Raw genomic sequence first — 55518 nt, 5'->3', positions numbered from 1 at the left:
CCGGTGCAGACCGCAGGAGGCGAAGGTGCGGGTCATCACCTCGGCCCAGACCTCCAGGTCCTCCCGGGTGTAGGCCACCACGATGGGCTTGCCGGTGGTGCCGGAGGAAGCGTGCAGGCGCACGATGTCGCTCATGGGGCTGGCAAACAGACCAAAAGGGTAGGTGTCGCGCAGATCCAGCTTGGTGGTGAAGGGCAGGTGGGCGACATCGGACAACTGCTTGATGTCCTCGGGCGCCATGTCCTTTTCCTGCATCCGCGTGCGGATCAGCTCCACGTTGTCGTAGGCGCGCTTCACCACGGCCCGCAGGCGTCTGAGCTGCACCTCGCGCAGTTTGTCCTCGGGCAGAAAATCCGGCGCACTGGCCGGATGGAAGCCACCCTCCACATCGTTCCAGCGTTCTTTGAGCATTTAAACCCCCTCGGTCTCTTTCGCGCGGCCCATCTTTTGTCCCACTTCACGCCCGAGGGCAAAGGCCTGCTCGTTGACCGTGTGCAGTTTTTCGGCAAGACAGGTATGGATGGAGCGGATCCACTGGTCCTCATCGAAGTCCAGCATCACCGACAGGGCCCCCAGGATGGCCACGTTCAGGCTCTTGCGGTTGCGCAGGGCGCCCTCGGGAATGGCCTCGGGGGCGATGAGCACGCCACCGGGCTTGAGCCAGCCCCGGTTGATGTCCACCTGGCTGGACTCGAACACCAGCAGGAAGTCCGCCTCGCCCATGGGCACCATGGGGCTCAGTACCTTCTCCCCGAAACGCACGTCGCTGGTGACCGAGCCACCCCGCTGACTCATGCCATGCACTTCGCTCTTCTTGACCTCGAAACCGGCATTGAAGGCGGTGGTGGAGAGCAGATCCGATGCCTTGACCACGCCCTGGCCCCCCAGGCCGGCAAGTACGATATTGGTGACAGCCATTGCTGATCCTCTGAATTCTTTGGGTAAGTATGGAAGAAAGCCGGGATGCGTCGCGATGGATCAGTCCGTCATGGCGGCGGCGCACTGGGCCTGCTTCTCCTCCTGGGCCTTCTCGAACTTGCGGATCAGCGGCGCCGCCAGGATGCAGGGGCGCTCGGCGATCATGACGGAGAGCTCGTCCTTTTCCATCATGGCCCGCAGGCGGCCCTCGAAGTCCTCATCCGGTTTTTGAGGATCCACCACTTCCACGTTCTTCACGCCCATGGCGCGGCAGACGGCGGCGAAATCCATCTTGTTGGCGGGTTCGTGGTTCAGGCTGCGCCCGGTGCCGGGATGCTCCTGGCGGCCGGTCATGGCGGTGGTGCTGTTGTCGACGATGAGCACCACATGACCGGTCGGCGGCGGGTTGTACACCATCTCGGCGATGCCGGTCAGGCCGGAATGGACGAAGGTGGAATCGCCGATCACGCTGACCACGCGCCGGGCCTGGTCATCGGGCAGGGTGTGGCGCAATCCCAGACCCACGCCGATGGCGGCGCCCATGCACACGCAGGTGTCCATGGCCTCGAAGGGGGGCAGCACGCCCAGTGTGTAACAGCCGATGTCGCCGGCGACGATGCAGTCCATACGGCTCAGGGCCTCGAAGACCTCCCGGTGGGAGCAGCCCTTGCACAGCTCAGGCGGCTTGCCCCGCGGTGGTTTGGCCTCGGGGGTGGTGTCGCCGGAGAGGATGCGGCGCACCCGGGGCACGTTCAGCTCACTGAAGCGGTACATCTCCGGCTTGCCTTCCACGTCAAGCCCTTCCACCTTCAGGGCCTCGTACAGCAGGTGGTCGCCCTCCTCGATGATCACGCAGCGATCCACGCTGGCAACGAACTCCTTGATGCGCTGCATGGGCAGCGGCCAGGTGAGTCCCAGGGCCAGCATGGTGGCCTCGGGGGCCGCCTCGCGGGCATGCATCACGGCCACGCCCGAGGCAATGATGCCCAGGGAGCGGTCACCCGGGTAGATCCGGTTGAGATCACTCTGCTCGTTCCACTGGGCGATCTCTTCCATCTTGGCGCGCACCTTGTGGTGCGCGGGCCGGGCATAGGCGGGGATCATCACCCGGCCGGGGATGTCGCGTTCATAGCCGGGCTGGATGCTGGAGGGGCGCTCGGGGCCCGGGCGGACCTCGGTCTTGGCATGACAGATGCGCGTGGTCATGCGCAGGATCACCGGCACCTTCCAGCGCTCGGAGAGTTCAAAGGCGGCCAGGGTGAAATCATAGGCCTCCTGCGCATCGGCCGGTTCCAGCATGGGGACGATGGCGGCGCGGGCGTAATGGCGGTTGTCCTGCTCGTTCTGGCTGGACGCCATGCCCGGGTCATCGGCGGAGACGAGCACCAGGCCACCGGTCATGTCGATGTAGGCGGCGGTGAACAGGGGGTCGGCGGCCACGTTCACGCCCACGTGCTTCATGGTGGTGAGGCTGCGTGCCCCGGCGAAGGACGCGCCCAGGGCCACTTCCAGGGCCACCTTTTCGTTGGGCGCCCACTGGGCCGGGCCGCCGATCAGGTCGAAGGCCTCGAGGATTTCGGTGGAGGGGGTACCGGGATAACCGGTTCCCAGTTTGACACCGGCATGCAGGGCGGCCAGGGCCACCGCTTCGTTGCCGCTCAGGAGAAGACGTTCGGTCGATGCCATGATCTGCTGCTCAATCTGTCTGTGGGACGACGGAGCCCGGCGACCGACGGCGCGGCAACGCGGGCGACAGCCCGCAAGTCTACATGATTCCTCAATGGGGGAGGAATTTCTGGGGTTTTTTCATGCCCTCACCCCAACCCCTCTCCCGCAAGCGGGAGAGGGGCTTTCATTTTCATGACTGCCTTCCCCGTCGCAGGCGGGAGCCTCTCATTTGGCGCCCTTCTCCCCTCAAAGGAGAAGGGTCGGGGATGAGGGGCATGGAGGGCACGATCCCCTATTTGGCTCCCTTCTCCCCTCAGGGGAGAAGGGCTGGGGATGAGGGGGAGCGGAGGGCACTATCCCCGGATCAGCGGGCCACCCAGGCGGTGCACCAGCCTTCGGCGGCCACATGCTTGCCCGGGAACACCGCGCAGGGGCCCCATTCCTTGGCATTGGGGTCGGAGTAGAGCATGCAGTTCAGGCAGTTGCTGCCCTCCTTGAACTGGGGATGATCCACTGTGCCCGCATCATGGGTGTAGGCCAGGGCCTGGGCGGAATCGGACTCCGGGTCCAGACGTTCCATGCCGGCCTGCGCGGCGGTGGTCCAGCCCAGGCCGGCCAGGGGCACGGCCACCAGGCCATAGGCACCGAACTGCAGGAAACGACGGCGGCTCACGTTGTTGCTCAGGGTCTTCATGGTGTGCTCCTTCTCGCATCGAGGCGAATGGCTGTGTCGTTTGGCCCGGATCATTTCTCCAGGCTTCGGGGCCATTATTCGCCTTGTTCCCTGAACGGCACATGAATGAACGCGCGACCCTGTTTATTCCTCGCCTTCGTCGAAGTCCCCCTTGAACTTGGGGTTGGAGCGGGAACGGAAACGGGAGATCCGCGGTGGCGCGGTGGCGTCCTCGTGATCGGTGCCGTCCTCCTCCAGCAGGATCCGGGCCGGCGGTGCCTGGCCGGCCTTGTCTTCGCCAAAGTACAGCGTCATGTGCGGGAACGGGATCTCGATGCCGGCGGCGTCGAAATGGCGCTTGACCAGGCGGTTGTACTCCCGCCCCACGGCCCACTGCATGCCCGGTGCGGTCTTGATGCGCACCCGCACGTTCACCGAGCTGTCGGCCAGGGCAGTGACGCCGTGCACCTCCAGGTCGCCCAGGACATTGGGGGCCACCTCCGGCATGCTGCGCAGTTCCGCAAAGGCATCCCGCAGGCGGGCGATCACCTGATCCGTATCCTCCCGGTAGGCCACGCCGTATTCGCCCACGTGGTAGCCGAAGTCGCGCATGTAGTTGGAAACGGCGTCCACGGAGGAGAAGGGCATCAGGTGATAGGTGCCGGAGAGGTCCCTGAGCCCCATGGAACGGATGGTGAGGCGCTCCACGGTGCCGGTCATGCCCCCGGCGGTGACCACATCCCCCACGTTCACCGCATTCTCCAGCTGGATGAAGACGCCGGTGATCACATCCTGGACCAGCTTCTGGGCCCCGAAACCGATGGCCAGGCCCAGCACGCCGGCACCGGCGATCAGCGGGCCGATGTTGATGCCGATCTCTGCCAGAACCACCATCACCGTCATCACGATCAGGGCAATGGCGATGGCATTGCGGAAAATGGTCAGCAGGGTGCGCGTGCGTGGATTGGGTTCGCCGTCACCTGCAGCCGGGTTGAGCTTGAATTCGATCCAGCTGGCGATCACCAGCCAAAGCAGCATGGCAAAGGCGATGATCAAGGCCACGGCGACGATCTTGCCGATGATCAGGGTGCCACTGTCCGAGGCCACCCACCCAGCCAGGCTGAAGGGGGTCCAGGCATCCAGGATCACACCGGCCACGATGGCCAGGATGGTGAACCGGGTGATCTTAAGGCTCATGGGGATGTAGGCGTTCAGCCGCTCTTCCAGTTGCGGGAACTTGGTCCGGGTATCCTCGGGCAACTGGATGCGACGCAGGATCACCCGGGTGAGAAACGCCGACAGGCCAATGCCCGCCGCCACGGCGATCAGGGTCTGAAAGGTGGCCGCCAGCATGAAGGGCAGGGCCTGTTCCGGGAAGAGCACGGCGGTGCCGAGAATGGCGGCCAGATACACCAGGGCGATCACATGCCAGGTCTTGGCCACCAGGTTCAGGCTGATCTGGGCAAAGCCGGTTTCCATCCGTTCCGCCAGGGTGATCAGACGATCCTTGACACGCTTGCGGTTCTGCATCACCAGGGCCACACCCTTGAGGAAGGCCATAAAGATGATGATCAGGGCCACGGCGCGGCCCAGTTCCGGCGTCACGGTCTGGTTGACGACCGGCACCACGAACAGCAGGCCATATCCCAAAAAGGCCGCCATGCGCGTGGTCCAGGCGGTCCAGTAGGCGGCCTCCTCGTCGGTGAGGGGCACGGGTCGCAGGCCGGGCCAGCGCTTGGAGAAGACCAGACGGATGGCCGCGCGCAACAACTCCACGATGAGGAAGGCGTTGAGGAAAAGGGTTTCCTGGGCGGTCATCTCGCCCGAGGTGCCCAGTACGAACAGGGCAATGGCATAGCCCGTCAGCCAGGCCAGCAGGACAGTGGCCACATCGATGATCAGGGAGGAAATGATGGCCACACCGCGGCGGATGATGCCCACCGTGCCGGTGCGGGAGAACGCGTACCCGTTCAGGCCCCGGTAGGCGAATCGTGCCAGCCAGGAGAGCAGCCACAGGGTGACCAGGGTGGCGGCGATGAGGCCGGCCAGCAGCCCCACCTGCAGGGTCAGATCCATGAGGTCTGCCGTCATGAGTTGTTGCCAGGCCTCGCGACCGGACTGCAGGGCAGCCTCCACCTCCTCAACGGTCCCCTCGGCCAGGGATTGGGTGAGTTGTGCCACCCGGCCCGGCAGCGAGACGGCGGGTTCTGTCTCCTCGGGCTGCACGGCATCCGCCTCCGCCGCACTGCGCCGCAGCTCCGCGATCAGTGCCGCACGGGCCTGGTCGTCCTCGAGAATATCGGCGAGGCGACTGTCTCCGGAAGGAGAGTCGGCCAGCGCGGGCATGGGCAGGATGAGCACGGCTGTCAGCAGTAACAGCAGAACACGGGCGAGCGTCTGGCGTGTGAGGTTCAACCTGGACTCCTTGGCTGCGTAGGGGTGTTCTTGGATGCAGTCGGCACCTATTTATAACGCATCCGCTGGGGCTGCCTCCACCATCGAACCTGCATGATCGGCCGAACAAGCCCTGATAGGAGCCCCCCGTCACCTGCGCTTGACACCCTCGATGGCCAGGGCTAGCGTCGTAGAGACTGTTGGGTTATGAGGCCTTCTCGGACAGGTCATGATGATCGATGGCAGCGTCGCCCCCGTGGCGGCATTCGGGCCCGTGATCCGGCCCGACGCGCAGCGTCAGTCGCAGCCTTCAGACACCGAGCTGGAGGAGGTGGCCACTCTTGCGCCCGTGGATGAGGCAGAGGAGGGGGATCAGGCCGATCCCGAGACCGAGCGCAATCCACTGGAGCTCACACCCGAGGAGGAACGGGTGGTGCGCGAGTTGCAGCAGCGGGATCGTGCCGTGCGTGCCCACGAGCAGGCCCATGTGGCGGCGGGCGGCCAATATGTGACGGCGGCCCCCAGCTATGACTATGAGACGGGCCCCGATGGTCGCCGTTATGCGGTGGGCGGCGAGGTCTCCATCGATACCTCGCGGCCGGCCGACCCGGAAGAGGCCATTGCCAAGGCGCGGGTGGTGTTCAGTGCGGCCATGGCGCCCGTCGACCCCTCCCCCCAGGATTACCGTGTGGCCTCCCAGGCAAGAATGATGGAGGCCGAAGCACGCCGCGAACTGGCCGCCGGACGCCAGGAAGAGATGGCTGAGCGCCGGGATGAAGCCGCACGGGGCGGGGAATCGGCTCGCCTGGAACCCGGTGAGGCCCGTGACCGCCTGGCAGAGGTGTTCGCCGCAGTGGATCGGCCAGCCCCGGAGCCCATGTTCCGGCAGGTGGCTTGAGCGGTCGGGTACACCAGCCCGGCGGTGAGTAGACGCCGTGACCCCATAAGGACCTGCGATGAGTGATCCCCAGACCCTGGCGATGCAGTATCTTGGGGCCATTGAGGCCCATGACTACGACACCGCCCGTGCCTTGCTGTCGAACGAGGACTTTGTCTACAAGAGCCCCATCTCGCGGTTTTCCGATGCCGATGCGTTCGTTGCGCACATGTCGCTCAGTGGCAGCATCGTGCAGCGTATCGAGGTTCGCCGCGCTTTCGTGGACGGGCCGGACGTGTGTCATTTTCTGGTGTTTCATGTGCAGTTATCGGAGAAAATGGCCGTGGATCTGGTGCAGTGGGTGCACGTGGAGGGAGGGCGCATCGATCGGATCGAGGCCTTGTTCGATGCGCATCCATATCGGTTGTTGTTTGAGCCTTAGGCTCTCATCAGGAGGTTGATTGATGCCCCGGCTTTTCGTGCGTTCCCCCTATTGGCTGTTGCCCGCCCTGGCCCTATTCTTGGTGCTGACCGGCTGCACCGGCATCCCCGATGGCGTGAAACCCGTCCAGAACCTGGAGCCGGAGCGCTATCTGGGGACCTGGTATTCCATTGCGCGTCTGGATCACTCGTTTGAACGGGATCTCACCAACGTGACCGCCCATTATGAGTTGCGGGACGATGGTTCCATCCGGGTGGTCAACCGGGGTTATCATCCGGACAAGGAGGAATGGCGTGAGGCCCGAGGTGTGGCCCGGTTCATCGAATCACCCAACGTGGGCCGCTTGAAGGTGTCGTTCTTCGGGCCGTTTTACGGTGGCTACAACCTCATCGCCCTGGACGATGAGGACTACCAGTACGCCATGGTGAGCGGCCCGACCCGTTCCTACCTGTGGATCCTGGCCCGCTCGCCGGACCTGGACGAGGAGATCGTGGACTCACTGGTGGAACAGGCCCGGGAACTGGGTTTCGATGTGGATGACCTCATCTACGTGCAACATGATCAAGGAGACGATGTGTGAATGCTCACCCGCTGTTGATTGGCGCGGCCGATGGCCGCCCCGTGGCCATCACCCCGCGCATGGCCAACCGTCATGGATTGATCGCCGGTGCCACCGGCACCGGCAAGACCATCACCCTGCAGACCCTGGCCCAGTCCTTCTCGGACCTGGGCGTGCCGGTGTTCGTGCCGGACATCAAGGGGGATTTCTCCGGGATCGCCGCCCCGGGTGAACTCAGCGACCGGGTGCGGGAGCGGGCGGCCCAGGTGGGCCTGGACGAGTTGGAGATGCACGGAGCGCCCACGGTCTTCTGGGATGTGTTTGGCGAGCACGGTCACCCCCTGCGCCTGACCGTGGCGGACCTGGGGCCGACCCTGCTGTCCCGCCTGATGAACCTGAACGAGACCCAGAGCGGTCTGATGCAACTGGTGTTTCGGGTGGCCGACGACAAGGGCTGGCTGCTGCTGGACCTGAAGGATCTGCGGGCCATGGTGGGCTGGGTGGGCGAACAGCGACAGGCCCTCAGCCGCGATTACGGCAATATCGCCCCGGCCAGCATCGGTGCCATCCAGCGGGCCCTGTTGAATCTGGAATCCCAGGGGGCGGACGGCTTTTTCGGCGAGCCGGCGGTGACCCTGGAGGACTTCCTGCAAACCGATGAACAGGGGCGGGGCGTGGTCAACATCCTGCACGCCGAGCGCCTGTATCGCAGCAGCCCTCTGGTGTATTCCACGCTGCTGCTCTGGCTGCTCTCGGAATTGTTCGAGCAACTGCCGGAGGTGGGGGATGCGGACAAGCCCCGCTTCGTGATGTTCTTCGACGAGGCGCATCTGCTGTTCAAGGATGCCCCGCGCTCGCTCACCGATCGCATCGAACAGGTGGTGCGGCTGATCCGCTCCAAGGGGGTTGGGGTGTACTTTGTCACCCAGAGCCCGCTGGATCTGCCCGAGCCGGTGCTGGGGCAGCTGGGCAATCGCATCCAGCATGCCCTGCGGGCCTTCACGCCGCGGGATCAGCGGGCCGTGCGCACGGCGGCGCAAACCTTCCGGGCCAACCCCAAGCTGAACACGGAGCAGGTGATCATGGAGCTCAGTACCGGATCGGCCCTGGTGTCGGTGCTGGATGAGCAGGGCCAGCCCACACCGGTGGAACGTACCCTGATCCGCCCGCCGGCCAGCCGGATGGGGCCGCTCATTGATGCGGAGCGTCGCAGCCTGATCCAGCAGTCCCCCCTGGCAGGGGCCTATGACACACCGGTGGACCGCGAGTCGGCCTATCAGATCCTGGAACAACAGGCCAAGGCGGCCCTGAGCGACGCCACCGTGGAGGCCAGTACGCAGCGGGCCGCCCAGACGCGTCGCCAGGGTCGGGCCCCGGCCCGGCGGGGTGACAGCCTGGTGACCGCCACCGCCAAGAGCACCGCCCGGGCCATCGGCACCCAGCTCGGTCGTCAGATCGTCCGGGGCCTGCTGGGCTCACTGACGGGGCGGCGTCGGTAGGCGCGCCCCTCAGGCGCTGGGGCGGGTGATCAGCCAGCAACGATGTGGGCGGCTGCGCCGAAAATCCTCCGGCACCGTCTGGGCCGTGATCTCCCGGGCCTCGCAGGGGGCCAGTTCGTCCTCGTAAAGCCGAAAACCCCGGCGGTTGTTGGAGAAGAACAGCTCGCCGCCTGGGCTGAGCAGGCCCAGGCAGCGGTTGATCATCCAGGGATGATCCCGCTGCACGTCCAGGGTGGCGTCCATGCGCTTGGAGTTGGAGAATGAGGGCGGGTCCAGCACGATCAGGTCATAGCGTGGCCCCAGGGTCGGCGCCGCTTCCATCCACTGCATCACGTCCACCTGCTCCAGGCGATGTCGGGTGGGGTCGATGTGGTTGAGTTCCAGGTTGCGCCGTGACCAGTCCTGGTAGGTGCGGGACATGTCCAGGGTCAGGCTTTCACTGGCGCCGCCAGCGGCGGCATGCGCGGTGAAACTGCCGGTGTAGGCAAAGAGGTTCAGAAACCGCTTGCCCCGGCTGCGTTCGCGCACCATGGCCCGCGTCTGTCGATGATCCAGGAACAGGCCGGTGTCCAGGTAGGCATGCAGGTTCACCGAGAACGCCAGGCCATCCTCGTGGACGATCATCTCCTGGCCTTCGAGCCCGGTCTTTTCGTACTGGGCCTGGCCCTTCTGGCGCCGTCGCACCTTCATGGCGAGCCTTGTCGGGTCCACCTGAAAGGTCTCGGCCACCTGATCGCGTACCTGCCTCAACCAGGCGCCATATTCGGCATCATCCGCCTCCCAGCGGGTCTCGTACACATGCACATGGGGCACCCCCGCGTACACGTCGATGGCCACGGGGCATTCAGGGATGTCGCGGTCGTAGACACGGAAACACTCGATCCCGCGCCGGCGGGCCCATTTGCTCCAGTGGCGCAGGTTCTTGTTCAGTCGGTTGGTGAAGGCGTTGTTCATCCCCTCATTATGCACGGATGCGCCTCCGTTGATCCTTGTTGACCCATGCAGGGTTGAGGGTCCGGTTGGCTGGTCCGTCACGGGTGCGGGGGGTATGATGCCTGCTGATAGGGAATACAGTGAGGCAGCACGGCAATGCGCATCAACAGTCTGGGACTGAGGGCCAAGTCCATGCTGGCCCTGGGGCTGGCCTGCGTCATTGCCATGGTGCCGGCGGGCTTGGTCGGCTGGAGTGTCCTGGAGGGGGTGCGTGCGTACTTCGGCGAGGCCTTCGCCGAGAACTTCACCCGGCTCAATCGGGAACAGATCCTTGCCCCCGTCTCCCGGGAACTGGCCCTGTCCATGCGCCTGGCCGACTCCCATGTGACCCGCCGATGGCTGCTGGACAAGGATGATCCGGACAAGCGTGACCTGTTCTTTGCCGAGGCGGAAGGGTACCGACGGGATTTTCGGGATCAGTCCTACTTTCTGGTCAGCGCGCAGAGTGGCCACTACTACTTCAATGAGGCCGGCGAGGCTTTCAGCGACAAGCCCCGCTACACCCTCGATCCTGATAACCCGGACGATGCGTGGTTCTTCAATACCCTGGACCAGGAGGCGGACTACAACATCAACGTCAATCCGGACGTACAGCTGGGCACCACCCGGGTGTGGATCAACGTGCTGGTGCAGGAGGGCGAACAACGCATGGGTCTGGCCGGCACAGGCCTGGATCTGAGCGGTTTTCTGGCGGAGTTCATCCACGATCATCCCGAGGGCGTCACGCCCATGATCCTGGACCGTAATGGCGCCATTCAGGCCCACCCTGACCCGGAACTGATCAGTTTTGGTTCCACCACCGGTTCCCCGGGGGAGGGGCAGGCGATCATCACCCTGGCCGGACAATTCTCCGGCTCTGAAGACCGCGCCCGGCTGGAGCGGGCCATGGCGATGGCTAAGGCCACACCGGATCAGGTGCCGTTGCTCGCCGTGAACCTGGACGGGCGCGAGCAACTTCTGGCCCTGGCCTATGCGCCGGAACTGGAATGGCACGTGGTCACCGCCGTGGATCTGGGGCTGGCGCCGGTGATGGAGGGGGCCTGGCTGCGTGGCGGCATGCTGGCCGTCGCCTTCATCCTGGTGATCATGCTGCTGGGGTTTGGCCTGGCGGTGGATCGTCTGCTGCTCAGACCCATCCGGGATCTGCGGCAATCCGCCGGTGCCATCGCCCAGGGAGATTATCAGGTGTCGTTGCCGCAGGCCGGGCGAGATGAACTGGGGGACTTGAGTCGTGCCTTTGCCATCATGGCACAGCGGGTACAGAACCATACCAAGGAACTGGAGGAGAGGGTCGAGGAGCGAACCGCGCGCCTGCGGCAGAGCAATCTGGAGATGGCCGCCGCCCAGCGTCAGATTCGCGAATCCATCGATTCAGCCAGCCTCATCCAGAGGGCCATCCTGCCCGATGCCCGCCTGCGGGACCGTTTTGGTCCCCATCATTTCGTGCTCTGGCGCCCACGGGATGTGGTGGGTGGCGACTTCTACGTGTTTCATCACGACCAGCGGGACCGCTACCTGGTGGGCGTGGTGGACTGTGCCGGCCACGGGGTGCCCGGCGCCCTGATGACCATGCTGGCCCGAAGCGCCCTGGATCAGGCGGTGAATCATCTGGGTGTGGATTCCCCGGCCGCCGTGCTCTCCCATGCCGACGCCACCGTGCGTGAAATGATGCAGGATGCGGATTCCCAGCGGGAGGTGACCACCCATATGGACGTGGGACTGGCTAATGTGGATCTGGAACGGGGTGTGCTGCGCTATGCGGGTGCCCGGATCAGCCTTTACCGTAGCGACGGTACCCGGGTGGAAACGGTCAAGGGTGGCAGACGGGCGCTGGGGGACCGGCGCGTGGGCCAGTACCAGGACACCGAGCTGCCCCTGGATTACGCCAGCACCTATGGAACGGGTGCAATCCCTGGCGGCCCTGGACAAGGCCGAGCTCAAGGCCGCCTACAAGGCCCAGCTGCGCAAGCCCCGCGAGCCGGGTGCGCTCTCGGGCGCCGGGCTTGGCCTGACCGATGTGGCTCGCAAGTCGGTGGAACCCTTGAGTGCGCGACTTTCCACCCTTGAAGGCGATCAACGGGTGTTTTTCAGTCTGCGGGCGGTGATATGACCCTACAACGACGACAAGACCAGGCAGCCATGCAGTCAGCCATCAGCGATCTGGATGTCCCGGAAACCCAGTCGACGCCGTCCATCTCCAGCCATTGGGGGAGGGGGGAGTTGTGCATGAAGGGCAATTCCTACCCGGAAAACTCCTTCGAGTTCTTCGGCCAGGTGTTCGCCTGGATCGAGGCCTATCTCGCCGGGGATAACGGCCCGCTGACCCTGCAGCTTTTGCTGATCTACATGAACACGAGCAGCGTCAAGGCCATGATGGATATCCTGGATCTGCTGGAGGAAGCCCACGGGCAGGGCCGGAAGGTGGAAGTGAACTGGCTCTATGACCCGCGCAACGAGCGCGTGATGGAGATGGCAGAGGAATTCCGTGAGGATTACACCTTTCCGTTCCATATCGTGCCCACCCCGGATGAGGATGACTAAGACGCGACCACCGCAGGCCGGCCCGGAAATCCTCGAGCAGGTACAGGCCCTGCTGGAGGATCCGGACCTCCAGGGTCATCCGCTTCATGAGGCCCTGGCACAGCTGCGGGACTACGCACTGGCCCAGGATCAGCGCCTGGAGCGGCTGATGCGTATCAGCGATGGCTATCATCTGCTGGAGCGCAACCACACCCAGAGCCTGGCCGATCGTTGCGACAGGCAATTGCGGCGCATGCATAAGCTGGCGCGCATCTCGGATCAGTATCAGAAGAACCTTTGGGAAGTCACCGAAAGCCTGCGGGAAGCCGCCAACCAGGACCCGCTGACCGGCCTGGCCAACCGCCGGTTTCTCATGGAACGTCTCAAGGACGAGATTCAACGGGCCGAGCGCAAGCACACCCCCCTGGTCCTGTGCCTGATGGATGTGGACCACTTCAAGCGCATCAATGACCGTTTCGGCCATGAGGTGGGCGATACGGCGCTGTGCGAGATCGCCGGCGCGGTGCGTCAGGGCGTCCGTCGGTATGACGTTTACGGTCGATGGGGCGGGGAAGAGTTTCTGCTGGTGTTGCCGCAGACCAGTCTCGCCGAGGCCGAGGCAGTGATCGACCGGGTGCGCCAGGAGGTGGGCGGCATCACCGTGGGGGAGGGCGAGTCCCTGAGCCTCTCGGCCAGCTTTGGGTATACCTGCCTGCACTCGGGTGAGGATCCCAACGATATCCTCAAGCGCGCCGACATTGCCCTGTTCCGCGCCAAGGAGGCCGGTCGCAACCGGGTGGAACAGGAGGCCTGATCCTCATGCTGTGGGGGCTGTGCGATACTTCGCCCCCATTCTGATCCGGAAGACTCCCATCATGTGGCTTGCACTTCTCATGTTGTTGCTGGGCGTTGCCCTGTTGACTTATGGCGCCGACCGTCTGGTGGCCGGCAGCAGCGCCATTGCCCTGCGCACGGGGATTTCGCCGCTGCTGATCGGCCTGACGGTGGTGGCCTTTGCCACCAGCAGTCCGGAGCTGGTGGTCAGCGTCATGGCAGCCCTGCAGGGACAGTCGGCCATCGCCGTGGGCAACGTGGTGGGGTCCAATATCGCCAACCTTGGCCTGGTGCTGGCGGCGGCCGCGCTGCTCTATCCCGTGCGCTGTGAACAGGAGACCTTCAAGAGGGAACTGCCGGTGATGGTGGGCGCCGTGGCCTTGCCGTTCATTCTGCTCTACAACGGCATGATCACCCGTATTGAGGGCATGGCGCTGCTGCTTCTGCTGGTGGCCTTCGTGGCCTGGCAGGTGCATCTGGCCCGGCGTCAGATGGCGAACCATCAGGTGGCGGAAGAGGTGGGGGCCTATGCGGGGATTACCGTGGGTCGGGCGGCCCTCTTTGTGGTCTTCGGGACGGGCTGTCTATACGTGGGTTCCGAGGCCTTCTTGAGTGGCGCCATCACCATTGGTCGGGCCCTGGGGGTGAGCGAGGCGGTGATCGGTCTGACCCTGGTCTCCGTGGGCACCAGTTTGCCGGAACTGGCCACCACCGTTGCGGCTGCCTTCAAGCGTGAAACCGGCATGGTGCTGGGCAACATCATCGGTTCCAACGTCTTCAACGTGCTGGCGGTGCTGGGCATCACCGCCACCATCATCCCGCTGGGGGCCGGCGGCATTTCCTACGTGGATCTGTCGGTGATGCTGCTGTTCGCGCTGGTGGTCTGGATGGTTTTCGCCTGGCGGCGTGACATGGGGCGTCTCTTCGGGGGGCTCCTGTTGGGGGCTTACCTGGCCTATCTGGCCTGGCTGCTGGTCTAGCGGCCTGCCTTGAAAAGCGCAGGCCCCGCCTTCGGGCGGGACCTGCCGTGGGATGAAACGGACTCAGCGGTCCAGATCTTCACCTTCGGGGGCTTCCATGTCCATGTCACCTTCGGGCGGTGCGCCCATCCCACCGTCCGGGGGGGGAGCGCCCATTCCATCATCCGGCGGCGGGGCTCCCATCCCATCATCGGCGGGCGGTGCGCCCATGCCATCGTCCGGAGGCGGTGCGCCCATGCCATCATCCGGCGGTGCACCCATGCCCTCCTGTTGCTCCATGTCTGGCTGATCGGCCGGCTCGAAGGGTTCGTCCATCTCCGGGCCCGGATCGCCGCAGCCCACCAGCAGTGCCAGTGGGACGGCGGCGAGCACGCCCAGGGTTTTCTTCACGTGTTTCATGGTGCCACTCCTATCGGGATTGACCAGGATCCCGGCCAGCGCCGGGCCGGCCGGGGTAGGCTGAATGATCTGCTGCGTTACAGGCGATCCTGGGTACGCTCGATCACCTCTTCAAGGCGCTCGGGGTCACCCTGCAGGGCCATGGCCACTTCGTTGTATTCCTCCACGTTCATGCCATTGGCCTCGACGGCCTCAACCATCTTTTCCTGAGCTTCCTGATGGATGGCCTGTGCTGCTGCCTGGTCTTCGGCGGCATCCAGCTGCTGGGCAAAGTCTTCCTCAATCTTCTGGACTTCCACGAAGACATCCACAAAGTCGTCGATCACCTGGTCGGTGAGCTCCACCGTGGGTTCGGGGGCGGCGCCAGGGGCGGCTGCGCCGCCGGCATCAGGAGGGGTGCCTTGCTGGGCATCCGGCGGGGCGCCGCCAGCATCATCGCCGAAGCCTTGAGCAGCAGCCGTGCCACCGAGAGCGAAGAGGGAAGTGATGGCCAGGGTCAAGGCTGTCTTGCGTAATGTCATTGATTGCTCCCATTGGGTTGGTGAAATGACAACCAAGGCTAAGCAGGAGATGTGCCAACTGAGTTATTGCGTTGTGAATGTCATCATGAACAGTCACTTATGGGCCTGATGTCACGATGTCTCCGGGGCGGTTGCCCAGGCCGCAGGCGTATCAAAACAGCACATGCGCACAAAGGGTGGTGTCACATCGGCAAAGGCCGGCGCGTGAGTTGGCGTAAGTCAGGTGCATTGACCCTGGAGACCTTGGGGACTATGTTGATCCCACCCCATCCCCAAGGGTCGTGTCCCATGCCCAGAGTCGATAACGAGGCCTTCTACCGCCGTGCCATGGCGGACCACGGGGCGACGCCACAGGGGCTGCACTGGCGCTCGGCCTACACTCAGACGGCGCGGTTTGTTGCATTGGCCCGCTGCCTGCCCGAGGACCTCAGTAGCACAACCCTGGTGGATGCCGGTTGTGGGTTCGGAGACCTCTATAACTTTTTGTGTGAGCACCGTGGCCCACCCGCCGGGTATGTTGGTCTGGAGGTGTGCGAGCCCATGATCCAGACAGCCCGTGAGCGCACGGGATGCCAGATATGGTTGATGGATGTACTAAAGGACCCCCTGCCCAAGGCAGACTTCTATCTATGCAGCGGCGCCATGAACAATCTCACCCGGGATGAAACGGGGCGCTTCATTCAGCACTGCTACGGTGCCACGCGGCAGGCCTTTGTATTCAATCTGCTCAAGGGCCAGCCGGGGCCATCACGCTTCAACTACTATCTGCCGGAGGAGATTCGGGCACACGGGGAGGCGCTGGGGGCACGAGTGGAGATCCTCGAAGACTATCTGGACAACGACTTCACCGCTGCCTTTTACAAGATATAGCCAGAGATATGGCAAGGTGATGAGATTTGACATACAGGGCAAGCTGCCCGGACGTGATTCCCGACAATGCCTGGCGGCGTCACAATGATGTAATCTGGACCTTGTCTCAAGACCACCCCAGTCCATCGTGCCAACACATCCAAAAACAACGCATCCCCCCTTGCCGGTAGAGGAAGTCGCGGCGGAGGCCTTTCGTGCGCGCCGTGGCCAACTGGTCAATGCCGTGGCCTTTCGGATGGGGCAGGATTCCCGGCTAGGGGAATGGCTGGGCAGTCATTCGCCAAGGCTGATGGATAGCACCCGTCGCCACCATGCCGCCTTCATGGGCGAGGTCATGGCGGGGAACGACGCTCGGCTGCTGGAGCAGGCCCTGGCCTGGGTATATGCCACGTATCACAATCAGGGCGTGTCCTTCGAGTTCTTTCTCCACGAGTGGAAAACCTGGGGGGACGTGATCACCGAGATCCTGCCCGCGCGGGAGGCCGAGGCGATCCTGCCCATTTATGAGTGGATGGTGCAGCACCATGATGAGCTCATCGAGGCCGCGCACCAGTACCGCACACGGCGGGTGTCCGTACAGCCTTGCTGGGAGGAAGACTATCAGTACATCGTCGACCACCTTATCCAGGGAGATACGACGGGCGTGATCGATCGCTGCCATGGCCTGTTGCTGGATGGAATGCCCTATGAATCGCTACTGCAAAACCTGTTCTATCCGGCCATGGTGGATGTGGGGGCTCGCTGGGAGGCCGGTCAATTGTCGGTGACCATGGAGCACCAGACCACGGCCATGGTCTATCGGGTGCTGGCAGCACTTTATTACGACCAACCGTTTCCCGAGAGCGACCGGGGTCGCGGGCTGGTGTCTCCCGTGTCCAATGAGTTCCACGAGATGGGTTCCTGGATGCTGGCCGTGAGCCTGGAACTGGATGGTTGGGATATCACCTTGCTGACCGCCGATACGCCTCCCGAAACCCTGGTGGCCACGGTGCTGGAGGAACGCCCTCGTTTCGTGGCCTTGTCGGTCACGCTGGTGGGTAATGTGGCCGAGGCCCGGGCCACCGTGGCCAGTTTGCGGGCGGCCCTGGGGCCGGATGATGCCACCCCCATCGTGGTCGGTGGCCAGGCCTTTCAGGACGCTCCATGGCTGGTGCAGTCGGTCAACGCGGATCTGCATCTTGAGAGTGCCACGGCCGCGGTGGCCTGGGCCCGAAGCCTGGGTGACCCCGCTTGAGACCGGGTACCCGCGATACGCCGCCAGGGCCCGATCTGGTCGGAGCCTTGTACGACTACGTGGTGAATTCGGGACGTTTGCTGGTGCTGGAGGTGGGACGGGACGGCCGGATCATCTGCGCCAATGGCGCCTTCAGGTCTCGTTATGCGGGTTTTGCGGATGTGCGCGGAGAGCCAATTGCCCATTTTTTCAGTGACGAAGATGGGCCCGTGGACATTGAGCCCGGTGAGGCACAGAAAAAGACCGTGGCCCGGGTGTTTCGCGCGGCGGCGGAGGGGGAGCGTTGCCTGTTTCACGCCTATCCCCTGGATGGGCACACCCTGCTGATAGGCGAAGTGGCCGAGTCTGGCGATCATGAAGTGGTAGCCCGTATGGGCAACCTCACCCTGGACATGTCCCGGCTGGTGCGTGACCTGAGGCGGGCCAACCGGGATCTGGCCCGGGTGAATGCCTTGAACGAGGAACTGGCCCGCACCGACGGGCTCACCCGCCTGGCCAATCGTCGCCATTTTCTGGAGCGACTTGAGTCCGGTGTGGCCCAGGCCAGGAGCCGGCAGCATCGATTGTCCATCCTGATGATCGATCTGGATCACTTCAAGCGGGTGAACGATACCTACGGTCACGCAGCGGGAGATCGGGTGCTCGTGGCCTTTGCCGATTTGCTGCGCGCCCTGGTGCGGGTGTCGGATCTGCCGGGGCGTCTGGGTGGTGAGGAGTTCGGTCTGTACATGTTCGACACCTCGTTGGACGTGGCCATGAAGGTGGGTGAGCGTTTGCGGGCGCGGACCCGGGAGTTGCAACCTCTGGGTGATGATTTCAGGCCCAGTACCAGCATTGGCGCAGCCGAATGGCGAGCAACGGAGGATGTGGACTCCCTGATACAGCGGGCAGACGCGGCCATGTACAGGGCGAAGGAGAATGGTCGTAACCGGGTGGTGGCAGACCGATAGGGTGAGGGGGCTCGCCCCTCACCCCACTCCCTGCATTCAAGCTGACGAAAGCCCCGGGTTACCCTCGACTCCCCGCAGCTTCGGCTCGTTCAGTTCGCTGATGGACACCGTCTCGTGGTCGCGCAGGTGGTCGGTCACCACATCCCAGATCTTGCGACCGGTGTCGCCTGCAGGCTGCTCCTGCACGCTGGCCCAGCCGGCCACCACGTAATTCTGGTTGGGGTCGATGGGCTTGCCGTTCAGTTCCATGTCGGCAATGCGTTCGCCAATGGAGCGGGTGGGGTTGATGCTGTATTTCAGGCCACCCACCCGCACCATGTCGCCCCCCTGCTGGTAGAAGGGATCCGCGTTGTAGAGGTTGTCGGCCACGTCCTCCAGGATTTCCTTGATCATGGCGCCGCTCATCTCATTGCGGGTCACTGCCGGATAGGTGAGGCCGGTCTGGTCCATGATGTGCTCGAAGGTGATGGGCATGCCCGGCAGCACCGTGGTGCCCCAGCGGAAGCCCGGGGAGAAGGCGATCTCGGCATCCACCTGCTCCATCAGGGCATCGCAGATGAGCTGATCGAAGGTGCCGTTGAAATTGCCGCGCCGGTAGAGCAGGTCCTCGCTCACCGCCAACTCTTCCGAGAGCCTGTCCTTCATGTTGAAGGTCTGGCCATCAAAGGTGACCTCCTGGTCGCGCACCTGTTCAATGTAGCGGGCCATGTCCGGGTCCGGCTCGATCAGGTTGGCAAACACCGGCAGCAGCCGGTACTGGTAATCGCGAATGCGGCCATCCCGGAAGTCCAGATCCAGCACGCCCAGGAACTTGCCGTTGGAACCCCCGTTGGTGACCAGGCAGATGCCACCCTCCGGCCCCTTCACCTCCAACGGGGCAGGGACCGCGTCGTGGGTATGCCCGCCCATGATGGCGTCGATACCGTCCACCACCTGGGCCAGCTTGATGTCCACGTCCATGCCATTGTGGGACAGCAGGATCACCACTTCCGCCCCCTCGGCCCGGGCATCGTTCACGGTATCCTGCATCTCCCGCTGGCGGATGCCGAAGGACCATTCGGGGATCATGTGGCGCGGGTTGGCGATGGGGGTGTAGGGGAAGGCCTGGCCGATCACGGCCACGTTGACGCCATTCATCTCGCGGATGGTATACGGCTTGAAGATGCGGTCGCCCCAGTCCACGTCCACCACGTTCTGGGCCAGGAATTCGATGTGACCGGCGAAGTCGTTTTCCAGGATCTCACGCACCCGGTCGGCACCGAAGGTGTACTCCCAATGGCCGGTCATGATGTCCACGCCCAGTTTCAGCTGTGCATCCACCATGTCCTGCGCGTTGGTCCACAGGCCCGTGCCCGAACCGCCACCCCAGGTGTCGCCCCCGTCCAGGAGCAGGGCGCCCGGACGCTGATCTCGGATCTTCTTCACCAGTGTGGCCAGATGGGCAAAGCCCCCCACGCGGCCGTAGTGTTCCGCGAGTTTCACGTAGTCCAGGTAGGTATAGGCATGGGAGAGCAGGCCGGGATGGTCAATGCCATAGTGCTCCAGCAGGTTCTTGCCCACCAGGTGCGGTGGGCGGCCATTCATGTCGGCCACTCCCAGGTTGACATGGGGCTCACGGAAATACACGGGCAGCAACTGGCCGTGGCAGTCGGTGTAATGCAGGATCGAGACATTGCCCTTGGGAGGCAACTCATAAGGATCACCGGGATTCTTGCTGGCAGCCCCGAGGCGGGCACAGGCGGGCAGTGAGAAACCGGCCACACCGGCGGCGGCGAGGATCTGCAGAAATTCTCGGCGGGACAGATTCATCTAGCTTCCTCCAGACATGATGCGCCGTTGTCCGGCGTCTTTCCCATGCAAAGAAAAGCCCGGCGAAAACCGGGCTTGCTCAAATGGCAGGTATGATTATGTTGTGTTCCTGCCGTGATCCGCCAACGCTCTGGATGGTCGGATCGCTCCTCCTGGTGGCCGTTCCCGTGGGAACGAATGGCGCGACGTACTGCAAGACCTGTGATCGGACTAACCTGTGATCGGACGGCCCGCGAAGCCTGCGGGGCGCCCGGTCTCATGATCTTGTGATGGTTAGCTGATCCGCACCTGAGTGCTGTCCGATTCCCCGTTGTTGTCCACCCAGGAGATATCCAGGGTGTCGCCGGAGGAGGCACCCTCGAACTGGAAGGACAGATAGGGATTGCGGGAGATGGCCGGGCCCCAGTTAGCGGTGAGGATCTCGCGATCCCCCAAACTGGCTTTGACCTCGGTGATGTAATGGGCAGGAATGGTGTTACCGCCGCTGTCGGTTCTCTGACCGGTCTCCATGGGATGACTGATCAGGGCGCGGACATTGGTTACACCGTCACTGAGCTGAGCGCGTACGCGAATGCTGGACATGGCAGGTTCTCCTGGTTTGGGCCTGGGGGTGCGCGGTCTGGTGGATCAGCCGCCGCAACCGCCGATGGTGACCTTGACTTCCCGCGAGCTGCTGTACAGCTGCCCGTTGGACTTGAGGACGGCAACAATGTCCGAGCTCTCGCCCATCTTGATGCGGGTAGCCACGTAGGCCTTGGTGCCCTCGCCCAACTTGTAGCTGGAGGTCAGCGGGGTGTTGTTGGCGGCCGCCAGGATGGCGATGTCCGTCACGCCGGTGAGGCTGGATTCCACAGTGATGGGAACGACGGCACCATTTTCTGCCAGTTCCGGAGCGCTGATGGTGATGTCACCCGAGTCGTGGCTGTCCGACCCCATCACGGATTGCAGCGCATCGCTGATTGATCCCGCCTCGAAACCCTCCCGGGCACTGGCCAGTACGGTGCTGGGTGTGAGCAGGCCGGCGCCTACGGCCACCCCCACGGTGCCTGCCGCCAGGGTGCCCTTGAGAAACACTCGACGCTTGCTGTTCATGTGGTCTCCTCCAGTTATTTCAATGCGGGGCCTTGCCTGGCCCGTTAACCCATCCCTGAGGATTCGGGGTTGGATCGATCACTCGATCTCATGGTGTGGCAAGCCCTTCAAGCGGCGTGCCAATCTGCGATTCAGATTGCTTTGACGGATCACAATTCACAGCGTACCTAACTAAATCTTTTTTACAAGTGTTTTTTAGTTATATGCGAAATGTCGAATATCAGGATATGCTGAAGTGGTCTATCGGTCGTCCGTAAAGCGCATGGCAATGTCCCTTTTGCTGCGTACCCGGGCCTCCAGGTGCGGGGTGAGGTCCGGTGACGCCAGGGCGCGATCCAGCTGTCTGACCGCCTCCCGGTACTGTCCATGATGAAAATAATATTCTGCCATGCTCTCGTGGCTGATCACCTGGCGATTGGCGCGAGCGGCGGCATCGGCCCGCAGGCGCAGCAGTTCCGGGGGCGGGTGATCCGCTTCCAGCAGTCGGTCGAGCACCTGAATGGCCTGGTGATGGTGGCCGGCGTCTTTCAGGGCCCTGGCGTAGGTCTGAGCCACGGGCAGGTAACCGGGATAGATGTCGTGCAGCCGCTCCAGGGTCTCGAGCGCCCGCGGGTGATCCGGGTTCCGGCCCTCCATATGGACTTCCGCCCGAGCAAGTTCCACGTACAGCGCCAGACTCTCGTTGTCCGAGGTGTCGATCCGCTCCAGGGCCGCCAGCGCCCGGTCTCGCTGCCCGCGCTCGTTCCGGGCAAGGGCATAGCCATAGAGTTGTTCCGGCGTGGGGGGCTCACCGTCATTTCGCCGTTCGTGAAGACTGATCGTGCGCGAGGGGTCCTGGAGTGCCTGGATACGAGCCCGAATCAGCCGGAACTCCTGGGAGTCGCTGCGGTAGTCTCCCTCGTACTGATCGGCGCGTGCGCGACTGTCGCTGATGCGGTTGCTGGTCACCGGGTGAGTGCGCAGGTACTCGGGAACGGCCTCAGCCAGCCCGCCACTGAGTTGCTGCAGACGTTCGAAGAAGCTGGGCATGGCCTGGGGATCGAAACCGGTGGCCGCCAGGATGGAGATGCCGATGCGGTCGGCCTCCTGCTCGTTGGCGCGTGTGAAGTTGATTCGCGCCTGAGCACTGCCGGCCATGCCGCCGACAATGGCCGCCTGGCCCAATTCCGGGGCATACGCACTGGCAATGATGCCCGCCAGGATGGCCAGGCCTGCCGCCAGGTCGATGCGGGTGCTTCCGGCGTAGGCGCGAGCGATGTGGCGCTGGGTGACGTGGGCGATTTCGTGGGCCAGCACGGCCGCCAGTTCGGCCTCGTTGCGGGTGGCCTCGATCAGGCCGGTGTTGACCCCGACGATGCCGCCGGGCATGGCAAAGGCGTTGATGCCATCGTCTTCCACCACCAAAAAGGTGAAGTTGGGGTGCCCATCCGGGGCGCTGGAGACCAGACGCTGGCCCACGGCCTCCACATATCCCAGCAGTTGTGGGTCCTTGCTCAGGGGCAGGTTGCGGCGCACCTCCCGCAGTAGCGAGCGGCCCAGTTGCTGCTCCTGGGAGGGGGACAGCATGGCCGAGGAGGGGTCGCCGATCTCCGGCAGGGATACCTGGGCCGGCGCATGCACGGGCCACAGCAGGGCCAGGCAGAGCAGGGCGGTGACCAGTCGCGCCCAGAGGCGGGGGGCGTGTGCGCCCCGCCCTCGTTGCGACGGGCCGTGTCCGCGAGTGGTGTCGTCTACTTGCCCAGTCCCGGGGACGAAGAATAGGCGGCCATGGAACTTCGGTTTTCCCATAATTTCGGCTTTAACATGGCTTCGGGCAGCATGAAGCGTTTCTTGTCGGATACCGGCAGCGTGCGCACCACCCGCGCCACATCCTTATAAGGGATCTTGAACAGCAGGCCGGACTGGGCGCCGCCGTCGGTGCGGCGGGCGATCATGTCCTGGTCGAAGAGCTGGTGGACATACAGGTTGGCGGGCCGGAGCCGGCCATTGGTGTCACGCAGGGTGACAGCGTACTGGGTGTCAACGGCAAAGGCTTTCTTGTCCATGGTCTGGGGGTCCTCGGCTGATGTGGCGGGGATGGTCCCGGCCCGCTGAACACTACCACGCCTCAGACATCGACGCGGCCCCTTGGTTCAGGAGCGCAATCCCCGCATGAAATTTCCAGAGCGTCTAATTATATGTTGTCTTAGTATATGCTAATACGGTAACGTGTGTCGCAATTGAGTTGTCGCAAATCAACTCGGGCCGACCGGCTATAAGTATGATGCTTCAAGGGATAAAAAATCCTTAAGACGCCAAAGCCCCGGAGCCTGGCGCATTCATGCGATGATCTGGCGGCGAAGGCTTTTCCACATAACATTGGGGACATTGCCGCGGTTGCATCAGAATGCCGCTCGTCCCGCGCTAGAGGAGTGATTGAACCATGGCTGATTTCGACCAGGAACTGGATGCCTCCGGACTGAACTGCCCGCTGCCCATTCTGCGCGCCAAGAAGGCCCTGGCCTCCCTGTCCAGCGGACAGGTGTTGCACATCATCGCCACAGACCCGGGCGCGGTGAAGGACTTCGAGGCCTTTGCCAAGCAGACCGGCAACGAGTTGATGGAGCACAAGGAAGAGGGCGGCAAGTTCTACTTCCTGATGCGCAAGTCCTGACAAGGGCTGCGTGGCCGTCGCCCCGCGACGGCCATCTCGATCAAGAGCCCCTGGATCAAGGGCCAATGACCTGGCAGTTCAAGCAGGCAGATTTAAGGAGGTTGTAGGACGTGTCGGAAAAGAAACTCGCCATCATCGCCACCAAGGGGACCCTGGACTGGGCCTACCCCCCTTTCATCCTGGCCTCGACGGCCGCTGCCCTGGGTTACCAGGTGCAGGTCTTCTTCACCTTTTACGGCCTTCAGCTGCTGAAGAAAAAGCCGGATCTGCAGGTGACGTCGCTGGGTAATCCGGGCATGCCCATGCCCATGCCGATGCCCGTGCTGCTGCAGGCCCTGCCCGGCATGCAGGGCATGATGACTTCCATGATGAAGAAGAAGATGAAGTCCAAGGGCGTGGCCAGCGTGGAAGAGCTGCGGGAGATGTGCCTGGAGGCCGACGTGAAGATGGTGGCCTGTCAGATGACCGTGGATCTGTTCGACATGGCCCGGGGCGACTTCATCGAAGGCATCGACTATGGCGGTGCCGCCACCTTTTTCGAGTTCGCCGGCGACTCGGATATCTGCCTGTACGTGTAACGGCTCGCGAAGTCCTGGAAATGGTCTAGACTTCCTGAACAACTGAAAAGTTGACAGTTTTACTAGGGCATAGATCCATAACGCCCCGCGATATGCAAAGAGGTATCTCATGGCAACCTATGCGGAAATGCAGCAGATCTACGACGACATTCGTGGGGACTTCCGTTACGACCACGAGCTGAACGGGTGTCTCAACTGCGGTATCTGTACCGCCACCTGCCCCTCGGCCCAGTTCTACGATTACAGCCCCCGCGAGATCGTGCAGCTGCTCTGGACCGAGAACGTGGAGCAGATCTACGACGCCATGCAGGAAAAGATCTGGGCCTGCGCCCAGTGCATGACCTGCGCGGCCCGCTGTCCCTTCAAGAACTCCCCTGGCGGCCTGGTGGCCATCATGCGGGAGGTGGCCATCAAGCATGAGATGCAGTCGGCCAAGGATGTGCTGCGGCCTTTCGGCCGGGTGATGCTCAAGCTGATCACCACCGGCAATCAGCTCTCCCCCGACATGATCCAGCCCGACCACTTCCCCGACTGGGGTCCGAACATTCAAAAGGTGGACGGGGACCTGCGCATCCTGCGCAAGGCCATCCCCATGCAGACCCTGCAGACCACCGATACCGCCTGGGAGATCTCCCTGAAAACATCCGTAGAGATGTACACCATCTGGGAGATGACGGGGGTGCTCAAGTCGCTTGAGCTGATGGATGAAAACCTGTTCGACGTGATCGAGGATTTCATCGACGAGAAGAGGGAGGAATACGACGAGTGGCTCGAAGAACAGGAAGAAGATTGAGCCCACCTTCGCCTTGCACCACCACATGCCGAGCGTAGAGGAGTGGCACACCCATGACAGCTAAAGACCAGACCCCCGGTGGGCACAACGCCACCGCCGAAGGCACCGGCGCCGGTGCCATGAAACCCGGTTTTCACAATACCGACGGCCAGGGCGTGGCCGGACACGGTTCCTTCTTCCAGCAGACCCAGCTCTCCCGCGAGGAGGCCGTCAAGGCCACCGACTGGGTGCGCAAGCACGTGGATCGACGCACCATCGATCTGGGTGACCGCATGGATGATGTGCGCGAGCACATGTACGAGCTGGAGAAGGAAGGCAAGATCCTGATCCATCGCATCGAGGACCAGCACGAGCCCAAGATGGTCAAGACCCTCTTCGGCTGGGACAAGAAGGTGCCCACCAAGCAGCTGTGGCACCACAAGTCCTGCGGTCAGTGCGGCAACATCCCCGGTTATCCCACCTCATTACTGTGGTTCATGAACGAGTTCGGCTTTGTGCCGGGCAAGGACTACCTGGACGAGACCGACCAGACCTCCTGCACCGCCTGGAACTACCATGGCTCGGGCATCGGCAACGTGGAATCCCTGGCGGCCGTGTTCCTGCGCAACTTCCATCAGGCCTATGTATCCGGCCAGCAGCACGGCCACGAGGCCGGGCATTTCTACCCGCTGGTGCACTGCGGCACCTCCTTCGGCAACTACAAGGAGATCCGCAAGTACCTGATCGAATCCCCGGAACTACGCGAGAAGGTCACCAAGATCCTGGACAAGCTGGGGCGCCTGGTGGATGGCAAGCTCGTCATCCCCGAGGAGATCATCCACTACTCCGAGTGGGTGCACGTGATGCGCAACCGCATCGCCTCGGAACTGCAGAAGATCGATGTCTCCCACATCCGCACCACCGCCCATGTGGCCTGCCACTACTACAAGATGATCCACGAGGATGCGGTCTATGATCCCGAGGTGCTGGGTGGCAACCGCACCGCCATCATCACCTCCATGGCCCAGGCCCTGGGTGCCCAGGTGATCGACTACTCCACCTGGTACGACTGCTGTGGCTTTGGCTTCCGGCACATCATCTCGGAGCGCGAGTTCACCCGTTCGTTCACCATGAACCGCAAGATCCGCGTGGCCCGGGAAGAGGCCAATGCCGATGTGATGCTGGCCAACGACACCGGCTGCGTGACCACCATGGACAAGAACCAGTGGATCGGCAAGGCCCACGAACAGGACTTCCAGATCCCCATCATGGCCGAGGTGCAATTTGCCGCACTGGCCTGCGGCGCCGATCCTCTCAAGATCGTGCAGCTGCAGTGGCATGCCTCGCCCTGCGAGGACCTGGTGGAAAAGATGGGCATCTCCTGGTCAGAGGCCAAGAAGAACTTCCAGGCCTACCTCAAGGAGGTGGAGCAGGGGAACATCGAATATCTCTACAAACCCGAACTGGCTTATGGGGGGTAAGGCATCATGCAGGATACAGTACTGATCGTCGGGTCGGGGCCGTCCGGCCTGTCGGCCGCCGCGCAGGTGGCCGGCGCCGGCTACAAGGTGGTGATGGTGGAAAAGGAAGAGGTGCTGGGCGGTGCCCCCATCCTCTCCGGCTACGCCAAGCTGGTGCCCTCCGGCGAGTGGGCCAAGGATGCCATCGGTCGCATGGTCAAGCGGGTGGAGGACGACAAGGCCGTCACCATCCACAAGGGAACCCGCGTCACGAAGCTGGATGGCGAGCCCGGCAACTTCACCGCCAAGCTGAGCAACAACAAGCAGGTGAAGGCCGGGGCCGTGGTCCTGGCCACCGGTTTCACCCACTTTGACTCCGTGAACAAGCCCGAGTGGGGCTTTGGCACCTTTCCTGACGTGCTCACCAGCACCCAGATGGAGCAGATGGTGGCGTCCGGCAAGATCGCCTGTCCCTCGGATGGGCGCGTACCCGAGCGGGTGGCCATCCTGCTGTGCGTGGGGTCCCGGGATCGGCAGATCGGGCGTGAGTGGTGTTCCAAGATCTGCTGCACCGTCTCGGCCAACCTGGCCATCGAGATCAAGGAAATGTCTCCCGAGACAGACGTGTTCATCTACTACATGGACATCCGCACCTTCGGGCTCTACGAGGACCGCTTCTACTGGAAGTCCCAGGAAGAGTTCAAGACCAAGTTCGTCAAGGCCCGTATCGCCGAGGTGACCGCCTCCGGGGATGGCCGCCTGCTGGTGAAGGGGGAGGACACCCTGGTCAAGCGACCCATCGTCATTCCCTTCGACATGGTGGTGCACGCCATCGGCATGGATCCCAACCAGGACAACCCGGAGATCTCCAAGGTCTTCGGGGTGGAACTGGAGAAGCATGGTTTCCTGCAAAAGGGTGAGCAGTACACCAACACCTGTGGCACCTCCCGGCCCGGCGTCTATTCCTGCGGCGCGGCCTATGGGCCGGAGACCATCGACGATTCCATCGCCCAGGGGGCGGCGGCTGGTGGCCGTGCCGTGATGGATCTGACGGCCCTGGTCCGCAAGGCGGGTTGACGCGGCCATGGACAAGCACATCCGGCCCGCTCCACTGAAGATCCGCCTGGAGCCCCGCATTGCCGCCAGCAAGCTTGAACAGTTGCTGGAGGACATGAAGGAGCGCGGGGGCGTGGAGACCTATCTGGAGGCGCTGCGCAGCAAGCACCAGGTCTTTACCGCGGCGCTGCCGGATAAACGCCCGGCAGCCTTGCGGGCGGACGTCTCCGGGGTGTTGCTGGAATGCGTCTTCCCGGCCCGGCGCAAGCTGGCCGGGCCCATGCAGAACCTGTCCCCGGAGGCCTTTTCCGAGGCCATCCTGGGGCTGGTGTATGGGCGGGGTGATTTGCTGAGCCGGATGCGCGCCTTCTGTGAGCGCATCCCCACCCAGACCCGCAAGGAATCCGGTGCGGCCTGGGATCTGGCGGCGGAGCTGCTGCATTTCCGTTACCCGGATGCCGTCCCCCTGATGACCCGCTGGGTGTGGGATACGCAGACCATGAGCGGTGCCGTGCGCGAGTTCGTGGCCGGCAACGAAGGCATGAACATCCTGCCTCTGGAGGCAACCCCGGAACACCTGGAGGGGGTGCGCGGCTGGTTTGTGGAGCATCTCACCGCCAGCGGGTTCTACCGGGATCTCCCGTTCGTGACGGATCTCATCCTGGCGCGGGCCTACTCGGATTATGTGCGGTCCATTTCCGGCGGCCTGGGCATCCTGCAGGGCGACTTTGGCGCCAAGCAGGACCCGATGGAGCTGGTGGTCAAACTGTTGGGTATCGATGCACGGCGCGGTGAGCGTCACGCCGCCGCGTCGCAGACATGGCATTAGCCGGCCTGTGTCGAACCCGTTAAAAGCGAGTTTCGGAGAACAGCATGGCGATACACGAGAAGTCCCTCATCGAGCCCGAACGCCTGCTCCACCACGACGAACTGGTGGTGGACGGGGTGGACGTGTCCGGGCACTGGAACACGATGATCACGCCGCGAACCCTCACCGACTACGATGATGATTTCGAGGCGAAGATCCAGGCCATCCCCGGCGGCGAGAACGTGCATCGCTGCTGGCAGTGTGGCTCCTGCACCAACTCCTGCACCATGTACGCCCAGAACGTGCAGTTCAATCCCCGCTACTGGATTTACGCGGTTCGCCTGGGGCTCAAGGAAGAGATCATCAAGGACAAGGACATCGTCTGGCAGTGCGTGTCCTGCAACAAGTGCACGAACATCTGCCCCAAGGACGTGCGGCCCGAGGGCGTCATGAAGGCCCTGGCCCACTGGATGGAAGAGGAGGGCATCACCGAGAAGACGCCGTCCACCATCTTCGACGAGGAATTCACCGAGCAGATCTACGCGCGTGGGCGCATCGAGGACAGCCACGTGCTCATGGGCTTCTACAAGAAGACCGGTCAGTCCATGTTCCAGAACTGGCTTCAGGTGTTCGGCCTGCGCCTGGCCCGGCATCTGCCGGTGAGCCTGGGGCTCAAGTTCGGTCGCAACGTGCTCATGAAGCCCCGCACCAAATCCTGGGGCCGCACTGGCGAAGTGCTCCAGCAATACGTCCGTGAACAGAAGGAGGCCGCCCATGGCTAAGGTTGCATACTACCCCGGTTGCGCGCTGGAAGGTTCCGGCGGTCCCTATGACAAGTCCACCCGGGTGCTGGTGAACTCCCTGGGCCTGGAAATGGAAAATCTGCGGGACTACAACTGCTGCGGGGCCATGGAGGTGAAGAACGTTCATCCCATGCTGCAGACCTATCTCTCGGCCCGCAACCTGGCCATCGCCACCGAGCAGATGGGGCTGGACACCGTCATGGCGCCCTGCAATGGCTGCTATCACAACCTCAAGAAGGCCGAGTTCGAAACCGCCACCTCCGAAGAAGTGATGCAGACCATTCAGGACCTGGCCCGCAAGTCCGATGACCCCGTCTACACCGGCGACGTGCGCACCCTGCACCTGCTGGAGTGGCTGATGGAGGAATTGGGCCCCGAGGGCATCAAGAAGAAGTTCACCAAGAGCCTCAACGGCATCAAGATCGCCAACTACTATGGCTGCATGTACACCCGGCCCCGGCAGATCTTCCCGGAAAAGGACCAGGGCCCGGGCTCCGAGTCCAGCTACAAGCCCCATTTCATGGATGACCTGCTGGAAGCCGCCGGCGGCGTGAATGTGGACTTCCCCCTCAAGACCGCCTGCTGCGGCGGTGCCCACACCCTGTCGGACTCCGACACCTCCACCCAGCTGGTGCTCAACCTGCTGCAGGCGGCGGAAGACTCCGGCGCCGAGGTGATCGCCACCGAATGCCCCACCTGCCATTCGGGGCTGGAGATGCACCAGGTGCGGGCCGAGACCGAATTCGGCATCAAGACCAACGTGAAGATCCTGTACTTCACCCAGCTGCTGGGCCTGGCCATGGGGCTCTCGCCCCGCAAGCTGGGGATTCACGAAAACGTGAGCGACTCCATTGGTTTCCTCAAGGATCGGGGGGTATTCTGACCCGCATGGAATGCAATGGCTGCGAGTTCAAACCGGAGCTGTATTACGACGCGGAGTACCAGATCTGGCTGCGTCTGGAAGAGGACGACACCCTCACGGTGGGCATGACCGATCTCTCCCAGGCCATTGCCGGCCATATCCTCCATGTGCGCGTGCGTCGCCCCGGCACACGGCGGCCACCGGGTAAACCGGTGGCCACCATCGAGAGCGGCAAGTGGGCCGGCCCCATCCCCAACTTCATGGACTGCACCATCGTGGAGGCCAATGAGGCGGTGATGGATCAGCCCGATCTGCTCAACAAGGACCCCTACGGTGCCTGGATTGCGCGGGTGGAAGTGGAGGGGGGCGGCGCGCAGGCACTGCAGGACTACCTGACCGGCGATGCCGCCTACGAGGGCTACTGCGATCGGGCCCGGCGGGATGACATCCACTGTCATCGGGACTGACGGGGCGCACCGTGACCAAGCAGCCGGATTACCTGGACGGAGACGAGCAGACGGTGGTGCTGGTCATGACCAGCGGCCCCAGTACGCCGGCCCGCTGTGCCACCCCGTTCTATCTGGGATCGGTGCTGGCCGCCATGGATGCCGATGTGCATCTATTCTTCACCATGGAAGGGGTCAAGCTCATGCAAAAGGGCGTGGCCGAGGGCTTGCAGGCCATGGAGGGGGGCAAGTACCTGATCGATTTCATCCGGGATGCCAAGCGCGCGGGGGTGACACTGCACGTGTGTGACCCGGCGCTGCCGGGCTACGGCCTGGATCCGGCCACCGATCTCATCGACGAGGTGGATCATGTGGCCCGGGCCAGCGACCTGGGGGACCTGATGTTGCGGGGGGACAAGGTCCTGTCCTTCTAACGCCGGTGTGCCACGCGCCTTGATCCAGATCACCATGTGATGGGGCGGTGACCCGGATACTGATCAAGCGAACATCAATAACCATATAAGCATCAGGAGGAAAGCATGAGCGAAGTCAAAGGTTGTGACCTACCGGAGGACCTGCTCTACAGCATCGAGAACAACGTCTGGGTCCGTCAGGAGTCCGACGGCACGGCCACCATCGGCCTCACTTCCTATGCCGGCTCCCTGGCCGGTCAGGTGGTGTCCTACACCCCCAAGAAGGCGGGCAAGTCCGTGAAGAAGGACAAGTCCTGCGCCACCGTGGAATCCGGCAAGTGGGTGGGGCCTGCCAAATCCCCCATCGGTGGCGAGGTGGCCGCGGTGAATGACGCCGTGTCGGCCAATCCCGCCCTGATCAACAACGATCCTTATGGCGAAGGGTGGCTGGTGAAGATCACGCCCGATAACTGGGATGGCGACTCTGCCGCCCTGAAGACCGGCAGCGATGCCCTCGAGGCCTTCAAGGCCAAGATGGAAGCGGATGGCTTCAAGGGCTGCTGAAGGCCCCATTGCCTCCAGGAGCGGCCCAGGGGCGGGCTGACCGGTCCGCCCCCCGTTCACCCGCCCTCATGGTTCCCATGGCCAGGGGGGCGCCCCGGGGCTTTCCCTGAGCCAGCCTCTCCCCGTAACACGGACCTCAAAAAGGAACCCCATGAGCCTCATCAGCGACACCTCCCCGAGCCCCTGGGAAGACCTCGTGCGCCGCGTGGAGCCCCTTGAGGACATCCCGCTGGACGCGGACCTGGTGCAAACCCTCGAGGCAGAGAACGAACCCCGATTCCGCGGCCGGGGCCATCCCGTGGATCTCTACACCCCCACCTTCAAGAGCTTCCAGACCTCGGAGATCAGCAGCTGTGGCAAGAACGCCTGGCCAGCGGTGTCCATCACCGGGCCCGACTGCAAACTGCGCTGCGATCACTGCAAGGCCAAGTTGCTGGAGCCCATGATCCCGGCCCGCACCCCCGAGGCCCTGTGGCGGGTGGTCAATGGCATCGTGGAACAGGGCGGGCAGGGCATGCTGCTCACCGGCGGCTCCAACCACCGCAATGAGGTGGAGTACGGCCCCTTCTACGACACCATTCGGCGCATCAAGGACAGCTTCCCCGGATTTCGCATCGCCCTGCACACGGCGCTGGTGGATGACGACGCCGCCCGATGCATGGAACAGGCCGGCATCGACGCGGCCATGATGGACGTGATCGGCGCCCAGGAGACCATCACCCAGGTCTATCACCTCAAGCGCTCGGTGGCGGATTTCGAGGCCACCCTGGAGGCCCTGGTGAACACCCGCATGAAGGTGGTGCCCCATATCGTCATGGGCCTGCACTACGGGCACTTCCTGGGGGAATGGGAGGCCCTTAAAATGATCCAGCGTCATCGGCCCGATGCCGTGGTGCTGGTGGTGGTCATGCCCTTCTATGCGCCCGACAGCAAGCCCTTCGTCACGCCCCGGGCGGTGGACGTGGGGCACTTCTTCCATGATGCACGCCGTGCACTGCGGGACCTGCCGCTGCTGCTGGGCTGTGCCCGTCCGGCGGGGCAGGTGAAGGGCGAGATGGATGCCTACGCAGTGATGGCCGGCATCGATGGCCTGGCCCATCCCGCCGATGGGGTGGTGGAGCTCTCGGCCCGCCTGGGCCGCCGGGTGCGGGTGATCCCTTCCTGCTGCTCCATGGCGGTGGGAGAGGAGGTCATGGCCCTGAACGACGGCCAGGCCGCCCTGGAAGTGGATCTGAAGGCCATCGTCGCCGATGAGCGGGCGCGGCGGCGGCAACGCAGTGCCTCGGGAATGGGGCCTGGCGGTATCCCGGTGGTCATGGAACAGGGGGCCTCCGGGCCCTGAATGCTGGTTGGAGATTGATGATGCGCGATGAACGTACCCTGCGGGTTCTGGATACGGGCCTGAGACGGGCCGCCGAGAACCTGGCCCTGAACCGCTCCCTGCTGGAATGTCATCAGGAGGGGCACTCCCCCCATACCCTGCGCTTCCTGCGTTTCGAGCCCTCGGCCCTGGTGGGGTTTCACCAGAACGTGGACCAGGAACTGCTCACCGAAGTCTGCCGCGCCGAGGGCATCGATATCCAGCGCCGCATCACCGGTGGCGGCGCCATCTATTTCGATCCCACCCAGATCGGCTGGGAGCTCTACGTGGACAAGCGTTTCGTGGGCTCGTCGGACATGGAAAAGATCGCCGGGCGCATTTGCCGCGCGGCGGCCCGGGGCATCAGCCGGCTGGGGGTGGATGCCCGGTTCCGTCCCCGCAACGACATCGAGGTGGACGGGCGCAAGATCTCCGGCACGGGAGGGGCCTTCGATGGCGACTCCATCATGTACCAGGGCACCCTGCTCATCGACTTCGACGTGGAACGCATGCTGCGGGTGCTGCGCATCCCCGCCGAGAAACTGTCCGACAAGGCCATCGCCTCCGCCCGGGACCGGGTGGCCAACCTGCGTGAACTCCTGGGCGAACTGCCGCCGCTGGAGACCATCCAGCAATCACTGGCCGAAGCCTTTGCCGAAACCTTCAATGTGGACCTGGCCCCCGCTGATAGCATGGATGGCGTGGAACAGAGCCGTTTCGAACAGGCCCTGCGGGAAATGGACAGCGACGAGTGGATCTACCAGCGCAACCGACCGGCGGTGGATTCGCCGCTGCTGGAAGCCGTGCACCGCGCCCCCGGGGGGCTGATGCGGGCCGGGGTCAGCCTGGATCGGGAGCGGGGGCGCATCGGCCAGGTGTGGATCACCGGTGATTTCTTCACCAACCCCCGGCGCATGCTGGTGGACCTGGAGGCGGCCCTGCGCGGCATTGCCGTGGTGGACCTGGAGCGCACCCTGCACGATTTCTTCGACGACTACCCGGTGGAGATGCTCATGCTCACCCGGGATGACTTCATCCGCGTGCTGCGTCTGGCCCTGGATTCGGACGACGCCGCGCCAGCCAACGGTGACAACCCCACCCATGCCGTCGGTTGACGTCCTGGTGGTGGGGCTGGGCCCGGCCGGGGGCAGTGCCGCCCGGGTGGCCGCCGCGGAGGGCCTGTCGGTGCTGGGCATCGACCGACGGGCGGTGATCGGCCAGCCCGTGCAATGCGCCGAGTTCATCCCCCTGCCCATGGGCAGCTATGCCCGGGACCCGGGCGTGTTCTCCCAGCCCATCCGGCACATGACCACCCTGTTGCCCTCCGGGGCCAGCCAGGCATCGGATTTCCCCGGCATCATGATCGACCGGGCAGCCTTCGATCAGGCCATCGCCGCGCGAGCCCGGGCACAAGGTGCCACCCTCTGGACCGACGCCATGCTGCTGGAGGTGGATCCCGAGGCCCGCCGCGCCCGGGTGCGCCACAAAGGCCAGGAGCAGACCATCACCTTCCGCGCCCTGGTGGCCGCCGATGGCCCCCATTCCCCGGTGGCCGCCCAGCTGGGCTGGCCCGCCCTCGAGATCGTACAGACCCGTCAGTACACCGTCCCCCTGACACAGCCCCGGGACGACACCGTGATCTGGCTCTCCCCCGACTACCCGGGCGGCTATGCCTGGCTGTTCCCCCGCGAGGGGCAGGCCAACCTGGGCCTGGGTATGGACAAGACCCTGGCCCCGGACCTCAAGACCCCTCTGGATGCCTTGCACCGGGAACTGGTGCAGTCCGGCTGGGTGGGGGAGGCGATCCTGAGCCGCACCGGCGGTTCCATCCCCGTGGGCGGACTGCGCCCGCGCGTGTTCGAGGGCGCGGTGGTGTTCGCCGGCGATGCGGCGGGCCTGACGCATCCCATCACCGGCGGCGGCATTGCCCCGGCCGTGGTCTCCGGCGAACTGGCGGGGGAGGCGGTGGCTGCCTGGTTGGGGGGCGACGAGGCGGCCCTGGCGGATTATCAGGAAGACCTGTGCGACCGCTACGGCCCCAGCCTGGAGCGGGCTGTGGCCCGGCGCCGGGAACTGGGCCGCGTTTGGCATCGGCCCGAGGCCCGCGAGGATGCCGTGCACCGGCGTGGCTGGATTGCGTTTGGCGAATACTTCAATGATCCCATCGTCCAGTGAACGGTGCGGATCCAAGAGACAGACGTGCGGGCTGACACCGCACCAGAGGAGGAGACATCCATGAGCACCCCGGAGAGCATGGTCGCCGACGAACCCGTGAACTTCTATCGGCCCGATCCCTATATCAAGACCCCGGAGATGCGTTCGCCCGAGTACGTGCAGATGTCCACGGCGGCGGCCATTACCCTGGGGCTGGTGCGGGGCTGGATGCACCGCACCGACTGCACCCATTGCCTCAACCTGCTGGTCACCTATCCCGAGGGCTGCCGGGCCAACTGCAGCTACTGCGGCCTGGCCCGCCACCGGGAGGAATCCCAGGACTATGCCGATCGCAACTTCATCCGCGTGGACTGGCCCACCGCCCGTTACGAGGACGTGATCCGGCGCATGCAGGAAGGCGCGGACCGGGGCCGGTTCGAGCGCATGTGCATCTCCATGATCACCCATCCGGACTCCGACGCCGACACCCTGGCGCTGCTCAAACGCTGGGTGGAAGCCGTACCCCACATCCCGGCCTCCATCCTCTCCAACCCCACCTCCATGTCCCGGAACGACCTGGTGCAGCTCAAGGAGGCGGGGGCCCAGATCTTCACCGTGGCCCTGGATGCGGCCACACCACAGATCTTCGAGCGCACCCGGGGCGCCACCGTGGACAGCCCCCACCGCTGGGACAAGTACTGGGAAACCCTGGAATGGGCCGCCGAGATCTACGGACCGGAGCGCTTTGGCGTGCACCTGATCTGCGGCATGGGCGAGACGGAACAGGAAATGCTGGAAGTGTGTCAGCGAGTGCGGGACATGGGGGGTCACAACCACCTGTTTGCCTTCTTCCCCGAAGAGGGCTCGCTGATGGAGGACTGGTCCCCGGTGCCCCGGGCCCAGTGGCGTCGGGTGCAGCTGGCCCGCTACATCATCGACTTCATGGATGTCCGGGTGGAAGACATGCGCTTCAACGCCGCCGGCGAGGTGGTGGAATACGGGCTGGAACCGGCGGAACTGGAGGCCCTGATCAACGAAGGCACCCCCTTCCGCACCTCCGGCTGCCCGGGTCGCTCGGACGAGGACACCGTCTCGGCCTGCACCCGCCCCTATGGCGACTCCAGCCCCACGGACATCATGTCGTTCCCCTTCGCCCTCAATGAGCGGGATGTGGCCGTGGTGCGCCGGCAGATGGCGGGGGAGTCGGTGGGCACCTTCGATCACGACGCCGACTGAAGGCCCGGCCCGGGAGGCCCGATGAAAAAGATCGACATCACCAACGTCAGCGACCTGCGCAATCAGCTCAACCGCTACCGGCAGGGCAAGAAGTTCGACATCCACCAGTTCAATCAGGTGGCCCGCCTGGCCTGGCTGGGCAAGGTGCTGATGCAGCCCCTGGAGCCCGAGGACGAGACCTGCAAGGCCTTTCTCATCTATGTGGAACAGCCGGACGAACTGGTGTCCCATTGCCTCAGCCCCGACCAGGACCTGGTGGGGCAGATGCACATCGTCGACGGTCAGCAGGCGCAGGCCCTGATCCAAATCCTCAAGCTGGGGGTGGAGGAGCGGGCCAAACTCTACGACGACCTGTCCCGGTCGGATTTCTACTTACGCTACTTCTCCTGAGGCGCCATGGCACCCCAAGACCCCGCCGACCTGGGGCAGGGCCCCACCATCGAGTCCCGCATGGAGCGGCGCTTCATCGTCATGAGCACCCGGGATGCCCTGCTGCAGTCACTGGAGCCGCTGACGCCGGCGGGCTGGACGCAGGTGACGGGGACGGACCTGGACGATATCGGCCCCTGGAACGAACTCCTGCTGCATCGCTTCATGGTGCTGGATCTGGATGATCCCGAGGCCTTCGATCCGCTGGACGTGATCCAGACCCTGCGCATGCAGTACCAGATCAATCTGCCGGTGTTCTGCGTGGGGGGCGATGCGGATCTGCAGGGAGACATGCGCCTGGCCCGGGCGGACCGGTTTTTCACCGAGGCAGAACTGCAGGAGATGCTGCCCCGGTTTTTCGAGCTCTACGGCTGGGGAGGCTGAACCCGATCAGCCCACCCAGGCATGTTCCGTGGTGTCGATACGGATGTCCTGGGTGAAGGTTTCGCCGTTGCCCTCAATGCTGAGGGTGCCCACCCGGGTGCCGGCGGTGTCGTACTTGAAACGGCAGTCGAAGGTGCCGGGCATCGGGACCTGCGTCTCGCACAGGGTCTTGCCCTCGGCCACAAAGCGGGCCTTGGCGCTGCCGGTGCCGTTCAACACGGCCTGCAGCCGGAATTCCTTGCCCACCGGGCGGCGATAGAACTCCGGGTCGCGATTGGCGTTGTACTGCAGGTTGTTCAGTTTGACCAGCTTGACCAGTGCCATCGGCTACCTCAGTGTCGTCTTGTTTAAGGTTATGTTTATATAACCACATATCCATGCAGCATCGATAGCCCGGGAACCTCGTGAGCGAAAAAAATCATCTCATCCCCGGCGCCGCCACCCGCGCCGCCACCCAGGCCTACGCCGAGGCCCATCAAAGCGCCGGCCGGGTGGCCGAGGGGCATTACAGCGACTTCCCCCGGGAACACCTGCGCCTGTCCAGCCTGGGCGTGGGCAGCTTCGGCGGTGAACCCAGCGCCGCCGTGGACGCCCGCATCAGCGCCATCGTGGCCCGGGCCCTGGGTGCCGGCATCAACGTGATCGACACCGGCGCCCACTACCGCTACGGCCGCTCCCTGGCCGCCGTGGGCGCCGGCGTGCGCACCGCCCTGGAGGCCGGCGTGCCCCGGGAGGCCATGTTCCTGGTCTCCAAGGGCGGCTTTCTCACCCTGCGCGGCGGCCCACCCGCCGACATGGCCCAGTGGTTCCAGGACGAGATCACCGCTCAGGGGCTGGGCAGCCGCGAACAACTGGCCAAGGGCGCCCACCTGCTCACCCCCGAATACCTGAACTACCAACTGGAGCTGTCCCGCCACCTCATGGGCGTGGAAACCCTGGACGCCTTCCTGGTGGACCAACCCGAGGTCCACATCCCCGAGTGCGGCAAGGAGGCCGCCCTGCAACGACTGGAGCCCGTGTTCGAGATGCTCGAGCGCGCCGTGCAGGAAGGCCGCCTCCGCCGCTACGGCCTCTCCACCTTCGAGAGCTTCCGCGTGGAGACCGACGCCCCCCTGTTCCTCTCCCTGACCTCCCTGGTGGGCCTGGCAGAGCGCGCCGCCCGCACCGTCACCGGCGACCCCCAGGCCCGGCACCACTTCAAGCTGGTGATGATGCCCTTCAACCAGGTGATGCTGGAGGGCTTCACCCGCTTCAACACCGCCACCGGCCAGGGCAACGTGGCCTCCCCCATCCAGGCCGCCCACCAACTCCAACTCTACCTCATGGCCTCCCACACCCTCCTCAAAGGCCACCTGGGCAACCAGTCCGTGGACACGGTTGCCCGCGCCTTGGCCGACCTGCCCAATCCTGCCCAAAGGGCACTGCAGTTCAATCGATCGACGCCTGGGGTGGGGACCAGCCTGGTCGGGATCAGTACACCGGAGCATCTGGAGGATGTGCTGGCAGTGGCGGGGCTGCCGGTGATGGCGAGGCAGGCTTATTTGGGGATGTTTGAGAGGGTGGGGGAGTGAAGGGGGTTGGAGGTGCAGAGTTGATGCAGATCACCCTTCCGAGTTGTCCCTATTGGCAAGTCCTGCTTGAAACGTGAAATGGGTTTGGGAATCGGATAGCCTTAAAATCAGGATCACGCAGCGGCACGGAAAAGGACATGGAATACAGGGAAGCGGTACGGCCTGAATGGGGTAGGGTGGGTCCATCTCACCACGATCAGTCCCCGGTCAAATTCCACGCGCTGTACGCGAAGCCGCAGGCATTCCATCAATCTCGTCCCGGTCCTGTAGAGCAGAGAGGCGACCAGCCAAGGAACCCCCGCCAATTCACCAAGCATGCGCCCCACTTCTTCCCTGGAGGGCACCGTGGGCGCCTCTCCATCGCAATGGTGGATGAATCTGCAGATCCAGCCCATATAGGATTTCTCCATCCTGAAGGATATGTTGCGAGTTCGCATCACCGCAAGCAGTTTTTCAAAATCACTCTGATCACACCTTTCCGTGTGCGCCAATCTCAACAGATTCCAAATATCATCAATGGCTTGGATGTGCGGCCGGGGCAGCGGCCCACATCCTGAACCCTCTTGAACGCCCTAGAGTGCAGACAGGGGAATGCCCACGGTTCTTGCCCCGGAATCACTCATCCGCCAGCTGTTGCTTGGAAGGGCTCAAATTCTATTTCAGTTACACCAGATAAGGAAACTATAAGATGAAAGCGGTTCTAAAGACATTCGTATTGTCCATTTTATTTTTGGCTCCTTTCGTCTCACTTTCTGGGGAGATGGATCAAGCCAGGCTGTGTATAACGTCTAGTTGGAAGGCGGTAGATAATGCAGGGAAATGTGAAGCTGGTCAAAAGATCGCGTTTTTGCCGCGTTCATTTGGAAATGAACAGTTACCAATCATGTTTATTGCATTTAATTGTGATGTGCGGTTTGCAGTAAGTTTGACTAAAGGCGGTGCAGTATGTGTTTTTTATCCAATCAGGCAAGTCGTTGAATAATGTCGACGTTTTAAACTTGGCGCGTCGTTTTTGCTCCCGCGACCATAAACGCCCCGGCATTGCCAGGCAGCCTCGCTTCAGGCCGATCGCACCAACTCGGCCTTCGAAAGTTTTTTCAACACCTCATTGATCTGGTTCACCGCTACATCGATGTCACCATCGCTCGTGGCAAAACCGGGACTGAAGCGGATCGAAGAGTCCGCCGCATCGCTGCTCAGGCCGATGGCCTTCAGAACATGCGACGGTTCTGGTATGCCCGACGTGCAGGCGGACCCGGTCGATGCCGCGAGATGTGGCTGCAAGGCAGCCAGGATGTCGTGGGCCGCAAATCCGATGAACCTGATATTCGCGTTTCCGGGATGCCGGGCTTGGCCTTCCGGGCCGTTCAATGTGATCGGCCATCCTAGTAGTTTCAGCCCGGCAACGAGCTTGTCTCGCTTCCGGCGCAATTCCAGGCGTCGGTCCTCAGCGGTCGCGTCGGCAAACATTTCTGCCGCCACGCCCATACCGACGCAGAGCGGAACGGGCACCGTACCCGACCGCAAACCGTTCTGCTGGCCGCCGCCGTAGATCAATGGCTCGATCCGATCTTGCAGTTCCCGTGCAATGTAGGCGGCTCCGATCCCTTTCGGTCCGCACATCTTGTGCGCCGAAAGGCTCAGAAGATCGACCTGTTTGGCCAAAGTGCTCAGATCTAGTGCGACCGGCGCTTGCGCCGCGTCGCAGTGAAACACCGCACCGTAATGCCTCGCGACTTTCGATAGAGCCTCGATATCCTGTATCGTTCCGATTTCGTTATTAACGGCCATGATCGATACAAGAAAAACATCGTCATCGAGCGCGTGTTCGAGTGTTGATACTTCCACGAAACCTTCCGAATTGACCGGAAGGTGCTCGACTTTGAAACCATGATGATCTTCGAGCGCGCGTCCTGCCGCCAGAACGCATTTGTGCTCGGCGCTACCGAGCAGGATGCGGCGGCGGGTGCCGGAGATCACGCGCCGTCCGAGCCCCAGCAAGGCGAGGTTGTTCGCTTCGGTCGCCCCAGAGGTGAAGATGATCTCATCGGGGTCCGCGCCGATCAGCCGCGCGACTCGCGCGGCTGCATTGTCCACGACACGCGATGTGTCCCACCCGAGGATGTGATCCGATGAATGCGGATTGCCGAAAGATTCGCTGAAATACGGCGTCATTTCGGCTAAAACACGTGCATCGACCGGAGTCGTCGCCTGATGGTCGAGATATATCGTTTTTCCGATTTTCATGTTTCCTCAATGACATAGAGGCTCAAAGCCCTGCGGGTTGCCGCTTTCCGGCATCGGCTCGCTTCTGGAGCCCGTCTCCAGCATGCATTGACCGTAGCACGCCATTCGGGGTACAGTCGAGCTGGACGCATCATCCAGCAGCCCGAGGGAGACATGGCGCGCGGACCGCTTTTTCAGAATGACTACAGCCCGCAGTTTTCGGGGCACGAAACCTTCCCGTTGCGCTACGGGTGGCTGAAAAAGGCGTTCGACCGCGTCGCCGAGACAGAGTCCGAAACCGACAACCGCGCTGCGTGTTGGGACGACGAGGCCATAGCGCGTTTCGGTGTCGGCAAGAACATGGTCGGCTCCATCCGCTATTGGGCGAAAGCGGCGCGAATTATCCGGGAGCCTGCCACCAACACGGTTGAAACCACCGAACTCGGCCGGTTGCTGTTCGGTCCCGGTGGACTCGATCCGTGGATGGAATATCCCGCAACTCTTTGGCTTCTTCACTGGCAGTTCGCGGCACACCCTGAACGAACCACTTGGTTCTGGGCGTTCAGCCATTACCCCGCCATTACGTTTGAGCGAGACGGCTTGATCCGGAAACTGGACCGCCTTGCGAGCGATCGCGGATGGTCGCGCGTTGCGCAAACCACGCTCAAGAACGACGTGGCCTGTTTCATTCGCACCTACGTCGCGCGGCAGCCGTCCGGGAAGTCCGGGCATGACGATGCCCTTGAGTCACCGCTGACGGAGTTGGGGCTCATCAAAGCCATAGGCAAGAACGACGGATTTCGCTTCGTGCGCGGTCCGAAATCGACCTTGGGCGACGGCGTATTCGCTTACGCCCTCGTTGATTTCTGGTCTCGCTTCTATCCCAACGCCGCCACGCTGTCCTTCGAGGCCATTGCCCACGCGCCGGGCAGTCCGGGGCGCGTGTTCCAATTCGACGAGAACGACGTGGCCGACCGCCTCGCTGTGCTCGACGATGCTACGGACGGCGCACTCCGGTGGTCGGAAACCGCCGGACTCAAGCAGGTTGTCCGCAACATCGAGATCGGCGAAGAGACGGCGCTTTCCAGGCTGCCCGGCGACTACGCTTCGCGCCCCGGGAAAGAGGCCGCCTAATGCTACTAAAGGAGCGCGTCCGCATCGCCCGCCGTTTCCTGAGATCGGTCCGCATCGACACCGACCTCGGGGACGCCGCTGCCCTCGACGGCTTTGCCTGCCCGCAATCCTCAGCGGAAGTTCTCGCCACGATGGCGCGGCACGTGTCCGAGACCGGACAGGGCGCATTCACCTGGACCGGCCCCTACGGCAGCGGCAAATCCAGCCTTGCCGTTGCGCTGGCCGCGCTGTTGAACGGCGATGTCGGATTGCAAAAACAGGCGGCGAAGGTTTTCGGGCAGAGCCTGACGAATACGATCCGGAAAGCCTTGCCGACAGGCACGAAGGGATGGCGCATCCTTCCCGTCGTCGGTACACGCGCAGATCCCGTTACAGTCATAGGTGAAGCCGCCAAAAGAGCCGGGCTTGTGCCGCGCGTACCGCGCGGCGGATGGACCGAGACCAACCTGATAGAGACGCTTACCGACGCGGCCGCATGTAAGCCGAAGACCCATGGCGGGCTTGTCCTCTTCATCGACGAAATGGGTAAGTTTCTCGAAGCCGCCGCGCAGGACGGCTCGGATATCTACATCCTTCAGCAGCTCGCCGAAGCGGCTTCACGCAGCAACGGGCGTCTCCTGATCGTCGGCGTGCTGCACCAGGCATTTGAGGAATACGCGCACCGGCTCTCGCATGACATGCGGGACGAATGGGCGAAGATACAGGGCCGGTTCATCGACCTTGTCGTCGATACGGCGGGTGAAGAACAAATCGACCTCATCTCCCGTGCGATAGAGAGCGATCATGTCGCGAAGAAGCCGGGCGCTCTTGCGTCTTCGGTCGCCGCATTCGCGCGGCGCGATCGGCCTCGAGAGGACGCTTCGCGGCTGGCTTCGATGCTTGAGGACTGCTGGCCGCTGCACCCGGTCGTCGCCGCGCTACTTGGCCCGATTTCGCGGCGGCGTTTCGGCCAGAACCAGCGCAGTATTTTCGGATTCCTCAATTCATCCGAACTGCACGGATTTCAGAACTTCCTGAACCATGCGAAGGACGGCGAACTCTACGGCCCCGACCGGCTGTGGGACTATCTGCGCGCCAACCTCGAGCCGTCCATACTGGCTTCGCCTGACGGACACCGGTGGGCGCTGGCGGCCGAAGTGCTGGAACGCTGCGAGTCCCTTGGCGGCGATGCGCTGCATGTCAGGTTGCTCAAGACCATTGCCGTGATCGACCTGTTCAAGGAACGCTCGGGCCTACTTCCGAATTCCGAATTGCTGCAATCCTGCTTTCCCGACACGCCGCAAAAGGCAATTGAGAAGGCGCTTTCCGACCTCGACGGCTGGTCGCTCACGATCTTCAAAAAGTTTCTCGACGCCCGCGCCATTTTCGCCGGCAGCGACTTCGATATCGAACGGGCCGTCCGGACGGCGCTCGATGAAATCGACGAGATCGACTTCGGGCACCTGAAGTCGCTTGCCGGTCTTCAGCCGATCCTCGCCAAGCGCCACTACCACGAAACCGGCGCCATGCGGTGGTTCGATGTGAACATCGTGCCGGTCAGCGACATCGTCGAGTTCGCCGCCGGATTTGAGCCGGAAAATGGCTCGATCGGACAGTTTCTGCTGGCGATCCCGATTGAGGGAGAAAAAGAGGGACGGGCTGAAAAGCTTTGCCGGGAAGCGGCCTCCCACAGCGGGAAGGGCAAGGGCGATATCGTCGTCGGCATTTCCAAACAGTCATGGGCCGTCGTGCCGCTGGCCCGGGAACTGATCGCGCTGGAAAACGTCAGCAACAGTCACCCCGAACTGGCCGGAGACCAGGTTGCCCGACGGGAGGTTTCGGCCCGGCTTGCTGCGTTGCAGGCGCTTTTGGAAACCGAACTGCACAAAGCCTTCGACAATGCGCTGTGGTTCCGCAAAAAACATCACAAAAAGCGGCTGCAACAGGCCGATCTGAACAGCATCGCCTCGGAACTGGCGGACCGCCGCTTCCCCGAGAGCCCGCGTCTTCATAACGAATTGCTCAACCGGCAACAGCCGTCCGGCAGCGCCGTAATGGCGCAGAACAAGTTGCTGCACCGCATGGTCGTCAATGAAGGCGACGCGCGGCTCGGTATCGATGGCTACCCGGCCGAAGGCGGGCTGTTTGCTTCCATCCTGGAAAAAACCCGCCTGTACGTCCGGCAGGGCAAGACGTTCCGGTTCGTTGCGCCCACGGACGGTGACGATCCGTGCGGTCTCGCGCCGATGTGGCAGGCCGCCTTCGAATACGTAAAAAAGAATGCCGAACGGACGGTGACCGTTTCGGAGATTTTCGAGCTGTGGCGCGATCCGCCGTTCGGCGTCAAAGACGGCCTGATGCCGCTTCTCGCCGTCGCGTTCATCCAGTCCCAGCGTGACAAGCTTGCGGTTTACCGCGAGGGAATTTTCAGGGTCCGGTTCGACGATGTAGATGCCGATTATCTCGCCAAGGACGCGACCGTCATCCAGTTGCGCTGGATGGACCTGACGGATATCGCGCGGCGTCTTTTGTCGGATATGGCGGAAGTCGTTCGCGATCTCGATCAGACCAACGAGCTTGTGCATCTTGAACCCATCGACGTTGGTCGCGGGTTGATGTCCATATTCGAGCAGTTGCCGAACTGGACGACACGGACAATGCGCCTGTCCGCCAACGCGGCGCGCATTCGCGACCTGTTCAAACGCGCGCACGATCCGAACCGATTCCTGTTCGATGATATTCCGGGAACCCTCGGAGAGGACGTGGCGCTAGACACGGATGCCGATCTGCGCCGGGTGATAGAGAGTGTCCGCGACGGGCTCGAAGAGCTGGTGCAGGCTTATCCGTCCATGCTGCATCGCATGCGCGACCTGATGCTCGCCGAATTGCAGGTGCCGAACATTTCGTCGCAGTCTCTCGCGGAGCTGCGTGAGCGCGCCGAGAATATCAGACAGCTCGCCGGCGACTTCCGGCTCGACGCCTTCGTCGGTCGGCTGGCCCGCTTCGACGGTTCGGACGAGAGTTTCGAGGGGATTGCCAGTCTGGCCGCGAACAAGCCGCCGCGCGACTGGGTCGATCCCGACCTTGACCAGGCAGCGATCGAGGTCGCCGATATGGCGCAGAAATTCCTTCGCGCGGAAACCTACGCACGCGTCAAGGGCCGTCCCGACAAGCGTCATGCGATGGCCGTCGTTATCGGCACGAACGGACGGCCCGCGCCGATTCTTGAAGAATTCTATCTTGCGGACTCGGACCGCGCAGCCGTAAACGCGCTCATAGACCGTGTCGAAGCGGCGCTCGACGAATCCGACACAACCAGGCGCAGCATCATTCTCGCTGCGCTGGCGGAACTGAGCACGCGCTACATGCAAAAGCCTGCACTGCCCAAGAAGAACGGGAAAGGAAGAGCTGCGTCTTGATGAACGGTCCTGTGAGACACGTCCTTGGTCTTTCCGGGGGCCGCGACAGCGCGGCTCTTGCCGTCTACATGCGTCAGCATCTTCCTGAGCTGAAAATCGAATATTTCTTCACGGACACCGGCAAAGAGCTGCCCGAAGTCTACGAATATCTCGGGCGGCTGGAGGGCTTTCTCGGGCAACCGATATTGCGACTGAATCCCGACCGCGACTTCGATTTCTGGCTCAAGCAGTACAATGATTTCCTGCCGTCGCCCCAGACGCGCTGGTGCACGCGGCAGCTCAAGCTTCGCCCGTTCGAGCGCTGGCTACGCCCAATGCTCGACGACGGCATTACGGTGTACAGCTACGTCGCCATCCGCAGTGACGAGGAATACCGTGACGGGTATTCCTCGAAGCATGACAAGCTGATCGTGAAGCTGCCGTTCAAGGAAGCCGGAATCGACAAGGCCGGCGTCCTCGATGTCCTGGAAGGGGCCGGGCTCGGCTTGCCGAAATATTACGAGTGGCGGACCCGCAGCGGCTGCACCTTCTGCTTCTTCCAGCAGAAAATTGAATGGGTGCGGCTTAAGGAGCAACACCCGGACGCATTCGAAGAGGCTAAAGCGTATGAGAAGGACGCTGTCGAACACGGTTCCCCGTTCACCTGGAGCCAGGGCGAATCTCTCGAAGAGCTGCAGCAGCCGGAGCGCGTCGCGCAGATCAGGGAAGAGCACGAACAACGGCTTGCCCGCATGAAGTCGAAGGTTCAGCCGAACCCGCTCCGGCCGGACAGCGAGCCGCTGGATATCGACGACCTGTACGGCAAGGCCAAAGTCTGTCTGGCGTGTCACAAATAAAGAAGGCGGGGGCACGGACGGTTGGACCTGGACTCCTTGATAGATTTTGCAAACGAGGCAACCGAGGAAATCGCCAAGTACACGGTGCCCGTCACTTTGTCGCCAGACAAGATGATGGCGAATGAGCACGCAATCGAGGCCCTTGCGTGGGACTCCATCAGCTACGGTGACGAAGAGCTGGAAAAGGTTCCTGCTGACAAGCGAGGTATCTACGCTTTCGCGATTTGCAGGAATAATGCTGTTCTACCGCCCCACGGGTACGTTCTCTACATTGGAATCGCAGGACGCGATTCCGAACGCTCGCTGAGGGACCGGTATAAGGAGTATCTCAATGCCAGAAAGGTCAAGAAACGCGCACGCATAGCACGGATGATCGGAACCTGGCATCAGGTGCTGCGGTTCTATTTCGCTCCCATCGACGATGATATTTCCTCAAATGATTTGCAGGCGCTCGAAAAACAGCTCAACACGGCGCTGATGCCGCCGTTCTCCGAGGGAGACCTTGAAGCCGATACAAAGCAAAAACGGAGGGCGTTCCGGTAATGGCGAAAAAGCACAAGAAAATCGTACTGCCGGCCCTCCGTGGCGTCATGGGCGACTGGGTTTTCTATTCATGCCTTATGGACGTGGGGGAATTGAGTTCCCGCGTCAACTTCGCGGAGGAAATCCACGAGAACGAAGAGCTTTCGGACATGATCCAAAGACACCTCAAGAGAGGCCGTGCCGCACAGATAGCGGATTATCTCAAGAGGCAGCCCGAGCGCTTCTTCAATTCCCTTGTCATTGCTACATACGGCGGCCAGCCGAACTGGCACGCCCTTTCGGATGTTCGGAGCAAGACCGCCCCGGATGAGTTGAAGAACCTGACCGAGGATACGGTTTCCTCTGTCGGCTTCCTGACGCTGACGGGACAGGAGAAGCTTTTTGCGCTTGACGGTCAGCATCGTCTGGCGGGCATCAAGAAGGCTGTGAAAGACGGTCTGGACAACGACCCCTATGATGAACTCTCCGTCATATTCGTCGGACACAAGGACACCAAAAAAGGATTGGAGCGCACACGCCGGTTGTTCACGACCTTGAACAAGACGGCACGACCCGTTTCCAAGGGGGAAATCATCGCCCTCGATGAAGACGATGTCATGGCCATTTGCGTAAGGCGACTCATTGAAGAAACGAAGCTTTTCGCAGACAACAGGCTCGCTTTTGTCGCCAGCAACAACATGCCGACCGCCAACACGACGAGCTTAACGACAATCGCCAACCTCTACGACGTGCTGACGATCCTGTTTACCAACGCGTATTCGGATTTGAGAGAGCAGAAGGCGGATTTGCAGAGGGTCCGTGCCGACGACCAGACGCTGGATAAATATTTGAGGTTCGCGGAAAGCTATTTCCTTCAGCTCAGAAAGAATTTCAAAGCGCTGGACGAATTTTTCAGCGCGAAGAACACCGAACCGGTGGTCAAGAAGTATCGTGGGAATCATGGCGGGCATGTCCTGTTTCGGCCGATCGGACTGGAAATCATGACTCGTGTGATCGCCCGCTTCACGAAGGATATGAGCCTGGCGCGGGCCGCCAAGCTGGCAGCCGAGTTGCCCGATAGCCTCGATGAAGAACCGTTTCGGTGGCTCATGTGGGAGCCGAATAAAAAGATCATGCTCAACGGCCACAAGGTGACTATTCGTGAAGTTCTTTTGTACATGGTCGGGAAGAACGCAAAGAACTACACTGAAGCGACATTGCTTGAGAGGTATCAAAGAGAAACCGGCGATGATGCGGCTGAATTGCCGGAAAAGATCAGGTGAAACCGTATACCGCGGAGCGGATGGGCGAGAATGCACAAGAATGACATGAACAGGAAAGGTCAGGCGCATCGCACCCGCCGTGAATGAACAATGACCAGATCGACCCACACGCCTGACACCGTACCGGGCATGGCCCTTCAAACCCTGTTGCGCAACGCCAAGGCATCTGCGTTGCGCGAGGTGATCGGTCCGTCGATCGTGGATACGCTTCGGGGGCTCGACCCCGAACTGGACTCCGGCACCCGGCTCGGGGAGCTTGCCGTCAACCTTGTCGAACCCTCCGAAGCGTTGCGCGACCCGGAAATGCGCAGCCGCATCATCCGCATGCTGCCCTTATCCAAGGCGCGCGAGCTGGGCGGGCATCTCGGCGCGAAAGACGGCCGCACGCTATACGACGATCTCTGCGTCGCCGCCGCCGATTCTGCGGCGCTGGCTGTGTTGTACTCGTTCTTCGGCGTGGTCCGGGACGTTCGCGCGCCGGCAGACTCGGCGCCGGACGCCACGAAGGCATCCGCCGGATACGCGCTGTTCGATCACCAGCGTGCCGCTGCCGAGCGTGTGGTGCATGCGCTTGGCGACGCGCCGCGCAAGGTCATTCTTCATATGCCGACAGGCGCGGGCAAGACCCGCACGGCCATGCACATCGTGGCGGAACATCTGCGCCGGAGCGAGCCGACCGTCGTCTGCTGGCTCGCCCAGAATGCCGAACTTCTGGACCAAGCCGCGGGCGAGTTCGAGAATGCATGGAAGTTTCTCGGTAATCGGGAAACCGCACTCGTCCGCTTCTGGGGACACAGGAGACCGGATGTTCTCGACATACAGGACGGTGTGATCGTTTCCGGCCTCGCCAAGATGTCGGCGCTCGACAACCGCGATGCCGCAACCCTGTTGCGTCTGGCCGACCGCGTCTCGTTGACGATTATCGACGAGGCTCACCAGGCGATTGCGCCGACATACGCGGCGATCCTTACGGCCCTCTACAGCAAGCGGCCGCACAACGCCTTGCTGGGCCTCACGGCGACGCCCGGACGAAGCTGGTCGGATATCGGCGAGGACCGCAAGCTTTCGGATTATTTCGACGGCCGTAAGGTCACGCTCGAAGTCGAAGGTTACGACGACCCCGTCACTTTCCTGATCGACCAGAAATATCTTGCGCGCCCAACCTTCCGCACACTAAATTCCGATGCGGGGCTCACGCTGAGCGAGAACGATGTCAATGCGCTCTCATCCGCGATCGACGTGCCGGAACAGATTCTGGAGCGTCTGGGTACGGACACGCAGCGCAACCTGAAAATCCTGTCCGCAGTCGAAGACCTGATGACGCGGCATCGCCGCGTCATCGTATTCGCGCCATCGGTGGAGAACGCGCGCGTGCTTACGGCGATCTTGTCCATACGCGGACATGAAGCATTTGTTGTAACCGGTCAAAGCAATACAGCGGAACGCGAAAGAGTAATCAGGCGTTTCAAAAGTAAAGATAATCGCGCTATGGTGGTTGTAAACTACGGTGTGTTGACCACCGGATTCGACGCGCCCGCGACGAGTGCAGCCGTCATCGCGCGCCCGACACGGTCGCTTGTGCTTTACAGCCAGATGGTCGGCAGGGCGACGCGCGGCACGCGGGCCGGTGGAAATGACGAGGCCGAGATTGTAACGGTTGTCGATCCGCACTTGCCTGGCTTTGGCAGCGTGGCCGACGCATTCAAGAACTGGGAGGACGTTTGGGATGAGCCTGACAGAAGCTGCTGAGTCGCAAAGGCTCGATGGAGAAATCATTCCGCCTGAACTGGCCGTGAAGGCCATGCGCGACAGCGGCTACAAGAACACCGCGTACGCGCTTGCGGAGTTGATCGACAATTCCGTTCAGGCGAACGCCGGCAATGTCGAGGTGATCTGCCTTGAAGGGTATCGGCAGGTCAACGAACGCGCCAGCCGGAGGATTCAGGCAATCGGCATCCTGGACAACGGCGACGGCATGACCCCCGAGACGCTGCGTCTCGCCCTTCAGTTCGGAAACGGCACGCATCTGACGGACCGGAAGGGTATCGGCCGTTTCGGTATGGGCCTGCCGAACTCGTCGATTTCGCAGTGTCGCCGGGTGGAAGTCTGGACATGGCAGAACGGTCCGGACAATGCCATGTATTCCTATCTCGATGTCGATGAAATCGAAGGGCGGCGGCTGTATGCGGTTCCGGCCCCTGCGCACAAACCGCTTCCCGATGAATGGCGCGCCCGTTCCGACGACGTCGAGACGACCGGCACGCTCGTGCTCTGGACGAATTTCGACGATCATCGCCTGAGCTGGCGCGGCGCGCAGGCGACGCTGCGCCACACAGAATCACTTGTCGGGCGTATGTACCGGAAATTCATCGACGACGGACGCCTTTCGATCCGGCTCCTGGCATTGCCCGAAGACGAGGGTGAACCTACCTTCGACGAACCGGTGCGCGTCAACGACCCGCTCTACCTGATGCGCGATTCATCGACCCCCGCCCCGTTCAACACGGAGCCGATGTTTCAGCCCTGGGGTGGCGCGGACGAGGTATTCTCCATCGACTATGACGGCGCAAAGCACGATGTCGTGGTCCGCATGAGCTGGGCGCGGGAAGAAACCGTGCCGGAAGACAGGAGCGACCGCGGCTCGAAGCCCTACGGCAAACACGCCGCTAAGAACATCGGCCTGTCAATCGTCCGCGAGGGCCGCGAACTGGACCTTGATCCCGCATGGACCAATAGCTACGACCCGACCGAACGCTGGTGGGGCGTCGAGGTCGAGTTTCCCTCGACGCTCGACGAGGTGTTCGGCGTTACCAACACCAAGCAAAGCGCGACGATCTTCTCGCATATGGCCCAGTTCGACTGGAAGGCCGAAGCCAATCCCGGCGAATCGCGGTCGGAGTTTCAGGAACGCATACAGGGCGAAGGCGATCCGCGCGCGATTCTGCTGCCCATCGTCGATCACATACGCGACCAGATTCAGGAGGTGCGCAAACGCCTCAAGAAACAGAATGTCGGACGTCGGACGAAAGAAGACAGGCATGACGAGCCTGACGTTTCCGACCTAGCCACGACAAAATTCCGCGAGCGCGCTGAACAGGGACACGAGACGGAGTCTGACCGCGAAGAGTTCACGGAGAAGGATCGCGACGATCTCGAGAAAGACCTGATGGAGGACAAACACTACCGTCAGGACGTTGCCCGGGAAATCGCCGAAGCGACTTTCACGCGCAAGCGGAAGGTCCTGTTCCTTGAAAAGTCGATGGAAGGTTATGCGTTCTTCAATGTCGAACACAAACAAGGCGGGCTGACTGAAGTCGTCTTCAATAGCAACCATCCCTTTTACGACCAACTGATTGAATCGCTGCGACCCCAGATCGGCGACGAGACCGATGCCGAGTTGATGGAGCGGATTCACACGGCTGCCGACACGCTGGAGCTGCTGTTCGCCGCTTGGGCGCGCTACGAGATGGAGGAAGTTCGGCAGAAGAACCGGCTGTTCGAGATGCGGCAGGAATGGGGAAAGATGGCGCGCTTCTTCCTCACCGAAGAGGATGACGAATGACATGGCGGTTGTCCTTCCCGGCGACGGTATTCTCGAACTTGTCAGGGCCGCTAACGACCGGGTGGTCATAGCAGCGCCGTACATCAAATCCCCGACCTTGCGCCGGTTGCTCCATGCCGTCCCCGAGACGGTGTCGGAATGCATCTGTGTCACGCGCTGGCTTCCCGAGGACATCGCCTCCGGCGTCTGTGATCTCGAAATCCTCGAGGACATCGCCGGCGCGCGCGGCGGACGCCTTCTGGTCCATCCGCACCTGCATGCGAAATACTATTCGAACGGCAGGGACTGTCTCGTCGGTTCTGCCAACCTTACAGCGCGAGGCCTCGGCTGGCACACACCGTCCAATGTCGAGTTGCTTGTCGCCCTTCCGGCCGAGCTCGAAGGGCTGGCCGAATGGGAACACGCGCTGCTGGGCTCCGCCGTGCAAGCCACTGAAGAGTTGCGCGACCGCATTCGCCGGCAGGCCGATGACCTGAAAAAAGACAAAACCCCGCGTCGGCTTCCGGAGGTTGAAGACGATGTTGCGACGGAGGTTGAGCAGACCTTGTGGGTACCGCGATGCCCGACACCGGACCGCCTCTGGCAGGTCTATCGCGGGCGCGGCGCCGATACGATGGTGACCAGCGCGTTCGAGGCGGCTCAGGCGGATCTGGCGGCGCTGTCACCGCCTCAGGGGCTGACGCAGGATCTCTTCACAGCCTATGTGGCGGGCATCTTGAAACAGATGCCGCTGCTTGCAGAGGTAGACAAGCTGGCGGCGGCCGGTTTGACGGACACGAAAGCTCACGAGTTTCTGGCTGCCAGCCTTGGCGGCACGGGATCGGAAGAAGAGTACGCGCAGGTCTGGCGCGTGGTCAAACTCTGGCTTGTGCATTTCTTTCCAGACTCCTACCGGCTTGAAACAGGTCAGGAGGTTCTCGTGAAGGGCAGAGAGCTGCCTCGACGATGACTTGTCGTGTGCGTGATCGCTGATAGTGTAGGGATGCTTCATTTAACATTCATGTGAGCTTGCTTGGCGGCTGACATCGGAGAGAGGGTAAGCGCCCATAAACCGACCCCCTTGCGGGATTGGAATTAGGCCGCCTTCGAAGCCCCCGGCAACTGCGCGTTCCAGGGGAGGTAGCAGTGCTTCCAGTTTCTCCACTGTATCGGCCTCGGCAATGTGCTCCAGCACATGGTGGATGTAGGCCGAGGGCTCCAGGCCATTGGCTTTGGCTGTTTCGATCAGTGAGTAACAGGTGGCACTGGCCCGGGCACCCTGAGAGGTATTGGCGAACAGCCAAGCCTTTCGATTATTTGTAGCTGCGCATAATCGAGCTGCGCATAATCGAAATTATGCCCAGTTCTCGATTATGCGCAGTTATTCGGACGCTTCATCTGTAACGCACTGACTATGAATAGAAATCTCTGCCCGGAGGAATGGGTCCACAAGACATATGAGGTGGACCCCAAAATTCGGACCAGGGGTTAAGCTCTGATCATTCCGACAGGAGAATCTGATCATGAGCAGGAAACGCAAGCAATACAGCGCTGACTTCAAGGCCAAGGTGGCCCTTGAGGCCCTCAAAGGGGAGCAGACCACCTCGGAGCTGGCAGCCCGCTTCGAGATCCATCCGACCATGGTGAGTCAGTGGCGGCGTGAGTTGCTGGACAAGGCGACGGGGATCTTCGAGGGCAAGGGCGGGGGCAAGGCGGCCCAGAAGACCCAGGAGGAGATCGACACCCTGTACCGTGAGATCGGCAAGCTGACGGTGGAACGGGATTTTTTATCGCGCAGGCTCGGTCGTTGAGCCGGGCCCAGCGACAAACCCTGGTGGACCCGCAGGCGGTTGATGCGGGAGCGGGCCACGAACTCCACCTCGCCGCGCTCATCCCCCACGCCGCCAGCTGACGTGGCACGGATGCTCAGCCCCAGCCACTGCTGGTTTGGCTCCAGGTCCAGCAGGGGAGGGCGGGTCCTGGGCAGCCAGGTGTCCAGAAGGTAGTCGGTCCGCCCCTCCACGAAGGCGGTGTACCGGGAGCGCATCAGGGCTTCGGCCGTTGGGGGGAGGGAGGTGCCATCCAGAAAGGGGCCGCAGCAGCGTTCGCGGTGGAGGCCGGAGCCGCACGGGCAGGGTGCGTTGTCAGCCCGTGGCGGGTGCTTGCGTTTTGGCATGTGGGTTCTCTTCGGAAGGGGGGTGATCCAGTGTATGGCCGGCGGTAGTGAAATTCCCACCAGATCATATTATGATCGACCCTTTTCCCCTCGCTTCCGTGCGGCGCGCTCATCACGCGCCCGGGAGCGACCCCGAGACTAGGCCCGCAGAGCGCGCAGCAGGAGACCCAGACCGTGGAATTGACCGGTGCCGAGATATTTGTCCGATGCCTGCAGGAAGAGAATGTCGATACCTTGTTCGGCTATCCTGGGGGCTCGGTACTGCACATCTACGACGCCCTCTACCGCCAGGACAAGGTGGAGCACATCTTGGTGCGCCATGAGCAGGCCGCCGTGCACGCTGCAGAGGGCTACGCCAAGTCCACCAATCGCCCCGGTGTGGTGCTGGTGACCTCCGGCCCGGGAGCCACCAACGCGGTCACCGGCATCGCCGATGCCTACATGGATTCCGTGCCCCTGGTGGTCTTCAGTGGCCAGGTGCCCACCAGCCTGATCGGCAACGATGCCTTCCAGGAAGTGGACACCGTGGGCATCACCCGGCCCTGCGTGAAGCACAACTTCCTGGTGAAGGACGTGAAGGACCTGGCCACCACCATCAAGAAAGCCTTCTACGTGGCCACCACCGGGCGCCCGGGGCCCGTGGTCGTGGACATCCCCAAGGACATCACTGCTGACAAGTGCGAGTTCCAGTATCCGCGCTCCATCAAGATGCGCTCCTACAACCCCACGGTGAAGGGGCATCCGGGGCAGATTCGTCGCGCGGTGGACCTGATACTCTCCGCCCGTCAGCCGGTGATCTACAGTGGCGGGGGGGTGATCCTGAGCAATGCCTCCAGGTCGCTGACCGAGCTCACCCGGCTGCTGAATTACCCCATCACCAATACCCTGATGGGCCTGGGCGCCTACCCCTCGTCGGACAAGCAGTTCATCGGCATGCTGGGGATGCACGGCACCTATGAGGCCAATATGGCCATGCATCACGCGGATGTGCTGATTGCCATCGGCGCCCGCTTTGATGACCGGGTGACGGGCAATATCGAGAAGTTCTGTCCCAATGCCCGCATCGTCCACGTGGACGTGGATCCGGCCTCTATCTCCAAGAACGTGAAGGTGGATGTGCCCATCGTCGGTCAGGTGGACAGCGTGCTCAAGGCCATGATCAAGGAGATCAAGGCCGGGGAGCGCCGCCCCGATCCCGAACCGCTGGAGAACTGGTGGAAGCAGATCGACGAATGGCGCTCCATGGACTGCCTCAAGTACGATCGCGACAGCGAGCTGATCAAGCCCCAGTACGTGCTGGAGACCCTGCATCGCCTCACCCAGGGGGATGCCTTCGTCACTTCCGACGTGGGGCAGCATCAGATGTGGACGGCCCAGTTCTACGGTTTCGACAAGCCCAATCGCTGGATCAACTCCGGCGGCCTGGGCACCATGGGCTTCGGTCTGCCGGCGGCCATCGGCACCCAGTTGGCCCACCGGGACGAGACCGTAGTCTGCGTGACCGGCGAGGCCAGCATCCAGATGTGCATCCAGGAGTTGTCCACGGCCCTGCAGTATCATCTGCCCATCAAGGTGGTGGCCCTGAACAACCGCTACATGGGCATGGTGCGCCAGTGGCAGG

The 55518-nt window shown here is 62.7% G+C and carries 55 protein-coding genes and 3 pseudogenes (2 of these 58 only partly in view); 41 read left to right on the top strand and 17 right to left on the bottom strand.

Annotation, left to right across the window (positions count from 1 at the left end; genetic code table 11):
• The 5 genes from ECTHA_RS0104615 to ECTHA_RS0104595 form a co-directional block, all read right to left on the bottom strand.
• Positions 1-411, bottom strand: the beginning of a protein-coding gene (locus ECTHA_RS0104615; protein WP_025281866.1) for a phenylacetate--CoA ligase family protein. Its footprint begins 924 nt before the window's first position; 411 of the gene's 1335 nt are visible here — the first part of the coding sequence; its start codon is at positions 409-411; its stop codon lies off the left edge, out of view.
• A complete protein-coding gene (locus tag ECTHA_RS17110) occupies positions 412-918 on the bottom strand; it encodes an indolepyruvate oxidoreductase subunit beta (RefSeq protein ID WP_025281867.1) in 507 nt (168 codons plus the stop codon).
• Between the two features lie 60 nt (positions 919-978).
• Positions 979-2604: a thiamine pyrophosphate-dependent enzyme gene (locus ECTHA_RS0104605; protein ID WP_025281868.1), complete on the bottom strand. Its 1626-nt coding sequence runs from the start codon at positions 2602-2604 to the stop codon at positions 979-981.
• A gap of 346 nt (positions 2605-2950) precedes the next feature.
• Complete coding sequence (locus ECTHA_RS0104600) at positions 2951-3280, bottom strand: high-potential iron-sulfur protein (RefSeq protein ID WP_025282137.1); 330 nt, start codon at positions 3278-3280, stop codon at positions 2951-2953.
• Between the two features lie 123 nt (positions 3281-3403).
• A complete protein-coding gene (locus ECTHA_RS0104595) occupies positions 3404-5605 on the bottom strand; it encodes a mechanosensitive ion channel domain-containing protein (protein ID WP_051582596.1) in 2202 nt (733 codons plus the stop codon).
• Between the two features lie 277 nt (positions 5606-5882).
• On the opposite strand from ECTHA_RS0104595, the gene ECTHA_RS17105 reads away from it, so the two are divergent.
• The 4 genes from ECTHA_RS17105 to ECTHA_RS0104575 are packed head-to-tail and all read left to right on the top strand — an operon-like array spanning position 5883 to position 9030.
• Entirely contained in the window at positions 5883-6551 is a 669-nt protein-coding gene (locus ECTHA_RS17105; RefSeq protein ID WP_025282135.1) for a putative metalloprotease CJM1_0395 family protein, read from the top strand.
• A 58-nt stretch (positions 6552-6609) separates the two neighbouring features.
• Positions 6610-6972, top strand: coding sequence for a nuclear transport factor 2 family protein (locus tag ECTHA_RS0104585; protein WP_025282134.1), 363 nt, complete (start codon positions 6610-6612; stop codon positions 6970-6972).
• Positions 6973-6994: 22 nt separating this feature from the next.
• Positions 6995-7552 (top strand): lipocalin family protein, encoded by a 558-nt coding sequence (locus ECTHA_RS0104580; RefSeq protein ID WP_051582573.1) that lies wholly within the window; start codon positions 6995-6997, stop codon positions 7550-7552.
• Positions 7549-9030 carry a helicase HerA-like domain-containing protein gene (locus ECTHA_RS0104575; RefSeq protein WP_025282132.1) on the top strand — a complete coding sequence of 494 codons (1482 nt, stop codon included), beginning with the start codon at positions 7549-7551 and terminating at the stop codon, positions 9028-9030. The genes ECTHA_RS0104580 and ECTHA_RS0104575 overlap by 4 nt, the downstream gene beginning before the upstream one ends.
• 9 nt (positions 9031-9039) lie before the next feature.
• Here the strand turns inward: ECTHA_RS0104575 and ECTHA_RS0104570 are convergent, their stop codons facing one another.
• A complete protein-coding gene (locus tag ECTHA_RS0104570) occupies positions 9040-9984 on the bottom strand; it encodes a class I SAM-dependent methyltransferase (RefSeq protein WP_025282131.1) in 945 nt (314 codons plus the stop codon).
• A gap of 135 nt (positions 9985-10119) precedes the next feature.
• Here ECTHA_RS0104570 and siaA point away from each other — a divergent pair.
• The 5 genes and pseudogenes from siaA to ECTHA_RS0104550 form a co-directional block, all read left to right on the top strand.
• Positions 10120-11907, top strand: a pseudogene (gene siaA / locus ECTHA_RS17100) (biofilm regulation protein phosphatase SiaA); the annotation flags it as partial.
• Positions 11908-11917: 10 nt separating this feature from the next.
• Positions 11918-12133, top strand: a complete 216-nt coding sequence (locus ECTHA_RS20335; protein ID WP_274520599.1) for a DUF6272 family protein — start codon at positions 11918-11920, stop codon at positions 12131-12133.
• A complete protein-coding gene (siaC, locus tag ECTHA_RS0104560; protein ID WP_274520598.1) occupies positions 12130-12564 on the top strand; it encodes a biofilm regulation phosphoprotein SiaC in 435 nt (144 codons plus the stop codon). The genes ECTHA_RS20335 and siaC overlap by 4 nt, the downstream gene beginning before the upstream one ends.
• Positions 12557-13357 carry a biofilm regulation diguanylate cyclase SiaD gene (gene siaD, locus ECTHA_RS17095; protein ID WP_025282128.1) on the top strand — a complete coding sequence of 267 codons (801 nt, stop codon included), beginning with the start codon at positions 12557-12559 and terminating at the stop codon, positions 13355-13357. The genes siaC and siaD overlap by 8 nt, the downstream gene beginning before the upstream one ends.
• Before the next feature lie 61 nt (positions 13358-13418).
• The gene (locus ECTHA_RS0104550; RefSeq protein ID WP_025282127.1) at positions 13419-14357 is read left to right on the top strand and encodes a calcium/sodium antiporter; all 939 of its coding nucleotides are present in this window, start codon (positions 13419-13421) and stop codon (positions 14355-14357) included.
• A 63-nt stretch (positions 14358-14420) separates the two neighbouring features.
• Here the strand turns inward: ECTHA_RS0104550 and ECTHA_RS0104545 are convergent, their stop codons facing one another.
• The gene (locus ECTHA_RS0104545; protein WP_025282126.1) at positions 14421-14756 is read right to left on the bottom strand and encodes a hypothetical protein; all 336 of its coding nucleotides are present in this window, start codon (positions 14754-14756) and stop codon (positions 14421-14423) included.
• Positions 14757-14833: 77 nt separating this feature from the next.
• On the bottom strand, positions 14834-15277 hold the full coding sequence (locus ECTHA_RS0104540; RefSeq protein WP_025282125.1) for a DUF4168 domain-containing protein: 444 nt from the start codon (positions 15275-15277) through the stop codon (positions 14834-14836).
• Positions 15278-15565: 288 nt separating this feature from the next.
• Here ECTHA_RS0104540 and ECTHA_RS0104535 point away from each other — a divergent pair, with 288 nt between their 5' ends.
• The 3 genes from ECTHA_RS0104535 to ECTHA_RS0104525 all read left to right on the top strand — a co-directional run bounded on the left by ECTHA_RS0104535 (position 15566) and on the right by ECTHA_RS0104525 (position 18331).
• Positions 15566-16147, top strand: coding sequence for a class I SAM-dependent methyltransferase (locus ECTHA_RS0104535; RefSeq protein ID WP_025282124.1), 582 nt, complete (start codon positions 15566-15568; stop codon positions 16145-16147).
• A 160-nt stretch (positions 16148-16307) separates the two neighbouring features.
• The gene (locus ECTHA_RS0104530; protein WP_025282123.1) at positions 16308-17381 is read left to right on the top strand and encodes a cobalamin B12-binding domain-containing protein; all 1074 of its coding nucleotides are present in this window, start codon (positions 16308-16310) and stop codon (positions 17379-17381) included.
• Positions 17378-18331 (top strand): GGDEF domain-containing protein, encoded by a 954-nt coding sequence (locus ECTHA_RS0104525; protein WP_026623536.1) that lies wholly within the window; start codon positions 17378-17380, stop codon positions 18329-18331. The genes ECTHA_RS0104530 and ECTHA_RS0104525 overlap by 4 nt, the downstream gene beginning before the upstream one ends.
• A 36-nt stretch (positions 18332-18367) precedes the next feature.
• On the opposite strand, the gene soxB is transcribed toward ECTHA_RS0104525, so the two are convergent.
• From soxB to ECTHA_RS0104500, 5 genes are all read right to left on the bottom strand, one after another.
• Complete coding sequence (gene soxB, locus ECTHA_RS0104520; RefSeq protein ID WP_025282121.1) at positions 18368-20140, bottom strand: thiosulfohydrolase SoxB; 1773 nt, start codon at positions 20138-20140, stop codon at positions 18368-18370.
• A 273-nt stretch (positions 20141-20413) separates the two neighbouring features.
• A complete protein-coding gene (gene soxZ / locus ECTHA_RS0104515; RefSeq protein WP_025282120.1) occupies positions 20414-20722 on the bottom strand; it encodes a thiosulfate oxidation carrier complex protein SoxZ in 309 nt (102 codons plus the stop codon).
• 45 nt (positions 20723-20767) lie between these two features.
• Entirely contained in the window at positions 20768-21232 is a 465-nt protein-coding gene (gene soxY, locus ECTHA_RS0104510) for a thiosulfate oxidation carrier protein SoxY (protein ID WP_025282119.1), read from the bottom strand.
• A 240-nt stretch (positions 21233-21472) separates the two neighbouring features.
• The gene (locus ECTHA_RS0104505; protein ID WP_084306704.1) at positions 21473-23020 is read right to left on the bottom strand and encodes a M48 family metalloprotease; all 1548 of its coding nucleotides are present in this window, start codon (positions 23018-23020) and stop codon (positions 21473-21475) included.
• Positions 22963-23277 (bottom strand): hypothetical protein, encoded by a 315-nt coding sequence (locus tag ECTHA_RS0104500; protein WP_025282117.1) that lies wholly within the window; start codon positions 23275-23277, stop codon positions 22963-22965. Before ECTHA_RS0104500 ends, ECTHA_RS0104505 begins: the two co-directional genes overlap by 58 nt.
• Before the next feature lie 377 nt (positions 23278-23654).
• Between ECTHA_RS0104500 and ECTHA_RS0104495 the strand changes: the two genes are divergently transcribed.
• From ECTHA_RS0104495 to ECTHA_RS0104415, 17 genes are all read left to right on the top strand, one after another.
• Positions 23655-23885 carry a sulfurtransferase TusA family protein gene (locus tag ECTHA_RS0104495; protein WP_025282116.1) on the top strand — a complete coding sequence of 77 codons (231 nt, stop codon included), beginning with the start codon at positions 23655-23657 and terminating at the stop codon, positions 23883-23885.
• A gap of 110 nt (positions 23886-23995) precedes the next feature.
• Entirely contained in the window at positions 23996-24463 is a 468-nt protein-coding gene (gene dsrE2 / locus ECTHA_RS0104490; protein WP_025282115.1) for a sulfur carrier protein DsrE2, read from the top strand.
• A gap of 127 nt (positions 24464-24590) precedes the next feature.
• Complete coding sequence (locus tag ECTHA_RS0104485; RefSeq protein WP_025282114.1) at positions 24591-25256, top strand: 4Fe-4S dicluster domain-containing protein; 666 nt, start codon at positions 24591-24593, stop codon at positions 25254-25256.
• 53 nt (positions 25257-25309) lie between these two features.
• Positions 25310-26716: a heterodisulfide reductase-related iron-sulfur binding cluster gene (locus tag ECTHA_RS0104480; RefSeq protein WP_025282113.1), complete on the top strand. Its 1407-nt coding sequence runs from the start codon at positions 25310-25312 to the stop codon at positions 26714-26716.
• Positions 26717-26722: 6 nt separating this feature from the next.
• Complete coding sequence (locus tag ECTHA_RS0104475; RefSeq protein WP_029762543.1) at positions 26723-27772, top strand: CoB--CoM heterodisulfide reductase iron-sulfur subunit A family protein; 1050 nt, start codon at positions 26723-26725, stop codon at positions 27770-27772.
• 7 nt (positions 27773-27779) lie between these two features.
• A complete protein-coding gene (locus ECTHA_RS17090; RefSeq protein ID WP_025282111.1) occupies positions 27780-28580 on the top strand; it encodes a hypothetical protein in 801 nt (266 codons plus the stop codon).
• Positions 28581-28624: 44 nt separating this feature from the next.
• Positions 28625-29341, top strand: coding sequence for a 4Fe-4S dicluster domain-containing protein (locus tag ECTHA_RS0104465; RefSeq protein WP_025282110.1), 717 nt, complete (start codon positions 28625-28627; stop codon positions 29339-29341).
• The gene (locus tag ECTHA_RS0104460; RefSeq protein WP_025282109.1) at positions 29334-30245 is read left to right on the top strand and encodes a CoB--CoM heterodisulfide reductase iron-sulfur subunit B family protein; all 912 of its coding nucleotides are present in this window, start codon (positions 29334-29336) and stop codon (positions 30243-30245) included. The genes ECTHA_RS0104465 and ECTHA_RS0104460 overlap by 8 nt, the downstream gene beginning before the upstream one ends.
• Positions 30246-30250: 5 nt before the next feature.
• The gene (locus tag ECTHA_RS0104455; protein WP_025282108.1) at positions 30251-30691 is read left to right on the top strand and encodes a biotin/lipoyl attachment domain-containing protein; all 441 of its coding nucleotides are present in this window, start codon (positions 30251-30253) and stop codon (positions 30689-30691) included.
• Positions 30692-30756: 65 nt separating this feature from the next.
• Entirely contained in the window at positions 30757-31104 is a 348-nt protein-coding gene (locus ECTHA_RS0104450; RefSeq protein WP_084306756.1) for a DsrE family protein, read from the top strand.
• A 105-nt stretch (positions 31105-31209) separates the two neighbouring features.
• A complete protein-coding gene (gene gcvH / locus ECTHA_RS0104445; RefSeq protein ID WP_025282106.1) occupies positions 31210-31647 on the top strand; it encodes a glycine cleavage system protein GcvH in 438 nt (145 codons plus the stop codon).
• A 151-nt stretch (positions 31648-31798) separates the two neighbouring features.
• Complete coding sequence (locus ECTHA_RS0104440; protein WP_025282105.1) at positions 31799-32989, top strand: radical SAM protein; 1191 nt, start codon at positions 31799-31801, stop codon at positions 32987-32989.
• A gap of 20 nt (positions 32990-33009) precedes the next feature.
• Entirely contained in the window at positions 33010-34122 is a 1113-nt protein-coding gene (locus ECTHA_RS0104435) for a lipoyl protein ligase domain-containing protein (RefSeq protein WP_026623531.1), read from the top strand.
• On the top strand, positions 34109-35182 hold the full coding sequence (locus ECTHA_RS0104430; protein ID WP_025282103.1) for a geranylgeranyl reductase family protein: 1074 nt from the start codon (positions 34109-34111) through the stop codon (positions 35180-35182). Before ECTHA_RS0104435 ends, ECTHA_RS0104430 begins: the two co-directional genes overlap by 14 nt.
• A 60-nt stretch (positions 35183-35242) precedes the next feature.
• Positions 35243-36397 (top strand): radical SAM protein, encoded by a 1155-nt coding sequence (locus ECTHA_RS0104425; protein WP_025282102.1) that lies wholly within the window; start codon positions 35243-35245, stop codon positions 36395-36397.
• A 21-nt stretch (positions 36398-36418) separates the two neighbouring features.
• Positions 36419-36787, top strand: coding sequence for a hypothetical protein (locus ECTHA_RS17085; protein WP_025282101.1), 369 nt, complete (start codon positions 36419-36421; stop codon positions 36785-36787).
• 6 nt (positions 36788-36793) lie between these two features.
• The gene (locus ECTHA_RS0104415; protein ID WP_025282100.1) at positions 36794-37210 is read left to right on the top strand and encodes a hypothetical protein; all 417 of its coding nucleotides are present in this window, start codon (positions 36794-36796) and stop codon (positions 37208-37210) included.
• A 6-nt stretch (positions 37211-37216) separates the two neighbouring features.
• Here ECTHA_RS0104415 and ECTHA_RS0104410 read toward each other — a convergent pair whose 3' ends face one another.
• Complete coding sequence (locus tag ECTHA_RS0104410; RefSeq protein WP_025282099.1) at positions 37217-37534, bottom strand: hypothetical protein; 318 nt, start codon at positions 37532-37534, stop codon at positions 37217-37219.
• 80 nt (positions 37535-37614) lie between these two features.
• Here ECTHA_RS0104410 and ECTHA_RS0104405 point away from each other — a divergent pair, with 80 nt between their 5' ends.
• Positions 37615-38781, top strand: a complete 1167-nt coding sequence (locus tag ECTHA_RS0104405; RefSeq protein ID WP_025282098.1) for an aldo/keto reductase — start codon at positions 37615-37617, stop codon at positions 38779-38781.
• Positions 38782-39469: 688 nt separating this feature from the next.
• On the top strand, positions 39470-39763 hold the full coding sequence (locus ECTHA_RS19315) for a hypothetical protein (protein ID WP_084306702.1): 294 nt from the start codon (positions 39470-39472) through the stop codon (positions 39761-39763).
• 77 nt (positions 39764-39840) lie between these two features.
• Here ECTHA_RS19315 and ECTHA_RS17075 read toward each other — a convergent pair whose 3' ends face one another.
• Complete coding sequence (locus tag ECTHA_RS17075) at positions 39841-41028, bottom strand: cysteine desulfurase family protein (RefSeq protein ID WP_025280559.1); 1188 nt, start codon at positions 41026-41028, stop codon at positions 39841-39843.
• Between the two features lie 153 nt (positions 41029-41181).
• On the opposite strand from ECTHA_RS17075, the gene ECTHA_RS0104390 reads away from it, so the two are divergent.
• From ECTHA_RS0104390 to ECTHA_RS0104355, 8 genes are all read left to right on the top strand, one after another.
• Positions 41182-42141: a DUF4007 family protein gene (locus ECTHA_RS0104390; RefSeq protein ID WP_025280558.1), complete on the top strand. Its 960-nt coding sequence runs from the start codon at positions 41182-41184 to the stop codon at positions 42139-42141.
• Positions 42141-45539 (top strand): hypothetical protein, encoded by a 3399-nt coding sequence (locus ECTHA_RS0104385; protein ID WP_025280557.1) that lies wholly within the window; start codon positions 42141-42143, stop codon positions 45537-45539. Before ECTHA_RS0104390 ends, ECTHA_RS0104385 begins: the two co-directional genes overlap by 1 nt.
• Positions 45539-46375 carry a phosphoadenosine phosphosulfate reductase family protein gene (locus ECTHA_RS0104380; RefSeq protein ID WP_025280556.1) on the top strand — a complete coding sequence of 279 codons (837 nt, stop codon included), beginning with the start codon at positions 45539-45541 and terminating at the stop codon, positions 46373-46375. The genes ECTHA_RS0104385 and ECTHA_RS0104380 overlap by 1 nt, the downstream gene beginning before the upstream one ends.
• A gap of 36 nt (positions 46376-46411) precedes the next feature.
• Positions 46412-46918, top strand: a complete 507-nt coding sequence (locus ECTHA_RS0104375) for a hypothetical protein (protein ID WP_156946809.1) — start codon at positions 46412-46414, stop codon at positions 46916-46918.
• On the top strand, positions 46918-48180 hold the full coding sequence (locus tag ECTHA_RS18885; RefSeq protein WP_051582571.1) for a DGQHR domain-containing protein: 1263 nt from the start codon (positions 46918-46920) through the stop codon (positions 48178-48180). The genes ECTHA_RS0104375 and ECTHA_RS18885 overlap by 1 nt, the downstream gene beginning before the upstream one ends.
• Positions 48181-48270: 90 nt before the next feature.
• On the top strand, positions 48271-49929 hold the full coding sequence (locus tag ECTHA_RS0104365) for a DEAD/DEAH box helicase (protein ID WP_238984821.1): 1659 nt from the start codon (positions 48271-48273) through the stop codon (positions 49927-49929).
• Positions 49907-51742 (top strand): ATP-binding protein, encoded by a 1836-nt coding sequence (locus ECTHA_RS0104360; protein ID WP_025280889.1) that lies wholly within the window; start codon positions 49907-49909, stop codon positions 51740-51742. Before ECTHA_RS0104365 ends, ECTHA_RS0104360 begins: the two co-directional genes overlap by 23 nt.
• A 1-nt stretch (position 51743) precedes the next feature.
• The gene (locus ECTHA_RS0104355; RefSeq protein ID WP_035369125.1) at positions 51744-52691 is read left to right on the top strand and encodes a phospholipase D family protein; all 948 of its coding nucleotides are present in this window, start codon (positions 51744-51746) and stop codon (positions 52689-52691) included.
• A 42-nt stretch (positions 52692-52733) separates the two neighbouring features.
• Here ECTHA_RS0104355 and ECTHA_RS20330 read toward each other — a convergent pair.
• A pseudogene (locus tag ECTHA_RS20330) lies at positions 52734-53033 on the bottom strand (transposase domain-containing protein); the annotation flags it as partial.
• Positions 53034-53244: 211 nt separating this feature from the next.
• Here ECTHA_RS20330 and ECTHA_RS20325 point away from each other — a divergent pair.
• Complete coding sequence (locus ECTHA_RS20325) at positions 53245-53532, top strand: transposase (RefSeq protein ID WP_025280892.1); 288 nt, start codon at positions 53245-53247, stop codon at positions 53530-53532.
• 20 nt (positions 53533-53552) lie between these two features.
• On the opposite strand, the pseudogene ECTHA_RS20320 reads toward ECTHA_RS20325, so the two are convergent.
• Positions 53553-53897: pseudogene (locus ECTHA_RS20320) on the bottom strand (YchJ family protein); the annotation flags it as partial.
• 174 nt (positions 53898-54071) lie between these two features.
• Between ECTHA_RS20320 and ECTHA_RS0104345 the strand changes: the two are divergent.
• Positions 54072-55518: the 5' portion of an acetolactate synthase 3 large subunit gene (locus ECTHA_RS0104345; RefSeq protein WP_025280893.1), read on the top strand. The gene runs 248 nt beyond the window's last position; 1447 of the gene's 1695 nt are visible here — the first part of the coding sequence; its start codon is at positions 54072-54074; the stop codon falls past the right edge of the window.

The organism is Ectothiorhodospira haloalkaliphila ATCC 51935 (assembly GCF_000633935.1).
In the GTDB taxonomy this organism is placed as follows: Bacteria; Pseudomonadota; Gammaproteobacteria; order Ectothiorhodospirales; family Ectothiorhodospiraceae; genus Ectothiorhodospira; species Ectothiorhodospira haloalkaliphila.
This window is presented reverse-complemented; position numbering and strand designations above follow the sequence as displayed.

What these genes read in the sequence shown, in the direction of transcription:
- soxY (WP_025282119.1), bottom strand. Translation starts at nt 21,232, where the DNA reads ATGAACAGCAAGCGTCGAGTGTTTCTCAAGGGCACCCTGGCGGCAGGC.
- ECTHA_RS0104600 (WP_025282137.1), bottom strand. Translation starts at nt 3,280, where the DNA reads ATGAAGACCCTGAGCAACAACGTGAGCCGCCGTCGTTTCCTGCAGTTC.
- ECTHA_RS0104485 (WP_025282114.1), top strand. Translation starts at nt 24,591, where the DNA reads ATGCAGCAGATCTACGACGACATTCGTGGGGACTTCCGTTACGACCAC.
- ECTHA_RS0104360 (WP_025280889.1), top strand. Translation starts at nt 49,907, where the DNA reads ATGAGCCTGACAGAAGCTGCTGAGTCGCAAAGGCTCGATGGAGAAATC.
- ECTHA_RS17105 (WP_025282135.1), top strand. Translation starts at nt 5,883, where the DNA reads ATGATGATCGATGGCAGCGTCGCCCCCGTGGCGGCATTCGGGCCCGTG.
- ECTHA_RS19315 (WP_084306702.1), top strand. Translation starts at nt 39,470, where the DNA reads ATGAAAGCGGTTCTAAAGACATTCGTATTGTCCATTTTATTTTTGGCT.
- siaC (WP_274520598.1), top strand. Translation starts at nt 12,130, where the DNA reads ATGACCCTACAACGACGACAAGACCAGGCAGCCATGCAGTCAGCCATC.
- ECTHA_RS0104380 (WP_025280556.1), top strand. Translation starts at nt 45,539, where the DNA reads ATGAACGGTCCTGTGAGACACGTCCTTGGTCTTTCCGGGGGCCGCGAC.
- ECTHA_RS18885 (WP_051582571.1), top strand. Translation starts at nt 46,918, where the DNA reads ATGGCGAAAAAGCACAAGAAAATCGTACTGCCGGCCCTCCGTGGCGTC.
- ECTHA_RS0104595 (WP_051582596.1), bottom strand. Translation starts at nt 5,605, where the DNA reads ATGCCCGCGCTGGCCGACTCTCCTTCCGGAGACAGTCGCCTCGCCGAT.
- gcvH (WP_025282106.1), top strand. Translation starts at nt 31,210, where the DNA reads ATGAGCGAAGTCAAAGGTTGTGACCTACCGGAGGACCTGCTCTACAGC.
- ECTHA_RS0104455 (WP_025282108.1), top strand. Translation starts at nt 30,251, where the DNA reads ATGGAATGCAATGGCTGCGAGTTCAAACCGGAGCTGTATTACGACGCG.
- siaD (WP_025282128.1), top strand. Translation starts at nt 12,557, where the DNA reads ATGACTAAGACGCGACCACCGCAGGCCGGCCCGGAAATCCTCGAGCAG.
- ECTHA_RS0104570 (WP_025282131.1), bottom strand. Translation starts at nt 9,984, where the DNA reads ATGAACAACGCCTTCACCAACCGACTGAACAAGAACCTGCGCCACTGG.
- ECTHA_RS0104390 (WP_025280558.1), top strand. Translation starts at nt 41,182, where the DNA reads ATGGCGCGCGGACCGCTTTTTCAGAATGACTACAGCCCGCAGTTTTCG.
- ECTHA_RS0104480 (WP_025282113.1), top strand. Translation starts at nt 25,310, where the DNA reads ATGACAGCTAAAGACCAGACCCCCGGTGGGCACAACGCCACCGCCGAA.
- ECTHA_RS0104410 (WP_025282099.1), bottom strand. Translation starts at nt 37,534, where the DNA reads ATGGCACTGGTCAAGCTGGTCAAACTGAACAACCTGCAGTACAACGCC.
- ECTHA_RS17085 (WP_025282101.1), top strand. Translation starts at nt 36,419, where the DNA reads ATGAAAAAGATCGACATCACCAACGTCAGCGACCTGCGCAATCAGCTC.
- ECTHA_RS0104385 (WP_025280557.1), top strand. Translation starts at nt 42,141, where the DNA reads ATGCTACTAAAGGAGCGCGTCCGCATCGCCCGCCGTTTCCTGAGATCG.
- ECTHA_RS0104465 (WP_025282110.1), top strand. Translation starts at nt 28,625, where the DNA reads ATGGCGATACACGAGAAGTCCCTCATCGAGCCCGAACGCCTGCTCCAC.
- ECTHA_RS0104425 (WP_025282102.1), top strand. Translation starts at nt 35,243, where the DNA reads ATGAGCACCCCGGAGAGCATGGTCGCCGACGAACCCGTGAACTTCTAT.
- ECTHA_RS0104430 (WP_025282103.1), top strand. Translation starts at nt 34,109, where the DNA reads ATGCCGTCGGTTGACGTCCTGGTGGTGGGGCTGGGCCCGGCCGGGGGC.
- ECTHA_RS0104580 (WP_051582573.1), top strand. Translation starts at nt 6,995, where the DNA reads ATGCCCCGGCTTTTCGTGCGTTCCCCCTATTGGCTGTTGCCCGCCCTG.
- ECTHA_RS0104550 (WP_025282127.1), top strand. Translation starts at nt 13,419, where the DNA reads ATGTGGCTTGCACTTCTCATGTTGTTGCTGGGCGTTGCCCTGTTGACT.
- soxB (WP_025282121.1), bottom strand. Translation starts at nt 20,140, where the DNA reads ATGAATCTGTCCCGCCGAGAATTTCTGCAGATCCTCGCCGCCGCCGGT.
- ECTHA_RS0104505 (WP_084306704.1), bottom strand. Translation starts at nt 23,020, where the DNA reads ATGGGAAAACCGAAGTTCCATGGCCGCCTATTCTTCGTCCCCGGGACT.
- soxZ (WP_025282120.1), bottom strand. Translation starts at nt 20,722, where the DNA reads ATGTCCAGCATTCGCGTACGCGCTCAGCTCAGTGACGGTGTAACCAAT.
- ECTHA_RS0104355 (WP_035369125.1), top strand. Translation starts at nt 51,744, where the DNA reads ATGGCGGTTGTCCTTCCCGGCGACGGTATTCTCGAACTTGTCAGGGCC.
- ECTHA_RS0104540 (WP_025282125.1), bottom strand. Translation starts at nt 15,277, where the DNA reads ATGACATTACGCAAGACAGCCTTGACCCTGGCCATCACTTCCCTCTTC.
- ECTHA_RS0104535 (WP_025282124.1), top strand. Translation starts at nt 15,566, where the DNA reads ATGCCCAGAGTCGATAACGAGGCCTTCTACCGCCGTGCCATGGCGGAC.
- ECTHA_RS0104585 (WP_025282134.1), top strand. Translation starts at nt 6,610, where the DNA reads ATGAGTGATCCCCAGACCCTGGCGATGCAGTATCTTGGGGCCATTGAG.
- ECTHA_RS0104415 (WP_025282100.1), top strand. Translation starts at nt 36,794, where the DNA reads ATGGCACCCCAAGACCCCGCCGACCTGGGGCAGGGCCCCACCATCGAG.
- ECTHA_RS0104545 (WP_025282126.1), bottom strand. Translation starts at nt 14,756, where the DNA reads ATGAAACACGTGAAGAAAACCCTGGGCGTGCTCGCCGCCGTCCCACTG.
- ECTHA_RS0104440 (WP_025282105.1), top strand. Translation starts at nt 31,799, where the DNA reads ATGAGCCTCATCAGCGACACCTCCCCGAGCCCCTGGGAAGACCTCGTG.
- ECTHA_RS0104495 (WP_025282116.1), top strand. Translation starts at nt 23,655, where the DNA reads ATGGCTGATTTCGACCAGGAACTGGATGCCTCCGGACTGAACTGCCCG.
- ECTHA_RS0104475 (WP_029762543.1), top strand. Translation starts at nt 26,723, where the DNA reads ATGCAGGATACAGTACTGATCGTCGGGTCGGGGCCGTCCGGCCTGTCG.
- ECTHA_RS20325 (WP_025280892.1), top strand. Translation starts at nt 53,245, where the DNA reads ATGAGCAGGAAACGCAAGCAATACAGCGCTGACTTCAAGGCCAAGGTG.
- ECTHA_RS17090 (WP_025282111.1), top strand. Translation starts at nt 27,780, where the DNA reads ATGGACAAGCACATCCGGCCCGCTCCACTGAAGATCCGCCTGGAGCCC.
- ECTHA_RS20335 (WP_274520599.1), top strand. Translation starts at nt 11,918, where the DNA reads ATGGAACGGGTGCAATCCCTGGCGGCCCTGGACAAGGCCGAGCTCAAG.
- ECTHA_RS0104460 (WP_025282109.1), top strand. Translation starts at nt 29,334, where the DNA reads ATGGCTAAGGTTGCATACTACCCCGGTTGCGCGCTGGAAGGTTCCGGC.
- ECTHA_RS0104605 (WP_025281868.1), bottom strand. Translation starts at nt 2,604, where the DNA reads ATGGCATCGACCGAACGTCTTCTCCTGAGCGGCAACGAAGCGGTGGCC.
- ECTHA_RS0104435 (WP_026623531.1), top strand. Translation starts at nt 33,010, where the DNA reads ATGCGCGATGAACGTACCCTGCGGGTTCTGGATACGGGCCTGAGACGG.
- ECTHA_RS17110 (WP_025281867.1), bottom strand. Translation starts at nt 918, where the DNA reads ATGGCTGTCACCAATATCGTACTTGCCGGCCTGGGGGGCCAGGGCGTG.
- ECTHA_RS0104450 (WP_084306756.1), top strand. Translation starts at nt 30,757, where the DNA reads ATGACCAGCGGCCCCAGTACGCCGGCCCGCTGTGCCACCCCGTTCTAT.
- ECTHA_RS0104365 (WP_238984821.1), top strand. Translation starts at nt 48,271, where the DNA reads ATGACCAGATCGACCCACACGCCTGACACCGTACCGGGCATGGCCCTT.
- ECTHA_RS17075 (WP_025280559.1), bottom strand. Translation starts at nt 41,028, where the DNA reads ATGAAAATCGGAAAAACGATATATCTCGACCATCAGGCGACGACTCCG.
- ECTHA_RS0104500 (WP_025282117.1), bottom strand. Translation starts at nt 23,277, where the DNA reads ATGGACAAGAAAGCCTTTGCCGTTGACACCCAGTACGCTGTCACCCTG.